This window comes from Runella sp., from assembly GCF_965279615.1.
GTDB lineage: Bacteria > Bacteroidota > Bacteroidia > Cytophagales > Spirosomataceae > Runella.
In genome coordinates this window covers 4,019,631-4,077,301 of the sequence record NZ_OZ257252.1, presented here as the reverse complement: position 1 = coordinate 4,077,301, position 57,671 = coordinate 4,019,631, and the positions used below count along the sequence as shown (strand labels likewise).

Here is a 57,671-nt window from a genome sequence, read left to right as displayed (position 1 = left end):
CGCGCGGACGACCGGGCAAGTATAAATATTTGTCGGCCACCACTTCTTCGCCCGTTTCCGAATCTATGATTATTTCCTGATACGATTTTATCTCTAATGCATCATGAGCAGTGGAGATGTTGGAGCTATGAGTCGATTCCATAGTGATAAAAAAGATTGAGTGTTTTTGAGTAACAAATGTACAATATATAAATATTAAATACAAAAAAATATTTTACAATTAATAAAGAATATAGATACAATTAGTATTTTTATTTTTACTATTTTTGTTAAAAAAAAGCATGGACACAAACATTGTCAGAAAAAACACTCCTCTTGAAACCGATCGCGAGGTTGAGCGTGCTTTGAGGCCATTGAGTTTCGGCGATTTTACGGGTCAGGACAAAATCCTGAACAACCTGAAAGTGTTTGTCGAAGCGGCTCGTCAGCGCACCGAACCGCTCGACCACACGCTCCTCCACGGGCCTCCGGGATTGGGGAAAACAACACTCTCTCACATCTTGGCCAACGAAATGGGGGCGGGCATCAAAACCACCACAGGACCGGTGCTTGATAAGCCCAGCGACTTGGCAGGTTTGCTCACGAATCTGCAACCGAATGATGTATTGTTCATTGACGAGATCCATCGGCTAAACCCCATTGTGGAAGAATATCTGTATTCGGCAATGGAGGATTTTAAGATCGACATATTGCTCGATAACGGTCCCAATGCGCGTTCACTCCAAATTCAGCTCAGTCCGTTCACGTTAGTAGGCGCTACTACGCGTGCAGGCCTCTTAACAGCCCCGCTACGCGCTCGTTTTGGTATAAACGCCCGTCTGGAGTATTACGACGCTGAATTGCTCTGTACGATCATACAGCGGTCTTCCGGCTTGCTGGGCACGCCCATTGAACCCGAAGCGGCGTTGGAATTGGCCAGCCGGAGCAGAGGTACCCCGCGCATCGCTAACAACCTGTTGCGCCGCACGCGTGACTTTGCACAGATATTGGGCAATGGCACCATTACGATGGATATTACCCGTCGCGCGTTGAAGGCGTTGGAAGTAGATGCGAACGGTCTTGACGACATGGATAATCGTATTTTAACGACCATTATTGAAAAATTCAAAGGCGGCCCGGTTGGCATTTCGACCATTGCAACGGCCTGCGGTGAAGAGGCCGAGACCATCGAAGAAATGTATGAGCCTTTTCTGATTCAGGAAGGGTATATCAAACGAACAGCTCGTGGAAGAGAGGCCACTGAAAAAGCCTACCATCATCTTAGAATTCCTGTCTACCTATCAGAAGCAGCGTAAGAAGAAGGGCGAGATTCTCGCCCTTTTTTGTTTTAAAAGGCTTTTTGAGTTGTTGTGTTTATGTTTATTATTAGTAAAAATATTTTGTACTTTTGAAGTCAAAACCGATTTATCTCATTACTCCTCAAAAATGGAAGATTCAGTACACATTCCCACTACCCCTAAACGAAGCAAAAATAAGTCTTCTCACCCCAAAAATGCCGTTCTATGGACGCATGAAATTGTGGATTATTCTCCTTTTGGCGCGGCGGTGCCGGCGGTTGAGTTTCCGTACCGTAAACTTCCTAAACAAATTATGTTGGATACTTCCACGTTGGATCTATTGATACGTAATCCAAATCGCTTATCGCACAATGCCCTGCGCCTCATTAATGAGTGTGAAGAGGGCGGTTGCATCAGTTCGGCTACGGTGTTGGAATGGGCAAATTGGATTCAGCGCGGTTATTATCAACTGGAAACTTCATTGGATACTTTCTTTGAACAAATTATCCATCATTGGCAATTGCAAATTGTACCCCTTCCGCTCGAAGCATACTCATTGTATACAGAATTGCCGATTGTTACGGCTGAGATGAAAATGCCCGAACGAAATGAGAATGGAAGCAAAATGCGCAAAATGGTACACGATGACCAATACGACCAACTCATTGCTGCACATGCGATCATTGCCAAAATGCCTCTGCTAAGTCCGCACGTTATTTTTAAAAATTACGAACGTTTTGGGCTGAAATGGGCATGGTGACAAACTTTTAGGTATTTTTGGAGGATTAGATTTTGGGTAGAACTACTTCTCATTATAAAAAACCCCTTCCGGAACCATGTTTGTACATCATGTATTTTTTTATTTAAATAATCCCGATAGCAGTGCCGACCGCGACGCGCTTGTGGCGGGTTTGCAAACACTTACTTCGATTGAAGTTGTAAAATTGGCTCACATCGGTAAAGTGGCTGATACATACCGCGCTGTGATCGACCGTTCGTATTCAATTTCGTGGTTAATGCTTTTTGAAACCAAAGCGGATCAGGATATTTATCAGGATCATCCTGTACATCATACATTTGTGAAAGACTGCGCACATTTGTGGGAAAAGGTAGTCATTTATGATTCAGACGATGTTTAATGGATAATAACGGCATGGCGCGAGTCATGCCGTATTTTTTTGATTCCCACCATGCAAAAAGCCGAAACCCACATTCGACTGGCGCATCTTCCCACTCCGTTTGCGTATCGCACTATGGCAGAGGTGGAAGTACGGCGCACACACCTACCCGATCTGCCTCATCGGCACGATCATTTTACGGTGATCCTCGTTGAAGCAGCCGAAGGAACCCATCAGATTGATTTTATCGAATATCCATTACGGGATAATACCGCCTATTTTGTGTCGCCCGAACAAATTCATCATTTGACGCTAACACAGCCTCATCCGCGCGGCCATGTGATTCTATTCCGCCCCGATTTTTTGCAGCAATACAGTTTTTCGCCCTCTCAACTGTCCGATATGGACTTGTTTTTTAACTGTGATGAGGCTTTGCCGCTTACGTTCACCTCAGACGAAATGAGCATACTGTTGCCGTTGGTTAAAGGAATTGCGGAAGAAACGCAGTCGGAGCTTCCGCAGAAATGGGAAGCCGTTGGCGCATGGCTGAAACTGTTTTTACTTCAATGCAAACGGTTCAAATCTGCCCAAAAAGTATTGAACAGAGGGTGGGACAATCGTCAGGCGGAAATTGTAAAACATTTCAAGAACGACGTAGAACAGTTTTTTCATAAGTTTCACAAAGTCAACGAATATGCTGATCGTCAGCATCTGACGGCCAATCACCTCAACGACGTTATTAAGAGTGAAACGGGTACGTCGGCCAAAGAGTTTATTCAGAACCGGCTGGTGTTGGAAGCAAAACGGTTGGCCCGTTATTCAGAACTCAGTGCGAAGGAAATCGCCTATCAATTGGGCTATGATGACATTGCCCACTTCAGTAGGTTTTTCAAAAAAAGCGAAGGAATTGCGTTCAGTGAGTTTCGAGAAAACGCAGAACCGTAAAAACGCCAACAACTTCCCCGTTTTTGCCATTGAAAGGCGCAGGATTAAGGCCCAACTTTGCGATCATCTAAACCTTATCCATGCATGAAAACAAATACCGTCATTCAAGGAGTTCACCACGTGACCGCAACGGTCAACGAAGCACAGGCGGATTACGATTTTTACACCAAGCTTTTAGGGCTTCGTTTGGTCAAAAAGACGGTTAATTTTGATAACAACTCCGTCTATCATTTATACTACGGTGATAAAAAAGGCACGCCCGGCACCATTTTTACGACGTTTCCTTATCAGGATCAAGGGGTAAGAAAAGGTACGGAAGGAACGGGCATGATCAGCGCCACTGCTTTTTCGATTCCTGCTATATCATTGGAATTTTGGAAAAACAGATTAGAAAATGTGGGAATTACAGTAGTTGTTTCGCAACGTTTCGGCCAACAGGTGGTATGGTTTCGTGATCCTGCTGACTTACAAATTGAATTAATTACGGACGATACTGATACCCGAACTCCCTTTGTTACGGATGAAATCAGCAATGAAGTAGCCATTCGCGGCATTCACCACGTTACGTTGTGGATAGCGCAGAATACTTGGGAAGCTGTCAGGCAGTTTTTGGTCGCTGAAATGAACATGGAAGAAGTAGCGCAGGAAGAAAATAGAATACGTTTGGAAGTAAAAGGCGGTCAATCGGGCAACAAACTGGAATTGTTACGGGCCGACGCAGATACACCTCGCGGCAAAAACGGCATAGGCACGGTACACCATGTAGCGTGGAAAATTGCCGACGAAGCAGCGCAATTGGCGTTGCGCCATCGCTTGGCGGATGAATTGGGAATTGAAGTGACCGAAGTCAAAGACCGTAAATATTTTCGCTCCATTTATTTTCGATTGCCTTCGCATCAACTGTTTGAAGTAGCTACCGCCGGGCCGGGATTTGACGTCGATGAGTCTATTGAAGAACTCGGGATGCACCTGATGTTGCCGGAAGATAAAGAGTACAACCGCGCCGTTATTGAAGCGGGGTTGCCTGATATTCAATTGTAAACGGAAAGCGGATTGTCGGCAAATGGAGAACGTTGGGATTTAAAGAAGCATCTCCATTGCCACATCGGCGCGCGAATAGGGAGAACTGAAATCTTTTACGGTTTTAAAACCGAGTTTTTGGTAAAGATTGAGCGCAGGCAACAGCCGTGAATTTGTTTCCAAATACAATCGTTTCAGCCCCATTTTGCGGGCTTCTTCAATGATTGATTTCCCCAATAATTCGCCGATTCCCAAGCCTTTAGCGCTATTGTCGACGCCCATTTTGGAAAGCTCCATGCTATCGTCGGCCATAGGTTTAAGCGCCGAGGTGCCCACGATTTTGTCTTGGTATTCGGCCAATAAAACCAATCCGCCTTTGTTGATGTAAAATTTTTCAGGATTTTCGAGCGATTCTATGTCGAGCGGCTCGACTTTAAAATAGCGCTCGATCCATTCATAATTGATGCGTTTGAAGCTCTCACGATGAGCGGCGTTTTCGGAATCAAAAGGAATGATCTTTACTTTATTTCGTTCACGAATCTTCAGGCGGCTTTTGATGCGTTCGGGTAAACCTTTACGCAAAATGACTTGTTCGTATTCCATCAAAGCACGAAGCACGTCAGTTTCGCATTCATTTTTCACTTCATTCATGGTATCTTCCAGATCTTCAAGCAGTTCGTTCATGCGCTGATGCATTTGGTGTCCTTTTTCGGTCAATCGAACGGTGGTTTCGCGTTTATCAATAAGACCCTTTTGCGTTTCGAAAAAACCTGCTTTCGTCATTTCCTTGACCATTAAACTAACACCTACGTGCGATTGCCCAATGTATTCGGCAATTTTAGAGACCGTTTCCGCTTCATTTTGGGCTACAGACAAAAAAACCGGAAACCACTTTACCTCAAAATCCATCCCGTACATTTGATATACCTGCGCTGATGCCTGTTGGCTGATCTCGCCGAGCCGCCGCATATAACTTCCCAGGGCAACGTAGCCTAATGTGCGATAAAAATCCATGATATTAAATATTTACGTAATTAATTACGTAAATTAAATAAATGAAAATATAAAAAGCAATAACTTGGAGAAATCGTTATAAAAAGATAGTGAATACGGTGTCATTCGGTTTTGAGAAACCTCATTGTCGGATTTAAGAATCCTCCCGCAGTCGCTCGCGTCTCGCGAGTGATGACTATTTTGAGGCCTCAGGCCATAATTTGTTATTCTACTCAGGCCGGAGGCCTGTTGATAGCAGTCACTCGCGGGACACGAGCGACTGCTTTTTCGCTTTCCATGATTTTGGCAACGCATTCCTGCTTTTCGCCATTGAACGGCTTTAATTATTAGCTGACCTTTGTAACGTTAATAAAAAACAAAAGGCGTTGGAAAACAAAGAGTTAGAAAGCAACCCTTTTTCGCTAATCATAAAATTACATAAGACAATGGAAACGAATAATTTGATAACAGGACTTCACCACGTAACGGCCATTGCTGCCGATCCTCAACAAAACGTGGATTTTTACGTAGGTTTATTAGGATTAAGATTGGTCAAAAAAACGGTCAATTTCGATGCCCCCGACGTATATCACCTTTATTATGGTGATGAAACAGGAAATGCCGGAAGTATTTTGACCTTCTTCCCGTTTGGAAAAGGAAGCCAAAAAGGGCGCCATGGCAAAGGGCAGGCCGCAACTACTTCTTTCTCAATTCCAACGGCAGCCATTGATTATTGGACAAAACGTTTTGATCAATACGGTATTTTGTACAAAAATCCACAACAACGTTTCAACGAAGTATTCATTTATTTCGAAGATCCCGACGGCTTAGGATTGGAATTGGTAGCCAACGATGTAGACGTTCGTCCGGGCTTCACGTACGGTCATATTCCGTTGGAATACTCAATTCGTGGTTTTTGGAACATTGAAATTTGGGAAACAAGTTACGAACGAACCGAAGCTCTATTAGCCAATTCGCTCAATTATGAATTTGTTGCCGAAGCCGGTGCTCGTCGTCGCTATGCGCCAAAAGACGGTCGCGAAGGACAATTTGTAGACATCGTTTGGGACAGTAACAATCGTTGGGGCATGAGTGGTGCCGGTACTGTACACCATATTGCCTTTGATACACCTACCGACAGTTCGCAACTGGAAGTACGTGAAGCCGTACTTTCAGCTGGATTTATGCCAACGCATGTGCTTGATCGTCAGTATTTTCATTCGATTTATTTCCGCGAACCGGGTGGTGTATTATTTGAAGTAGCCACTACGCCTCCGGGATTTTTATTAGACGAAGAAAAAGCAAAATTAGGTGAAGCGCTCAAATTACCGCCTTGGCAGGAACGCAACCGTGGACAAATCGAGCAATTGCTGCAACCAATTTCGTTGGAAGCCGTTTACCAAAAATATAACATCAACCACTAAATAACATTTCCCCCTCTCCTTAAATAAGGAGAGGGAAGGGGTGAGGTTAATCATGCACAATATAAAAAACACCGTTTGGGCGGGACAGCCACTTGCCCAAGCCAAACGCGTACTCATCATGACCCACGGACGTGGTGCGAGTGCGCGCAGTATTTTGGGTTTAGCTGCCGAACTTGACGTAGAAGATTTTGCGTTGGCAGCTCCCCAAGCCACGGGAAATACGTGGTATCCGTATAGCTTTTTGGCACCTGAATTGCAAAATGAACCCGGCTTATCGTCGGGATTGCAGGTGTTAACTCAACTGGTGGACGACATTACGCGAGAAGGATTTGATACTCAACAAATTTACCTGTTGGGTTTTTCGCAGGGAGCGTGTCTGACGGCAGAATTTGTGGCGCGGAACGCGCAGCCGTTGGGTGGTGTTTTCATTTTGAGCGGTGGAGTTATTGGTGATTCCATCAAACCGGAGCGCTATTCGGGTGATTTTAAAAACACTCCCCTCTTTTTGGGCTGTTCGGATATTGACGCGCACGTTCCTTTACATCGTGTTCAGGACAGCACCGCAGTATTCGAAAACTTAGGAGCCAATGTAACGGAGAAAATTTATCCAAATGCTCCGCACAGTATTTTTCAGGACGAACTCAATCATATCAATCAGATACTGAACAACACAAAATGAAAACATTCAAAACCATTTCATACGTATACGGAGGCCGGCCGCAGCAAGTAGGCGACGGATTTGTGGGACAAAGCATGATTCCTTCCCAACGGTTCCAGGATTTCAGCCCTTTTCTGATGCTCGATCACCACGGCCCAATGCAGGTCAAACCTTCGCGAGTGCCCAAAGGTGTAGACGAACACCCTCACCGCGGCATCGAAACTGTAACGGTCGTTTTTGAAGGAGCGCTGCAACACCGCGATTCGGCGGGAAATAAAGGTGTTATTTTTGCGGGGGATGTGCAGTGGATGTCGGCTGCTTCGGGTTTGGTTCATGAAGAAAAGCACGAGACGAATTTCTCGCGCCAAGGCGGCATATTGGATTTTGTGCAGTTGTGGGTCAATCTTCCACGGGCGCATAAAATGGAAAAACCGCGTTATCAGGAATTGACTTCGGCACAAATTCCTTCGGTTCAGCTCAATGAAAATGTTCAATTACGGGTTATTTCGGGCGAATTGAACGGATTGAAAGGTCCTGCGCTCACGTATACACCCGTGCTTTTGGCAGAAATAGTTGTGTCGGGCGCAAGTCAATTTGAATTACAATTACCCGAAGGATTCAATGTCGCTATTCACGTAGCTCAGGGAGAGGTCTTGATAAACGATACTGAAAAGGCCGCAGCCAAGAGTATTGCCAAACTCAGCCAACAAGGTGAGTGGGTAACAATTTCAACGGATTCGGAAGGTGCCCGGTTGTTGATCTTAGGCGGAGAGCCTATCAATGAGCCGATTGCAAGTTACGGACCCTTCGTGATGAACACCCAAGCTGAAATCATGCAGACCATTCAGGATTATCAATCAGGTAAAATGGGCTTTCTGGAGCCGGTGGAATATTCTGAATAAACAATTTTGAACCATCGGTCGGCAAACCGATGGTTCAAAATTGTTTTCAATGTTTTTCTCGGTAATTTCGATTTATTTTAAACCTGTTAACCACTCTTGCGCAAACGCCTTTGCTGCCGTTACCGGCTCTTTTCCCAAACGATATAAAAACTTCCATTCAGCGGGTTTACTTTGATAAACAGGATTGACAAATACCTGTTTACTACCCGAGGGCATAAGTTTGGCATTGAAATCAACGTCAGTGCAAAGAGTAATAAAGTCTTTGAGGCGCTGGCGCAACAGCGGACGAAAATCGCTGTGGGCGTCCAGAACCGCTTTTTGTTTTTTATACTCAGCATTACGCTCTTTGGCATATGCCAAATCTTTTTGCTGCTGATTGACGCTTTCCCCACTTTGTTGTTTTGTTTGTCCGGTCTGATAAGCCATAAACTGCTTTTTGAACTCCGCAGGTTTGCCTTCGGTAGCCGCCAGCATCTTCTTGATTTCGGCTATTTCTCGGGCTTTTTGGGTACGTTCTTCACCTTCATACTTTTTCAGCTCTGCTTCCTGTTGTTGGAGTTGCATTTTTATGCCCATTTGTAGCATGGCAGGGTCAAGTTGAGCAAAAGTTTTCTGCATCAAGGCCATGTGTTGATCAACGGCTGCATCCATTCCGCCCACTTCCTGTTCGCGTTGGGCAATAGCGGCATCATTGTAGGTTTCGTCAACGGGGTATTTTTGCTTAAGCCATTGGCGGTATTCTTCTTTAAAATTATCGGATTCCACATAGGTGCGGACAAACTTTCCTAATGCTCGGACTGTTGAGGCTTGCGCATTTGCGGGAATGTGTTTAGCGATTTTACGCATTGCTGATGTACTGTTGAAGAGAAAAAATCGATTCTCTGCCAAATTGTCCAACGTACCTTGACGTACATTATGGATAGTGACTCCTGTATCGGTCAGCACATCAAGAGGGCGCATGGCCATCAACGCTGCCAAAAAGAGAAGTATGCAAAAAATAGGTATGTATTTCATGAATGTAAATAGATGATAACGAGTGATATTGATGTATTTACGGAAACTGCCATTGACTTGATGGCGGGCTATTTTGCCGCAATAGGTGCCTTTGCAGAAGTAACAGCCGTAAAAGTTTCGACTTTGTTTTTAACAGGTTTTAAAGTTTGTAAGTATGAATAAATAGCCCCCAGATCGTTCTCACTCATGCCGGAATACATGGTCCAGGGCATGATCGTTTGTTTCTCGCCGGGTTTTACAGAGTGGGGTTTGTAGCCGCCGGCAGGGTCAAATGCTTTGAAACGGGCAATGAATGCCGCTTTTGTCCATAGTCCGAGACCGGTTTCTTTGTCAGGAGTAAGATTGGCAGTACGCATCACGCCTCCGGGTATGGGTAATTCCACACCTCCCGCAAAATTCATCCCCGGTAGTGGTTCTCCTTTGTCTGTTTTGGTATGGCAATCGGCACAACCGGCGGCATTGACCAAATAACGTCCGTAAGCTATTTGAGAAGTTGTATCCGGACGCTTTTCAAAATTTGGTTTTTGAGGAATTGTATTGACAATGAAGTTCATCGGAAAATCGGACTCTGAATCAGGTATTTTGTTATGAATAGGTTGGATAGTGCGGATATAGGCAATAATGGATTTAACATCTTCCTGATCCATTTTTCCGTAAGCTGAATAGGGCATTAGCGGAAAAAGCGCTTTTTCATGGCGATTCACTCCTGAGGTAATCGCACGAAACAGTTCGCCGTCAGTCCAGTTTCCAACTCCCGCAGGGGTGATGTTGCGGGAATAAAAAGTACCCGGCAAGCCCAATTCCCGGCCGAAACGTTCGCCCCCTTTTCCGATCGTTCCGGGTGTGGGAGGGCCTGAATAGCGAGTCCAATCACGGGTACTGTGGCAGTCCATACACACGTTGACGTGGTTGGCTAAATAGCGTCCACGCTCAATCTGAGCTTTAGTGGCGTTGATTCTTAACTCGGGCGCAGGTCCCACATCGGGCAGAATGAATTTTACGTAGGCCATTACGCAGCCAATACCTATAACTACCACGGCTAAGCCGATAAAAATGTAACGGAGAATAGTTTTCATGAGTTGAATTTGTTTTAAAATAGCTGATTTGGCTTTGTTCTATAGGGCAGCAATAAGTGATAACCCCTTCGGTAAGAAGGGAGGGGTTGGCGGAATGTTTTATGGCTGCTTTATGTCAACGCAATTGAACTTGGCCGATTGACGAAACAAAAGTGGCGAATAGGAGAAGGTATTTTCAACGGCTTACCGGTTGAAATGTCATTTGGAGAAGTTGTAACGGAACAACAGGTAGCCCAACCGTTGATCAATTATGGTGATTGAGTTGAATTATACTAAGAGTAGAAGATGCATCAAAGCAAAAATTCTCCGCAGTAGCTACTGCGGAGAATTTTTTATGACTTGATAATAAATACAACTAGAGCGGCGCATATCGCAAAGATATGTCTACAGTTTTTTTAGCGATATTGTTTATTAACCAGTTCTAATAAGTCTTTTTGGAAAGCTCTACCAATGGATAATATGTTTCCTTTGACATTTACTTTCCCGGCCGAAATATCTATTCTGTTAATAAAATTCTTATTGAGAATAAACTTTTTCTGTATCTGTATAAAGTGATTATTAAGGTTTGCAAGGATTTTTCGAAGGGAGCTCTTAAGCACATAATGGCGATCAACGGTATGTATGGTTACATAATTTCCCTCACCTTCTATGTAAATGATATCCTTAAAAGGAAGCAAAATCTTTTGGCGGTATTTTCCATTTACCCATATGCCCTCTCGTTGCGGCGCCGGTGATGAGTTAAGAGACGAAGTAGGATCAGTTCTTAAAACATTCTTTATCGCCCCCAATAATGTAAGACGATGAAAAGGCTTGACCAAAAAAGTAGTGTTTGGAATTGCCAGGGCCTGTTGGAGGTATTCATCCTGAGCAAATCCCGTAAGAAATAAAATAGGATAGTCGGGTTTGAATTTTTTGAATAATTCAAGTGATATCCCATCGGGTAAAGAAATATCAGCCAATACTATATCGGGGGTTGACTGAGCAAGAACCAATTCGGCAGCCTGACAAGTTTCCACTATTTCCAGATTAACATTCGGCAGCTCTTCCAACATCATCGGAATCTTCAATTGCCAGATAGGATCATCTTCAATAATAAGGAAATGCATAGGTTTTGTGTTGAACTTCAATGCAATTAAGTCATATAATAAATTATACAAAATAAAAACAGGTGACAAAATGCAAAATATGGTGACAAACGAGCATTTATTTGATTCTAATACTCTTTACTTGCTGTTCGTCACCTTTAAGTATCGTATTTTTTGTTTTTTGCACCATTTTTGTTGATTAATAGACATATAATGTTGATTAGCCTTCCCTCCAACCTATGAACAAGATTATCCTTCCAAACCAACAGCAAGTGGATGCATTGACGCAACCTGATATATGTATTAAAATTGCGAGTGTGCATCATAAGTTATTAATTGATTTTCTGATTCATCAACGAATTACGTTTAGCATACTTCCAACCGGCGAAGATTCTGCAATAACGTATATATATCAGATGGAAGATTCACTGCCGGCTTTTACTACTGTTTCAGGAGAGACACGTCAAACACTCGAGAGTGTCTATGCAAAATATATACTGAGAAATATCAATACTCCTCCAAATATTGAAGATATAGCCCAAGAAATCGGGTGGAGCACATCCAAATTCAAAACAAGGTTCAAGGCATATTATGGAAAACCGTTTTATCAGATCTATATGGATCAAAAAATGAAATATGCTGCCAAACTTTTGAAAGAAGGACATAAGGCAATGGATGTTTCGGAAAAAGTCGGCTATTCGCAGCCGATCAAATTCAGCAAGACGTTTCAAAAATACTTTGGAGTTACACCTCACAAGTACAAAAAACAATATCCACTGATGAAATAATTCGTTATCAGGACAGGAGATTTTTCTTCAAAAACAACGGTCGTTCATTTACACTGAACGACCGTTTTGTTATCTCTCAGAGATTATGATCAAGAGAAAGAAATTCTGCAGATACGTTTTTATATAACAAAGCTAATGAGTTAGCTTCTCAATTTTTTTCCAAATCAATTGCCATTCAATTTTTGATTCTGTGAGTTGAATGGCAGCCTCGTAGTACTGTTTTGCGATTGTATTTTCTTTTAATTGTGCGTAAAAATCGCCTAAAGCAGTATGATAGTATTGGCTTTTTTCAAATCCTTTAAGCTCAAGCAATGCATTAATTCCTTTTTGAGGTCCTTCGGCAAATCCTATGGCAATGGCTTTATTGAATTGTACCGTTATGCCCGGATTGATTTGTTCCAACAATCGATAAAGATACGTGATCGCCTGCCAGTTGGTACTTTCAAAGTTTTCGGCCTGTGCATGATAACTTGCAATGGCTGCCTCCAGGTGGTAGGCACTTATTTCAGGTCCATAAGAGGCTTTATTTAAGAACTCAACACCTTTGTTTATTCTGATTCGATCCCATTGTTGGCGATTTTGATGCGCTAATAAAATGATATTTCCTTCTTTGTCCTGACGGGCATCAAAGCGGGAAGATTGAAAATACATGAGCGATAAGAGAGCGGCTGTTTTGGGCAACGCAGTATAGCGGTGCTCACTTAACAAATTGCCCAATCGCAATGCTTCCTCACAAAGTTCCTGCTTAATGAGTTGTTCGGAGTGTTGGGAGTTATAGCCTTCATTGAAAAGCAGATAAATAGCCTTCAAAACGGTATCTAAACGAGCCGGAAGGGCATCTCCTGAAGGTACTTCCAGTTCAATGGAGGTCGTGCGTATTTTGTCTTTGGCACGGTAAAGGCGTTTATTAATGGCTTCGTCGTTAGATAAAAAAGCTTTGGCAATTTCAGGAATACTCAGCCCGCAGAGCGTGCGTAAAATAAGCGTGATCTGAGCTTCCGGTGGCAAACTTGGGTGACAACAGGCAAACATCATCCGAAGTTGGCTGTCTTCCATTTCATGTTCCAGAAAAAGGTGGTCAATGTGCTGTTGCATTTGCTGCTCTGATCGAAGTTCATCAACAATGTCGGGGCTTATTTCTTCAAAGACCTTCTCTCTGCGCAATCGGTCAAATACTTTGTTTTTGGCCGTAGCATAAAGCCATGCCGTTGGATTTTCCGGAATCCCGTTTAGCTTCCAATGTTGCATGGCGGCCAACAGCGTGTCCTGTACCACATCCCGAGCAGTGTCGTAATTGGAGAATCCGAACAAACGTGTGAGTACGGCAAGCATCTTTCCCGACTCGTGCCGAAAAAGATGCTCCGCCATCCGATTGACTTCCGTCATAAAGAAATTTAATTAAACACCTGAACTTGGCGGATCTCTACCCTTCCTTCCGAATCATAAATAGGGCATCCTTTAGAAAGTGCAATGGCTTCATCTATGTTGTCGGCAGAGAGAATCATAAAACCACCGATGATTTCTTTCCCTTCGGTAAAAGGCCCGTCTGTGATAATGTGGTTGGAACCGGATACCGTTTTTCCGGTTGGATAAAGCCCCTCGGTGGCTATCATTTTGCCTTGGGCGGCAATGCCGCCGATCCAATTGTTCCACTTTTGGATTTCAACCTGAATTGCTTCGGGCGACAGATCAGCAAAAAATTCTTCGGACTGAACGGCATTCCAGAAAGTGAGCATGTACTTGTTCATGGTAGTTGTGTTTTTTGTGAACGAATTTATTGAATTTGTACGAATGACGAACGACTAAATCGAAACCGGACAACCAAGACAAATTTTTTTTATAATTTTAAAAAAGAATTTTCAATAGTCCGGCGTAAAGCAGAAGGTGCCTTTTCAGAATATACCGCAAGCACTTACTTTTACATTTTGAGTTTTTCTGTTCATTATTGCGCGGGCAACCCCGTTTTCAGTTCACTATGAACCGTATCGACCGTTTATTAGCCATTGCCATTACGCTGCAATCGCGAAAATATACCCTTGCCGAGGCCTTGGCCGAGCGCTTTGGTATGAGCATTCGCACCGTTTATCGAGACCTGAAAGCCCTCGACGAAATAGGTATTCCTATTGGATTTGAACCAAACAAAGGCTACTATGTGATGCAGGGCTACTTTTTACCGCCTGTACTATTCAGCAGTGAAGAAGCCAACGCACTGGTATTGGTCGAATCCATTGTAGAACGTTTTACCGACAAATCCATCAGCAAGCATTATCATTCGGCACTCAATAAAGTAAAATCGGTGCTTAAAAATCAACAGAAAGAACGTGTAGAACATCTTGAAAATAAGGTTTTTACGACGGCTTCCTGCCCTAATCATAATTTTGAGTATTTGGCAGAAATTCAAACGTCGATCACCAATCAAACGACGTTGCAACTTCACTATCAAAATGCCAACCGGGAAGTAAGTATCCGTGAAATAGAACCGATCGGAATGATTTTCTACTCAATGGCTTGGCACGTGATCGGGTGGTGTTGGCTGCGCAATGAATACCGCGATTTTAAAGTAGCCCGTATCCTGAAATTACAAAATACCTATACGTTGTTTCGTAAAGCCAATCACCAACTTCTCAACGATTATATTAAAGAGCAGGAAACCCGAATGGTACTGACATAGGGTTGTCAGTGAGAGTTACTTTCTTTGCCTGAGAACCAAAAAACAATACGTATCATGAGCAAAGAATTAGCCCTGAAAACATCCTTTCTCTTTCATACCCCGGTTTCTGCCGTTTGGGATGCCCTCACCGATCCTGCCATTGTGAAGGAATATTTTTTTGGTACAAACCTCATTACCGACTGGAAAGAAGGTGGTCCGATCCGTTTTACGGGCGTGTGGGATGGCGTAGCTTACGAAGACAAGGGAACAGTCCTGAAATTTGAGCCTGAGCAATATCTGTCGTATGATTATTGGAGTTCATTCAGCGGTACAGAAGATGTTCCTGAAAATTATGCCACTATTGAATACATCGTTGAAGCAGTTGAGGATGGCACGAAAGTGACAGTAACACAGGATAATCTGAAAAATGAAGAAGCAGTTGCTCATTCCGAAAACAACTGGCAAATGCTGATGGAAGAAATGAGAAAGCTGCTGGAAAAATAAAGAATGACAGCCCTGAATCGGTACAGCGTAAAACGTGAAAAGCGGCAATAAACAAAATAATGGATAAATTGGCAGCTGACTGCAACTGAAAAGGAATGGTTTCTTTTAAAGCACTACTGCAAAAATTTGATAAAAAAGGTGAAAAAACGGGTTGGACCTATTTTGAGATTCCGACGCATATTGCCAATGAACTCAATCCCAATGTCCGAACTTCATACCGTGTCAAGGGAAAATTAGATGATCATGTCATCAAACTGACGGCCCTTATCCCAATGGGAGAGGGAAGCTTTATCATTCCGGTCAACGCCGATATGCGTCGCGGAATCCGTAAAAAAGAAGGAGCATCCATTGAGGTAGAGCTTGAGATAGACACAGATCCGTTGCCGCAGTCAGCCGATATGTTGGCATGTTTGGAGGATGAACCTATCGCGCTGGCGTATTTCAATAAGCTTCCCGTCAGCCACCAAAACTATTACAGCAAATGGATCGAGTCGGCCAAGACCATAGAAACCAAAACCAAACGCATTTCAATGATGATAAAAGGCATGGTCATGGGGCTGGATTACGGACAAACGCTGCGTTATTTTCGAGACTTGGAGAAGTAAAAGTTAATGCCTAAAGTAGGTTATTCTCTACCGATTCCTTTTATTATAAGTGCTTATTGTTACTGATATGGTCGATTTAGAACATGCGTACGAGATTTTGTCTTCGGTTCCCAATGCGGTTGAGGTGCCTCATTTTGATAAACCTGCGTACAAAATCAATGGTAAGATTTTTGCTACGTTCAATATTGAAAATAAGTGGGTGACATTGAAACTGACGCCGGAGCAGCAAACGGTCTATTGCGAAGATTCCTCTTTTTACCCCGTTCCGAACAAATGGGGACAATTGGGCTGGACTCACGTTGATCTTAATCTGGTAAAAAAATCGGCTTTTGTGGAAGCGATTGAAATAGCCTGTCACAACATCATTTTCGGTAAAACAAAGCGAAAAAGGTAAGTAGAAACAACCCGACAACTATGAGAAAAATTGTTTTAGGCCTGGCCGTAAGTTTAGACGGCTACATAGAAGGCCCCAATGGAGAGTACGACTGGTGTTTTACCGACCAGGATTACGGATTGAATGAGTTTTTTACGCGTATCGACAGCGTCTTTGTGGGACGAAAAACCTACGAAATGGCCTTGGCTGAGGATGGGCAGGAGAGTTGGATGCCAAAGATGAAAGAGTATATCTTTTCGAATACACTGACCGAAATAAGTCCTAAAAAAACGCTTATCAGCGGAGATATTGAGGCGCAGGTACGGGAAATCAAGAACCGGAAAGGCAAAGATATCTGGCTTTTTGGCGGCGCCGAACTCACCAATACGTTGATGAATCTTGAGTTGGTGGATGAAATTTGGCTATCCATTCATCCGATTCTTTTAGGCGGAGGTAAGCCTCTTTTCAGTAGTCTGAAAGAGCGGAAGTGGCTGACACTGATCGATTCTAAAGTGTATGAAAGTGGATTGATTTCCCTGAAATATGAATGTAAATGGGGTTAATCGCAGGAGATTTCCATGAGATAGAGAAAATCAGACCTTTTTTGCGCCTAATTTAAAACCGGAATGGTATAAAAATGAGAGAGTTTAAGTAGCTTTGATTACTTAAACCCTCTCATTTTTTATGGTACATCTTATCAGTTTTTTGTGTGGCATCATAGAAAAGCGTTCAATTGCCAACAGAAAAGATACCATTTGAAAAATAGTCCAAAGCATGAAAACCCTTTCTCTCTTCCTTGTTCGATTTTTGCTTTTTTTCTTTGCTTTTGGCGTGAGTTTGTATGCGTTACAATACCTCAATTTTCGCCCTGATGTGTTGGTATTACAATCTAAAACCGCCGATTTACTTGCGCAATGGCCGTGGAGAATCGGTTTTTATGGACATATAATAGGCGGAATATTGGCTTTGTCGTTAGGGCCTTTTCAGTTTCTTCGAAAATTCAGAACCAAAAATATACCCTTACATCGCCTTTTTGGTAAAGTTTATGTATTCGCTATCTTAATAGGAAGCGTTTGCGCCTTTTATGCGGCGTTGTATGCCAATGAAGGAATCGTTGCCCAAACGGGTTTTGCTTGTTTGGCCATTGCCTGGTTTTATACCACATTACGCGCTTATCAAGCCATTCGGCAAGGAGATTTAGATGGCCATAAACGTTGGATGGTGCGCAGTTATGCTTGTACAATGGCCGCCATTACCTTACGTATTTGGCTTCCTTTGGGAACAGTTGGGTTTGGGATTTCTTTTCCAACTATGTACAGAACAGTAGCTTGGCTGTGTTGGGTACCTAACCTTCTGGCAGCGGAATGGTTAATTTTCCGTAAGAAATTTGAATTGTAAACAGCAGAATATACTACGTTTAACATAAATTATATGAAAAAATATGCCCTTTGGATAGCCTTTTTAAGTGTTCAGGCTGTTTTTGCCCAAACACCTGCTCCAACTAAAATAAAGAGTAATTTAGAGGTAATAGACGTGAAGAGCGGAAAAAGGCAGGTAATTTTAACCGCCGGTTGGTTACTGGAGTCACCCAATTGGGCACGGGATGGTAAATTCTTTGTCATTAACAGCAAAGGGTCATTGGAAAAAATTTCAACCAAAGGAGAATCGTTGGGTGTAATAAATACGGATTTTGCCAATCGTTGCAACAATGCCCACGGCATAAGTTACGATGGTAAAAGCATTTTTTTCAGTTTCAACGACGTTCGTGCCGGGATAAATAATAATTCCCGAATCTTCAAAGTCCCCATCGAAGGCGGTACGCCTGAATTGATGACCGAGAAAGCACCTTCTTTTTGGCACAGCGTGAGCCGTTCCGGAAAAAATATCTTGTACACAGCTCAGCGCAACGGCGAATGGGATATTTATAAATTGGCTACTGCGGGAGGAGAAGAAATTCGCCTGACCAACACGACGGGATTGGACGAAGGTCCTGAATATGGACATGATTCCAAATTCATTTATTTTAACTCAAACCGGACCGGACGAATGCAGTTGTTTCGCATGAAACCCGACGGAAGCGATCAGGAGCGCCTCACCGACGATGAATTTGATAACTGGTTTGCGCATCCAAGCCCTGACGGTGATTGGTTGGTCTATATGGCTTATTTGGAAGATCAAAAAGGCAAACATCCATTGGGCAAAGAAGTAAAATTGCGTTTACTGAATCTTAAGACTAAAAAAATCAAAGACCTGACGGAAGCTTTTGTGGGCGGACAAGGTACATTGAATGTTCCGTGTTGGTCGCCGGATGGAAAAAAGGTTGTATTTGTATCTTATCAGGTTGAATGATACACATCATTTTTAAATTGTCGCCCAAATCATACTCTTGTATTTGATAGGTGATAATAGCTAAAAATAATAATGCATAGGTCTGTTGTATTGGTTTTGATGATTTGTTTTTGGGTAGGTACGATAGTAGCAGGATGCATCCGGGAAAATACCAAAGAAGAAACCAAAAGTATTGAAAAAGATGATGTTACAAAGTTGGCGGCCTTACCTTCCGAAGTGCCTTTCCCTATCGACAATCCCATGTCCCTCGAAAAAATAACCTTGGGGCGCCTGTTGTTTTTTGATCCTATCTTATCCGGTCATAAAGATGTGGCCTGTGCTACCTGCCATCATCCTGAATTCGGTTTTGCCGAAAGTCTGGAAATTTCCATTGGCGTAACGGGGCGCGGTACCGGCAGCAAACGTGATTTTAGGATTCACGGTGATATTCCGTTCGTAAAAAGAAACTCCCAAACTATTCTTAATACGGCATTCAATGGTCTTACGTTAACCGGTAATGCAAATGCTTCCAATGCACCAATGTTTTGGGATGTACGGGCGAGAAGCCTTGAAAATCAGTCGTTGGAGCCTATAAAATCATTTGAAGAAATGCGCGGCCATCGCTATTCAGAAAAGGCAGCTCTCGACAGTGTGGTAAATCGTCTAAAGAAAATTGCGGAATATCGTCGCCTTTTTCAAGAAGCATTTCCCGAATCTGATGCCATCGACAGCCAAAATTTGGCCCGCGCCATTGCGGCTTATGAACGAACGTTGGTAGGAGGAAATTCGCGTTTTGACCAATACATGCGCGGAGACAGGAATGCGTTATCCATCAATGAACTAGACGGAATGCAGTTATTTTTGAAATCGGGATGTGCCAAATGCCACAATGGTCCGATGCTGTCGGATTATAAAGTCCATGCCCTTGGCGTACCTGATAACGAAAAGTTGCCGCAGTCGGATGCGGGAGTGGACAATCAATACAAGTTCAGAACGCCAAGTTTGCGAAACTTACGCTTTACCGCACCTTACATGCACAGTGGAAAACTCAAAACATTAGAGCAGGTAATGGAGTTTTACGAAGATTTGGCCGGCGATAAAATTCGTAATCACCTTGTTGATAAAGAAAAAATTGACCCGATCGTAGAAATCCTGAAAGTAGATTTCAAAGATATTTCATTGATCGTGGAATTTCTGAATACGTTGAACGACGAGAAATTTGATCGAACAATTCCGGAACATGTGCCCAGCGGACTGCCGGTAGGAGGGAATCTCAACTGAAAATTTTATCTTGCGTAGCAAAACCCGTACCTTTTTCTATGCAAAATCGCTTACTGTCGTTGGACGTATTTCGTGGGATTACCGTTGCCGCCATGATCTTGGTCAATAATCCCGGTGATTGGGACCATGTTTATGCACCTTTACTCCACGCTCATTGGAACGGTTGCACTCCTACCGATCTTATTTTTCCTTTCTTTTTGTTTATCGTTGGCGTTTCGATTGCGTTTGCCATGGGCAAGTCACAACCGTCTGTTTTGAAAATCATCAAAAGAAGTGCGATTTTGTTTGGCTTGGGTTTGTTCCTGAATCTATATCCAAAATTTAATTTTGAAACAGTCCGAATCCCCGGCGTTTTACAGCGAATTGCGCTTGTGTATTTGATCTGCTCCCTCATTTTTATCAAAACAACGCGCATCGCCCAAATCGGAATTACCGCTTTTTTGCTCCTTGCTTATTATTTGCTGATGACCTTAGTTCCCGTTCCCGGTGTAGGCTATGCCAACTTGGAACCTACCACTAACCTGGGTGCATGGATAGACCGTAGCTTATTGACTACGGCCCATTTATGGAAATCAGCGAAAGTATGGGACCCGGAAGGGCTTTTCAGTACCATCCCTGCGATTGGTACAGGGTTGTTGGGGGTTTTAACGGGGCAATGGCTGCGTACAGAACGATCAATTGCCGAAAGAATAGCTTGGTTGTTTCTTTCGGGCAATGCGCTCATTTTGGGCGGTTTGATGTGGAACGAAGTTTTCCCGATCAACAAATCACTTTGGACAAGTTCATTTGTGTTGTATGCCGGCGGTTGGGCAATGGTCAGTTTGGCGGCCTGTTATTGGCTGATCGATGTGCAGGGGTATCGGCGTTGGACTACGCCTTTTGTGGCCTTTGGTGTTAATGCCATTACGGTGTTTTTTCTGTCGGGCATTATTCCGCGCACGTTGGCGCTTATTAAAATTGATACGCCCAAAGGCTCCGTCAGTTCGCAATATTGGATGCAGAAAAATTTGGTAGGTGTTTGGTTCAGCGATCCTTACAATGCTTCATTGGCGGGTGCACTTACGTTTATTACTATTTGGTTTGTGATCCTGTATGTGATGTATAAGAAGGGGGTCATTATAAAAGTATAGAGTCATCACATTGATAGACAGAAGTATATAGTTCACCAAACAATTTTCACAGTATTACTGTAAAAATTAAATTTCTCATCTACTGTAATAATAGCTAATCTCTCATGAAATGCGGTTGCAATAATTAATCTGTCAAATGAATCTTTGTGTTCGCTTATAAGAGGAATTTGTTCGTATGTGCCTAAATGGCTTGGGGTTATAGGCAATATAGTTATTCCTATTCTTTGAAGTTCATTAGCATATTCACTTATCTCTTTGGAAAGGGTGAGCTTGCCGATTTTTTTCTTAATTGCCATTTCAAATAATGAAATAACACTGACAAAGCAGTCTGTGGAAATATCAGAAATTAAATTTTTGACATTTATTGATAAAAGAGGACATTCTCCAGCATCCATAATAATGCATGAGTATCCAATAAATAACCCATTACATATATTCTTTTAAATCGTCAAGTGGCTCATTAAAATCATCTGACATCCAAATTGTACCTTTCATCGTTCCGAGAGGGCGCTTTTTTAAAATAGCCTTTTCTTCAATAATTGTCACTATTACTTTGGCATGTTGTGTAGGCAAAGGTTCATCTAAGATTACCTGCTCATTTTCATAAATACCTCGAACTGCTGTTAACATGAGTAAATCAATTTGGTTTACTCAAAATTAACAATTATTCTCCATTTTTAGTACAAAGCAGTATTTCACGGCGAGACAAAGAAAATAAAAAACAAAGCCTGTCGTTTCGGACAGGCTTTGTTTTTTATTTTGTACTTGTTTTGACTTCTTCTTTCACCACTTTCATCACTCCGTTCATCAGGCGCCAGTGGCCCGGGAATGTACAAATGAAAGGGTAATTGCCCGGCTCCGACGGAGCCGTAAAGGTGAGACGATACGTTTGGTCAGGGTTCACTAATGGAGTGGACGCTACCACTTGCGGTAAGTTCGGCACATAGTTTTTCTCTGCCGCGTCTTTCTGAGTGATCATTTTGTCCGCCGCGTTTCCTACGATGTCCATTGCTTTAGGCTTCACAATCACAATGTTATGTTGCATAGCATCGGGATTGTCAAAAATCAATTCAACGGGTTTGCCGGCAATGACCGTAAATTCCTTCAGATCAAATTTCATCGCTTCTTTGATAGATTTGATCTTAATGACTTGCAGGTTAGGGTCAACGGGCACAAGCGCGTTGGCACCGAATGATTCCAGAATGCCCGTGTATTTTGATTTTAAATCCTCCGGAATACCTTCCTTCGCGCTTACGAGTACCATTTTGTTGGCGTCACCGGTCGTTACTTTACGACGTGGATTCCAACCGTTCACAACTCCTTTCAGCACAGCATAACGAGCGTCGGGGTCCAACGTATTTGCTTTGGTGATCAGCGCAATGACCGAGTCCGGGCTGATCGTAGAAGAAGCGTAGCTGCGTGCAGCGCGTTCCAAAGCAAAATCAGAAAGTTTCGCAGGGCGTTTTACTTCAAAGGTCTTTGCGAAAGAGTTGTTCTTAACATCGTCTTCTTCAGGAATCAAATTATCCGGGTCAATGCTTGCACTAATGCGTAATTTTCCTGCCTGTTCGGCCGTAAATCCAAAGCGTCCAACCCAAGGGCCGTTGTTGTTTTCCACCAATTGAATGGTTTCGCCTGCACCGATACCGTTTTTCAACTGATAACTTACGGTGTTTATTTTCAGGCCCAATCCTTCGATCTGAACTTTTACCACAGGCACAGTTTCTTTTGGAATAGCCGTTCCTTTATTCGTTACTTCGATGGTTACTGCTGCATATTCCCGTACAAAAGGTTGTGCAGGAGTAGTAGTAATGTTGGTAATGGCCAAGTCAGGCTTCGTAGCGGTATGGGCCGAGTGGTTAGTGGTCGAGGCTTGCTCAGTAGAAGCATTAGGTCCATGCATGGCACTATGATCGTGAGGCATGGGAGCCGGTGCTTTCGTTTCTGCTTTCAGTCCAGCTGTACGTTTTGCTAAATACGTTTTCATCAATTTGCCACCGTGTGCATTCAAAATAATCGAGAACGCATCCGGTAACCAACGGTCATCCGCTTCATTTGAACTTTCAAAACGGGCTAAAATTGCTTTTTCAGCGTCGGGCGTCAGAGGTGTTTCTGTAAATTTCAAAAGTGAGTTCAGTACCACTAACGGTTCGCTGTCGTTCAATGTATTGTTGGCCAAAAGCACTTGGGCGGTAGCTTCGGTAGGAGGTAAAATCTGCAAAGCATTCTTGCGAACGGCAGCACTTGGGTGTTTTAAGGCTTCAGTAACAGCCTTGATCACGCTTGCGTCAGACAGTGCATTTAAACCATGCAACGCCCACAATGCATGAATAGCGGCAGGATTTAAACCAATTTCATCTACTGATTTATCGTTTACCAGCGCAACCAATTGAGGCACAACATCTTTGTTGCCGCGCTCAACCAACAAACGCTGGGCATGGTTTCGCCAGAACATGTTGGTGTTTTTCAACGCAGTTACCAACTCCTGCGGCCGATCTTTGCTCAATGTGATCGGCGTATAGGCAGGCGCTTGTTTGTAGGCTACGCGATAGAGACGTCCGTGGGTAAAATCACGTAGATTGGTCTCATAAGCGTTTCCTTTTCCGTTTCCAAAACCCTGAGGTGTAGGGTTGTGCTGAATAATGAAACTGTACCAATCGGCTACCCAAACGGCACCATCAGGCCCTACTTCGGCAAACACCGGTGAAAACCATTCGTCAGCGCCGGCCATAAGGTTGAACGCTTCTTTATCTTCATAGTCTGTACCTTGTTTCACCATAAGGTTTTGGTGCAATACATGTCCTGTTGGCTCAGCAACAAAAGCGATCTGATTCCAGTATTTTTTAGGGAAAGCGCGGGCCGTGTAAAAATTGTGACCTGCCGCCGCCGTAAATCCACCAAACACATCGACCTGACGAATGCGTGGCGTAATAGGTTTCATGTCTTTATGAGTATCGGTACCACGGCTTCCGTTGTCGCGACCCATGCCCAAATTGCCCGTAAAATAGCGGTGCGGAATCGCCATGTACCAACCGTGTGAGTTGTTAGCCGTAGAACCAAACACATCACCTGCTTCGTTAAAGGCAAATCCCCACGTATTGTTGGAGGTGCTGGTTACCCATTCCATTTTAGAACCGTCGGGCTTGAAACGGAAGAACGCTTGCCCAAACTTGAGGCTATCGGCATTTTCTTTGAGTTTCCCTTCAAATCCTGAGTATCCCACACATCCCCAAATCCAGTTGTCAAAACCGTAATGCAAATTGCTTGGTCCTGCGTGAGTATCGCCCGTACCAAAACCGGAGAATAAGATTTTCTTCTCGTCGGCTTTGTCGTCACCGTTGGTATCTTTCAGAAAGATCATGTGCGGCGCTTGGCTGACGATGAGTCCGCCGTTGGCAAAAACCATTCCCGTTGGAATACTCAAGCCATCGGCAAATCGCGTGAATTTGTCGGCTTTGCCGTCTTTATCGGTGTCTTCACAAATCAGGATATAATCGCTTCCGCCGGTGTCTTTGCGCTCGTTGGGATAATCTTTAGTGATCAACACATACAGGCGTCCGCGTTCGTCCCAGCTCATGGCAATCGGGTGCATCACATTTGGCTCAGAGGCAAACAGTTCCAACGTAAAATCCGCAGGCACCTGAATGTGTTTCATTGATTCCTGAGGCGTTGTTGCATTTTGTTCCAATTGCGGGCCTGAGCGTTTTTCGTAGTTGGGAAGTTTGGCTTCTTTGTAGGTAAAAGGCAATGGATCAAGTGCCTCCAGATTTTTGACGGCTTGGTCACCAACGGCCCAACGGATTCCCTTCTCCAACATTTTCATGAACTCGGGCTGGCTCCATGTACGGTCATCGTGGCCGTAAGCGGTATAGAAAATACGGCCTTTGCCGTGCGTACGCACCCAAGTATAAGGTTCAGTTTTGGTATTGGGTTTGTCTTTGTATTGATCCGGCTGAATTTCGCGCTCGGTCAGTACCAGGTTGTCGGGTTGCAGTTTGCTGTGAAGGTACGTTTCGTCCAATGTTTTGAACTGCTTCACGCCCATGATGGCGGGGTGGTTGGGATTGGTCCAGATGGGACGAATAGTGTCCCACGTATGCCGCCAAAATTGACCGCCCATGATTTTGACCAATTCCTCCGAATTGCGGAAGCAATAGGAGGCACAGTGAACAGGAATAAATCCTTTGCCGCTCGCAATGTAGTCCACCAATGCCCGTTCCTGCGGTTTGCTGATGGTATCCCAGTTGGCGTAAAGCAATACTCCGTCATACTTGGCCAAATTGGTTGCATTGAGGTCTTCCAGTTGGTCAGAATAGGTAAAGTTAATACCCTTGCTGCCCAACGCAGACATAATGGCGGGAACGCGCTCAATGGGTCGGTGATGGCCATTGTCGCCCAGAAACAGAATTTCCAGACGGCGAGGTTTAACGTCGGCAAGGTTTGAAACCTTGCCGACGTTTGCCTGTTGAGACGTTTTTTGAGTAGCGCATTGCCACATCAAAATTGCAAACAGAACAACGGATAAGAGACGTTTCATTGTATGGTTAAGTCAGATGATTTTGAGGTTAAGCATTATAATCAGGCAAATACATGATCTTTCCACCCTGCATTGCCGATTCGTGCGCCAAGATACCTACCGATGTCCAGTTGGCCGATTGTGCCGCGTTGGGGAAAGGATCACGATCTTCGACCAATGCCGTCAAAAATTCATGTACCAGGTGTGGATGCGAGCCACCGTGACCTGCTCCCTGTGTAAACGAAAGGTGCGTATTTTCGTCAATGTCATACACACCTCTGGTGGTAAACGCCTGAATCTCTTCGGGTAACAAATGCGCGTAATCGGGCGTAGCTACGCGCTCCGGAATCTGGTGCTCTTCTTTTTTGGCAGTATGAATCACGGCTTCTTCTCCTTCGATGAGCGGCCATTCGAACGATTTTTTCGAACCATATACCTCAAAACTTTCACGATATTGACGAGCTACGTCAAACAGTGAACGATACACATACGCGCTCAGGTCGCTGTCTTTGAATTTGATATGGGCTGACTCAACCGCAAAAGGCGAGTTATGGATTTTGATCAGGTCTTCACTGATCGTCCCCGAGCCAAAACACGAAACGTATTCCGCTTCCAGTCGTAACAAGCCGGCTACCGGACCTACGCAGTGCGTGGCGTAGTGCATCGGAGGCAATCCGGGCCAATAATCAGGCCATCCTTCCATGTCCTGTTGGTGCGAAGCTTTCAGGAACTGCACTTTGCCGAGTTCGCCTTTTTCGTATAGTTCTTTCACAAACAAAAATTCACGTGCGTACACCACCGTTTCCATCATCATGTATTTCTTACCCGTTTCTTTACAGGTTTTCACGATTTCCAGACAATCCGCTATGGATGTTGCCATGGGTACGGTACAGGCTACGTCTTTTCCCGCACGCAATGCTTTTAAGGTTTGCTCAGCGTGGTTCGGAATGGGAGAATTGATATGAACGGCATCAATAGTGGGGTCTTTTAACAATTCGTCGTAATCAGAGTAGCGTACATCAATGCCGAAAGCATCACCGATAGCGTTGAGTTTTTCAACATTCCGTTGGCAAATGGCGTACATATTTGCGTTTGGGTGACGCTGATAGATGGGAATAAATTCGGCGCCAAAACCGAGACCTACGATAGCGATGTTAATTTTTTTAGACATGTCTGAATTTGATTTTTATTACCACATAGACACATAGGTCACATAGTAATCTTAGGTTTTTGAGGGGTATATTTATTTCTCTTTTTAACGTATGTGTTCTATATGCCTATGTGGTTACATGAACTGCGAATAAAGGCCAGTCCATCCCGCATCAGTTGTTCCTCAGAATCAAACATTTTTCGCCAAATATTGGCGGCGGGAAGCTTAGGACTAAACGCTTCAATACTCAGCCAGCCATCGTAGTTAATATCTTTGATGGCCTGAAAAGTACCTGCCCAATCGACGTTGCCTTTTCCGGGCGTACTGCGATCATTTTCAGAAAGTTGAATAAACGCAATACGGTCGCCCATGTTGCGAATACAATCGCCGATGTTTTTCTCTTCAATGTTGGCATGGAAGGTGTCAAACATGATCTTACAGTTGGGATGCGCTACATCATCTACGAACCGAATCAACTCATTGCCGCAGCTTGTCAAATATAACTCAAATCGGTTTAAGTATTCCAAACCCAATAAAATACCTTGATTTTGAGCATATTCAGCCAATTGGTGAACGCCTTCTACGCCCCATTTCCATTCATCAGTGGTGGCGGGTTGTCCCGTAAAAACGCTCATAGCCGAATGATACGGCCCCATGAGCTTGGTAGCGCCCAAAACGGCTCCACAGTCTACTACTTTTTTGAGGTTGGCAAGCGCATTGGCGCGGATGGAAGGATCGGTACTGATAAGATTTTCGTTTGGACCGCAAAAAGTGTCACATTCGCGATGAAGGCCGAGTTCATCCAATTTCTTTCTCCAACTGTGCCAGGCCTTAGGATCAGTATTGAAGATCGGAACTTCTACACCTTCAAATCCGATTTCCCGGATCAATTCAAGCGTTGGAAAAAGACTTTCGTCAATTTGGGTGCCCCATAGGAGCAGATTCATGCTAAATTTCATAAGAAAAAGGGGAGACTTGGGGCACGGAATTTCAAGTACAAAATAATAGTAAAATAATGCTAAAAACTTCTCTTTCTTTTGCTTGTTTTGACTGTATTTTGACCTAAAAAAAATAAATGAATAAAAAAACTGTTAAAATTAAGTTGATTTTTAAATTAAAATATAAGCCTGATAACTTAAAAAGAACGGCATTTAGTTGGCTATATCGTACATTTGTACATGGATTATTTTAAAAAATTACTTGAGTTATTAAAAATTGAACGGGAAGAAGACCATAATCAGTACCGTCGACTTACCGAACAATCTTCCGTGGCTGAGCGACGAGCCAATGGCCTAACGTGGTACCCTGTGGCTATTCGGGGTTCTGAAATGAGTCGCGGAGATTATTTGACTGTAGAGTTGGAGCGTACCACACATCAGGATATTTCGCATCAATTCCGATTTGGAATGCCCGCCGTTTTTTTTGGAAATCATGACCCAAAAAACGACCGTGTGGAAGGAACTGTAACGCACCAAAACGGCAATCGCCTCAAAATAACATTGCGTACTGATGAATTGCCGGAGTGGTCGCGCGATGGGAAATTGGGCATTGATGTCCTTTTTGATGATAACAGTTACGATGAAATGCAATCTGCTCTCAGGCAGGCAACGGCGGTGTATGAAAAAAGCACAAACGAGCCTACTACGCGGTTGGTTCATATTTTGACAGGAGAAAAACAGCCGACGTTTAAAGAAGAAGCAACTCATTTCACAGCACCAAAACTGAATTCATCGCAACAGTCAGCGGTTGATAAAATTTTAAGTGCCAATGAACTGGCTATTGTTCATGGCCCTCCGGGCACGGGGAAAACCACAACATTGGTGCAAGCGATCAAGGCCCTGGTAAAGGCTGAAAATCAAAAAGTACTGGTGGTGGCACCGAGCAATACCGCCGTTGATCTATTGAGTGAAAAACTGCACGAAGAAGGTTTGAACGTGTTGCGCGTTGGCAACCCTGCCCGCGTGACCGAACGCCTGATGGCGCTGACACTCGACAGTAAAATGGCCGAACATCCGCAAATGAAAGAAGCCAAACGCCTCAAAAAACAGGCGCAGGAGTTTAAAAGTATGGCGCACAAATACAAGCGTAATTTCGGAAAGTCAGAACGAGATCAGCGTAAGTTGCTGTTTGACGAAGCGCATAAGATCATGAAAGAGGTGGGCAATACCGAGCAATACATCATTGACGATCTATTGGTAAAAGCGCAGGTGGTCACCGCTACCTTGGTTGGGTCAAACCATTACACCGTCAGGGATTTACGTTATCATACCGTCGTGATCGATGAAGCGGGGCAAGCGCTCGAACCTGCCTGTTGGATTCCCATTCTGAAAGCCCAAAAAGTAATTTTGGCGGGTGATCATTGTCAACTTTCTCCTACGATAAAATCAGAGATGGCGGCGAAAAGTGGACTAAGCACTACATTGCTCGAAAAATGCGTAAACACTCACCCCGAAGCGGTGACATTGCTCGAAGAACAATACCGAATGAACGAGCAGATCATGGGCTATTCCTCCCAAATTTTCTACCAAAACAAACTGAAAGCGCATGCTTCGGTGGCAAATCGGTTGCTTTTTGCGGAGGATAAACCCGTTTTGTTTATTGATACAGCGGGCTGTGGGTTTGAGGAAAAATTAGAAGGCACCAGCAGCACCAATCCCGAAGAAGCCGCTTTGTTGCTCAAACATTTGATCTTGCTTATGACAGAATGGGAAACGAAAAAAACAAGCGAGCCTTTTCCAAGTATTGCCATTATTGCACCTTATAAACAGCAGATTCAGGTGTTAGGGGAGCAGCTCAATCACGTACCTGAATTGCAGCCATATCGTGCCCACATTGCCGTCAATACGGTAGACAGCTTTCAGGGACAGGAACGTGATATTGTATATATCAGCATGACCCGCAGCAACAGTGAGGGAATCATTGGTTTTTTGTCGGACATCCGTCGGATGAATGTGGCCATGACTCGCGCTCGGAAAAAACTTGTCGTGGTGGGCGATAGTGCTACATTGGCGCAGTTTCCGTTTTATGCCGATTTTATTTCTTATACCGAAAGTCTCGATGCTTATCTGAGTGCCTGGGAACTGATGTGAAAAGTTAGAACGCAGATTTGATATGATCTTTAAGATTACTTATGTAAAAATCATAAACCATCTGCCGAATCATAAAAATCAGTGTTCCTTTTTTTAAACTGACTGATTATGCGTGCGCCTTTACGAAAAGAGCTGAATGTACCGTCGGCGTCGTTTACGACCGTCGAACTGGTAGAACCTCATTTCGATCCTAATTGGCATTTTCATCCTCATTACCAACTTTTTACGGTATTGGAAGGGACGGGTACGCGCTTCATTGGCGATGATATTCGGCATTTTGAAGAGGGCGATACTGTGTTTTTAGGGCCGAATATTCCGCACCTTTGGCGGAGCGACCGTGCGTATTTTGAAGGCAATCCGGGCCTTAAAACCCAAGGGATCGTGGTGTATTTTACCGAAGATTTTTTGGGAGAAGGTTTTTTTGATAAACCCGAAATGCACGTTTTGAAGCAACTGTTAGACAAAGGTTTGAGAGGATTGGATATTATGGGGGGGGCGCGCGAAATGGTACAGAAAAGCCTCAAAAAAATCGGGGCAAATCAAGGATTTGAAGCAATTTTAGAATTATTGACCACGTTGCACCAATTGTCAAATTCTTCGGAAGTAGCCTATATTACCGGTGTTGGGTACGTCAATACGCACAAGGTTTCCGAAACCGAGCGGATGCAACGAGTGTATGAATACGTAATGAAGCACTTCAAGGAAGAAATCCGACTGAACGAAGTAGCGACGTTGGCCAATATGACCGAAGCAGCCTTTTGTCGGTATTTTAAAAGTCGTACCAATAAGACGTTCTCCGACTTTGTAAGCGAGATCCGCATCGGGTACGCGTGCAAGTTGTTGGTGCAGGAAAAATATTCTGTGACCCAAATATGTTACGAAAGCGGGTTCAATACCGTCTCAAATTTCAACCGCCAATTTAAAAACCTAACGGGCAAATCACCTTTGCAATATCAAAAGGTTTATATGAGAGGCGGGGAATGAAATTATAACCGCAATCAATCAGTACATGGCAGAACATTTGGACACCGGTAAATTGGGCGAAGACAAAGCCACGGCTTTTTTGGAAGAAAAAGGCTATGAAATTTTGGCACGGAATTATCGTTTTCGTCACTCAGAGATTGACATTATTTCTAAAAAGAACAAAATCCTCATCTTTGCCGAAGTAAAGACCCGTACCAATGTCAGCTTCGGGATGCCGGAAGAATTTGTGGATGCCACCAAGCGCCGACTCATTATGAAAGCCGCCGAGCAATACATTTTCGACATAGATTGGCACGGTGACATTCGGTTTGATGTGATCTCGGTCGTCATCACTCAACATACTGTGCGCATTGAGCACATTGAAGATGCATTTTATTGAGAAGGGCTTACATCGTACTGAAAGCGATTTCTTCTTTTTCTAAAACAGCTACGGCTCTGGGGCTGTTTTGAATCAATATTTTGAAATTTTTCTTAGGGGTTGTATCATCGTCATCAAGCCATTTCCAATCTTCGGCGATAACATCCAGTAGATTGAGCAATTCAACCAATGGTTTTTCTTTTTCACGAACCAGAAAAGAGTCAAAATCAGTGATATAGAGTGCAACATTGGGCTGTTTGATCCATGAAAGATCATTCAGCAACTCATCCAATACATCCATGTCGGGCTCAAAATCAGGCAAACTGAGTGCTTTTTCAATTTCGCTGTAAAATGTACTCAACGTTTGGGCTTTAGAACCGTCTAGTTGACCGAGTTTGTAATTTTTAAAGTTTGATACTGCCTGATCGGAAGACAAAAGGAAAATGTTTGCCATAAATAAGTCGGTTGATGATTTACTATATAAAATTACCTCTTGTGGAAGAGTAATCAATTCATACTGAGAGTTTTTAAGCACATTTCGTACCAAAAGAGAAAACTTCTGAAGAAAAGTGGCAGCTTTATCCGAAGTCCCAAATGAAAACAGCAATTTGATATGATAACTGCGGAAGTGACTCGCTGAGGTAAAAAATTACAGTTTTGGTCCAAAGGACAAATCGCCGGCATCTCCCAAACCCGGTACGATGTAATAGTGAGAGTCGAGTTTTTCGTCGATGGCCCCTATCCAAAGTCGGCATTCAGACATTCGGTTTTGAAGGTAAGTTACTCCTTCAGGACTGGCGATCACGGCGGCAATATGGGTTTGGGCAGGAATTCCAAAACGCAGCAACGCATGGTAAACTTTTTCAATGGAGCGCCCGGTAGCAAGCATAGGGTCCATGAGAATCAATGTACGATCCTGCAAATCAGGGGCGGTAATGTAATCCATTTCTACCTCAAACTCCTCGTCTCCGATATGATGCCCGCGATACGCCCCGATAAATGCATTATCGGCCTGATCAAAAAAATGCAGAAATCCTTGGTGAAAAGGAAGGCTGGCGCGCAAGATAGTAGCCAAGACCGGCGGTTGTCGCAAAATTCGGGTAGAGGCTTTACCTAACGGTGTGGTCACTTCGGCATGGCGATATGGTAACGATTTAGAGATCTCATAGGCCAATAGCTCGCCCACCCGTTCCAAATTGCGGCGAAAACGCATACGATCCTGTTGCGTAGTTACATCACGCAGTTCGGCTAAAAAGTGATTGGCGATAGAAGGCTGTTGCGTAAGGACAAACATAATGAAAGGGAAGTAGGCGTTTTGGTTGTGGGAGGTTACATTTGCAGCAACGATAATACGAACTCATTTGCGGAAAAGCAAAGTGAAATAAAACAGCGTTAGAAATCCATCCAAGTATTCTGTATAAAATCATGAAAAAATTGCTGTTCTTATTGTCTGCACTTGGCTTGGGACTGTTTGGATGCCAAGAGTCAAAATCAGTCAAGAATAGCCCTCCTGCCGGCATTGCTTTGTCATTTGACGACCGCTACGTGGAAGAATGGACTCGTTTGCGACCATTACTGAAAAAATACAACGCTCACGCTACCTTTTACGTCACGCAGTTTGACAGTCTTACTCCTAAAGAAATAGAACAATTGCATCAATTGGTGTTGGACGGCCACGAAATAGGCGCTCACGGAGCGGCTCACATCCGGGTGTTGGATTGGTTGCGGGGCGGTGGTGCGCTGGATGATTTTTATCGTTATGAAATTGAAGCCGAATTACTTTCCATGCGTAAGGCAGGATTCAAACCCGTTACATTTGCGCATGTGGGTGGGCAACAAACGTGGTTTACGGATCGCCGTTTATTGAAGGATTATTTTATTCTGCTGCGCGATGTTTCCATGACCGAACGCCGAGTATCGCTGCTTACATTTCGGCAGCCCGTTTTTGCCATCGACGATATTTATTATCATTTCGACAGCAATCCGAAAGTGCATTCCTTATTGATCGATCAATACACCAACATCACCGACGCACAGTTGAAAGACGGACTCATTCGCGCCAAAAATACCGGGTCTGTTTTGATGCTTTTAGGGCATCATCCGTTGTTTGATTCTTCAGATGAGCCTTATGCTTTTTCGGTCAGTCGATTGGAAAAACTGCTGGCAGAAACGCAACGAATGGGATTGAAAACGTACACAATGGCCGAATTAATTCGCTTGTCGCGTCGCTGAGTGAGAGCTGAATCGTTCTTTTAATTTCAGGAAAGGTTTTTCAAAATACCGGTACGATAAAGCTGATACGCCAACGGTCAGAAAAGTAGCCAAAGGATAAAGAATAAGATTGAACGCAAGGGTAGACAACGTGTTGCCCAAAGCCCATTGAATCAAGTGAACACTTGCCACAATAAAAGCCGTTTGGTAGATATAAACGCCGTACGATATTTTGCCTAAATAAGAGATCCAACCATATTCCAAATTAATGATCGTCTTGGGGTTACTCGAAACATTCAATATAAAATATGCAAAAAACAGCCCGTAAAACTCCAGGTTAATGTGGTTGACGTGAAAACCTGTGCCGAGACAAAGAAGCAAAATGCCATAAACCACAATTTGTAGGTCTTTACGGAAAAGCACATTCAGGATTTTTTCTTTGCGATAATAGACCAGCATGGCACAGCCACCGCCCGTCACAAGGGTCAGAATTCGAAACTGACTGAAGAAAAAACGAACAATTTCAGGCACGTTGTTTGCATAGAACGTATTGCCTACCCAATGGTAATAAATGTAGAATACGCCGAAGGTTCCGAATGAAAAAATGGCCAGCGTAAGCAACAGGCGTTTCCACGAAAAATGTTGGATGATCCACGGCCACAGGTAGTAAAATTGCTCTTCCACACCAATGGACCATGTTTGGGCCGCCAAGTAAGGAGAGCCGTAGAGAATGAAACCGATGTTGGGCAAGACAATGAAAAAAAGCGACAGGCGTTGGTAAAAATTGTGCGCCATGAATGATATTTCGTTGTTTGGCGCTACAAACAGCGGAATATGAGGAAAGACAAAGAAGGCAAGAATAACGATCAAAAAATACAACGGCCAAATGCGGAGAATACGTCTGATGTAAAAATCGCGGGTGTTGATGGAGCCAAAACGGCCTTTTTCATGGAGCAAAAGATAGGTGATCAAGAACCCACTTAGTACGAAAAATAAGTCAACCCCTAATTTTCCCATGCTTTTTATGAGATGGTAATCATAAAAATGCGGAATTTTGAACACTTCTTTGACTTGTTCAATATGATGTATAAGTACCGAAAAGGCGGCAATAAAGCGCACGCCGTTAAGATTTGGGAAATAAACAGAGTTGGAAGACTTACTCAAGAGGATAAACTATTGTTTTCAGAGCTACAAAAATAACTTAATTTGCGCCAAGTAGCGATATAATTTAAAAGCGTATATGAGTTTTAGACAATTACTACTGCTTAAGGGTTTACAAAAACAGGGAAGAAGCACGGGGAAAAAGCAGTGTTTAACTCTGACCATTTTTAGTTATTCTTTACTGTTATTGACTTTTCATACCCCTTCTTTTGCCCAATCCCAGTACGTGCCACTCAACGATGATTACTATCATTTGATCGATCGTTTTGAAATTCGCAGGGGAAGATTAACGGAAGATTTTCACATTGGCGTAAAGCCTTTTCAACGTAAAGCGGTTGTTAATCTTTTAGACAGCATTGAAGCAGACCGCACCATGCCGCTCAGCGATGTTGATTTCTTCAATCTTAACTATTTGCGGCAAGACAGTTGGGAGTGGTCAACAGATAAAACGCCGATGAGCAAAAAACGCTTTTTAAAACGCTTTTATCAACGACCTTCAGATTTTTATTACGTTCAAAACAAAGATTTCGATCTGCATTTAAGTCCTATCACTCACCTGATCTTGGGAACGGAAAACAGTTCCAACGATTTTCTTTGGCTGACCGCTCGTGGCGTGGAATTGCGCGGGACGATCGGTAAAAAACTGGGCTTTTATACCTACGTGACCGATACACAGGCAATGTTTGGAAAGTATGTACGCGACTATACACTTAATTTTCGACCGATTACTATCAATGGTTATGAACATTACATCGTTCCGGGAGAAAGTTTTGTAAAGAGCGTCCGAACCTACGGCGTTGATTTTATCTCGGCCAGAGGCTATGTTACTTTCAATCCCATCAAACAGATCAATGTCCAGTTTGGGCATGACAGAAATGTCATTGGAAGTGGATACCGTTCTATGATCTTGTCTGACTGGAGTTCTCCTTATTTATTCTTAAAAATGACTACCCAACTGGGAAGGTTTCAATACCTGAATCTTTGGTGCGGTATGCTTTATAATCAGCCGAACAGAGTAAAAGACTCTACACTCAATAAAAAATATGCGGCAATTCATCACCTCAGCATCAATCTGGGCAAGAATTTCAATTTGGGTATTTTTGAAGCAGAGGTATTTGGTCGTCAAGGTGGTGGATTTGACCTTAATTATTTAAATCCAATTATTTTTTATCGCTATTTGGAAAGTTACCTTGGCAGTGCTGACAATGCGATGTTAGGGTTAGATATGCGATGGAATTTTCTCAAGCATTTTGGTTTTTACAGCCAATTCATGTTGGATGAGTTTAATACATCGGATTACTTTACTAAAAAAGGGTTTTGGGCAAAAAAATATGGGTTTCAGGCAGGACTTAAATACGTAGACGCTTTTGGGATCAAGAACTTAGACTTGCAGACTGAATTTAATGTTGCCCGACCGTTTACGTATTCACACGAGACCGGTTTTGCCAATTATGTGCATTACGACCAACCTTTGGCTCACCCGTTGGGCGCTAATTTTTGGGAAGTGCTGGGCATAGCTCGTTATCAACCTACACGACGTCTCAGCATTTATGGTACATTTATTCGTTCCAAACACGGTGTTGACAGCGATTCACGAAATTGGGGAGGAAATATTTTGCGTGATTATGAAGTCAATCGCGCACGTGATCTGGGCAATGTTATTGGCCAGGGTACACCCGTCAACGTGACCTTTACGGATTTACGACTTTCTTACATGCTCAAACATAATCTTTTCATTGATGGTCGATTGATGATGCGGAGACAGGAAAGCCCGGTGGAAGCGCAACGGCTCAGCACCAATTCATTCACCTTCGGGGTTCGATTGAATATCCCGTATCGTCAGCAGGCGTTTTAATGCCTGACTGGCTGATAGTATAATCGTCGGACGGTTTAAAACGGAGACGCCTAGTCCGTCTGACGATTATTTTTTTATTACTTTTGTGGCCATGTATAAGTGGCTCATCCTTCCGATTTTGTTTCGCTTTGATGCCGAGCAGGTGCATCATTTTGTTTGCGCAACCCTCCGATTTTTGTTCAAAATTCCCGGCGTTCCGTTTATTTTCAGGCAATTGTTTACCTACGAAGATCCTTCACTGGAACGCGAAGTGTTTGGCCTAAAATTCAAAAACCCTGTGGGATTGGCTGCCGGGTTTGACAAAAATGCCGAGTTGGTGGAAGAAATGGCAGGTTTAGGATTCGGTTTTGTAGAGATCGGTACAGTCACGCCATTGCCTCAATCCGGCAATGACAAACCAAGGTTATTTCGCCTTAAACCGGACAATGCCCTCATTAACCGAATGGGTTTTAACAACCAAGGCGCAGCGGCGGCAGCTAAGCGACTTCGTCAGCGTAAAACCAATATTTTGATCGGAGGAAATATTGGTAAAAATAAGCTTACACCCAACGAAAATGCGCTTGATGATTACCTCAAATGTTTTGATGAACTTTACGATACGGTTGATTATTTTGTGGTTAATGTAAGCTCGCCAAACACGCCGGGACTGCGTGATTTGCAGGAAAAAGAACCGCTGACCAAGATTTTAACAACCTTAAAGAAAAGAAGCCAAGAGTTGGAAAACCAACAATCGGGAACGGGCAAACAAGCCTTAAAGGCACCTAAGCCAATACTTCTCAAAATTGCTCCTGACTTAACGGACAGTCAATTAGATGATATCATAGAAATCGTTACTACTTCAAAAATAGCGGGAGTTATTGCCACAAATACCACCATCAGCCGGGCTGATTTGACAACGGATGATGAAACAATAAAAAAAATCGGAGCCGGAGGCCTAAGCGGAGCACCGTTAACACATCGTTCGACCGAAGTTATTCGTTATATTTGCGATAAATCCAATCGTTCTTTTCCCGTTATAGGAGTAGGGGGGATTAGTTCGCCGGAAGAAGCCCGTGAGAAACTGGAAGCAGGAGCGAGTTTAGTGCAGATTTACACGGGTTTTATTTATGAAGGACCGGCATTGGCCAAACGAATTTGTAAATCCTTGAAATAGAGCTTCAATTTTACCCCATAAAAGCGCTTGCGCACGAGTACCCTTAGCATTTCTGAGCATCATTGGAAAATGATGATTGAAATTCGTGTGCATACCTGTCTTCTTTTGATCGCTTGTGATTTTATGTTCAGTTACGATTCATTGATAAACATTAACCTTTTTTAAGATGGCTAAGAATGTTATTCCTTCAACGCCCCCCAAGCGTGAGCGAAAAAGCACTGCCGGCAGCGACACGGGGCAAATCAAAGTTCCCTCTAAGAAAACACCTTCTGATCCCCGTAACCAAAAAATGTGGGGTTGGACATTGATGTTCTTATCGCTGTACATGCTGGGGGCTTTTGTGTGGTATTTATTTACGGGAGCCGCCGATCAAAGTGTGGTAGATTCAGCCTTTACGACCAAGTTTCGCGTTTCTTCGCACGAGACGCAAAACGGGATGGGCTTTTTTGGTCTGGTACTTTCTCACTTTTTTATCTTTCGTTGGTTTGGAATAGCAGCGTTGGGTTTTCCCTTTCTTCTGTTCCTGATCGGTTTCAAGATTGCGCAAAAACGTGAATTATTGCCGCTTCAACGTACTACTCAACTTACGTTGGTCTACATTTTTTTGCTGAGCCTGTTCTTTGGATTTTTTGTTCTGAAAACCGATACTGTTCGTTCGATGAGTTTTCTCTGTGGTGGAATTGGTTACGAGATCAATAGCGTACTGGAGCATTACATTGGTTGGGGAAGCTTCTTCGTGGTTTTGGGTAGTTTCGGTACGGTGATGGTTTATTTTCACGGCATCAATTCGTTTGACGAGCTTGCAAGTCGCATCGAAAATCCAATCAAGAGAAGAGCCAGACCGATTGATTTGGAAGTTGTTTCGGAAGAAGATAAATACCCTGAATCCGGAGCGGATGATGATGATGAGGAGGAAGTAATTAAACCGGTTGTTGTGCCCAAGAAAGAAGTTGCGCCTCCGCCACTAGTAAATGGAAATACAATTGATCTGAATGGGAAAGCAAGCAATGGAAAAATAGCAGCTAAAGCAACAGGCGTTGGCGGACTGACGCTTATTGTCGAAAATGCTGACGATATGACGGAAGAAAAACGCCCCGTTGATGAAATACCCGTTTCGGGCACGACCACCAAAATGCCCGTAGTCCCTTTTGCTAATTCAGATCATTTGGCAGACGATCTGGTTGCTCAACACGGCCCGTATGATCCTACGCTTGATTTACCGAATTATCAATTTCCAACCTTGGATCTTTTACACAATCGCGGAGAAGGAAGTTCAAAAGTGACGGCGGAAGAATTGGAAGCCAATAAAGACAGGATTGTTGAAACCCTTGGTAATTACGGCATCAGTATCGCCAGCATCAAAGCGACCATCGGGCCTACCGTTACGCTGTATGAGATCATTCCCGAAGCAGGTGTGCGTATTTCCAAAATTAAAAGCCTGGAAGATGACATTGCTCTAAGCTTGGCCGCATTGGGCATTCGTATCATTGCGCCCATGCCCGGCAAAGGAACGATCGGAATCGAGGTTCCAAACAAAAACCGTGAGATGGTTTCTATCCGCTCCGTGTTGGCAAGTAAGAAATTTCAGGAAAGTACGTTTGACCTGCCGGTGGCGTTGGGGAAAACCATTTCGAATGAATTTTTTATTACCGATCTTGCCAAAATGCCTCACTTATTGATGGCGGGTGCCACGGGACAGGGAAAATCCGTAGGATTGAATGTGTTGTTGGCATCGCTGATCTACAAAAAACACCCTGCATTGCTCAAATTTGTGTTGGTCGACCCTAAAAAAGTGGAATTGACCTTGTTCAACAAAATTGAACGGCATTTTCTGGCAAAACTTCCCAACAGTGAAGAGGCCATTATTACCGATACCAAAAAGGTTGTTCATACGCTTAATTCGCTCTGTATTGAGATGGACAACCGTTATAATTTGCTGAAAGAAGCAGGCGTTCGTAACGTGAAAGAATACAACGCCAAGTTCATCCAGCGTCAGCTCAGTCCTGAACGCGGGCATTGTTTCTTGCCCTATATCGTGTTGGTAATTGATGAGTTGGCTGATCTGATGATGACGGCGGGCAAAGAAGTGGAGCAACCTATTGCGCGTTTGGCGCAGTTGGCGCGTGCCATCGGAATTCACTTGGTAGTAGCCACGCAACGACCTTCTGTCAACGTCATTACGGGTTTGATCAAAGCCAACTTCCCTGCGCGGTTGTCATTCAGAGTAACATCCAAGATCGACTCTCGTACTATCTTAGATACGGGAGGCGCGGAACAATTAGTTGGTATGGGTGATATGCTGCTTTCGTCCGGTTCTGATATGATTCGTTTGCAGTGCGCCTTTGCCGATACCGACGAGATCGACGAAGTGTGTGATTTTATCGGAAATCAACGTGGTTATCCATCTGCCTACAATCTGCCTGAATTCAGCGGTGACGATGATGAAGGCGACCGCGAAGCCGTTGATTTGGCCGACCGCGATAATATGTTTGATGATGCCGCACGCGTGATCGTGATAAGTCAGCAGGGAAGTACTTCACTGATTCAACGCAAGCTTAAATTAGGTTATAACCGGGCAGGACGCATCATGGATCAATTGGAAGCAGCCGGCATTGTGGGACCTTTTGAAGGCAGCAAAGCGCGTGAAGTGCTCGTTACAGATATGGCTTCGTTGGAACAAATGCTCAAAAATTTTAATTAAGGACTTTAACACTCAATTCCTTTTGACGATTTTCGATAACCTGACGTAGCGGTTTGTAAAGGTTTCGTCGCTTGTTAATGGAGTTGTCGTAACTTTGCGGCATATTTTGCGTTAATAGTGGTACGGTTTTTTAAACCATAAACGAAAAAAACCGTCTATAAAAAGTAATTAAACCTACAACAATGAGAAAATTTTTGGTTATAGCCTTGCTTTTTGCGAGTTCTTTCCTCCACGCCCAAAATGATAAACGTGCCACTGCGATCTTGGATGCGATGAGCAATAAGTACAAAACAATGACTTCGTTTAAGGTAGCTTTTACCTATACAAATGAGGGGTCAAAAGAAACCCTGAAAGGAGACGCGACTGTAAAAGGGACAAAATTTCGCTTGAAAATGGCGGGACAGGAAATTTTTAACGATGGCAAGGTGATGACCACTTACATCAAAGAAAGCAACGAAGCTACTGTCAATAATTATGATCCCAAAGAAGTCGGTGACATTGACCCAACGAAAGTATACACTATTTACAAAAAAGGATATAAATACGTTTTCATTGAAGAAGTGACGGAAAGCGGCAAAGTGTATGAAGTAGTGGAACTCTCGCCCGAAAAGAAAGAAAGCAAAATCTCCAAAGTCCAGATCAAAGTAGACAAAAAAGATAAATCGGTCAAAAGTTGGAAAGTAATTCAGCGCAGCGGTCAGCGACTGACGTTTAAAGTAGATAAATTTACACCTAATGTAGCGGTTGAAGAAAAATTCTTTGCCTTCGACCCGACTCAATATAAAGGAGTAGAAGTAATCGATCTTCGATAATAATCACAAGAGATTCTTCCTTCAAATAGCATCGGAAAGTTACTTTAACTTTCCGATGCCTCCGTCTATCCCAATAATTTGTCCTGTAATCCAACTCCCCGCGTCTGAAAGCAGCCACTTGGCGGCAGAAGCTATATCTTCCGGAGTACCTATTCTCCCCAAAGGATGCCGCTTGGCCGAAGCTTCTCGTTTTTCGTTATTGGCAAGCAGTCCGGCAGCCAGAGGCGTATCCGTAAGGGAAGGGGCTAAAGCATTGCAGCGAATTTTGGCGGAAGCAAACTCGGCGGCCAACGAACGCGTCAGCCCCTCAATCGCTCCTTTTGAAGCGGCAATGGAAGTATGAAATCCCATTCCTGTTTGTACGGCCACCGTACTGAAAAGTACAATAGAAGCGCCGTTTGCTTTTCGTAATTTACTTAGGTTAGCTTGAAGAACAGCCACCGCTCCCAAAACATTTATCTGAAAATCTGATTGAAAATCGGTAAGGGAAAACCGTTGGAAAGGTTTCAATGAAATGGTGCCCGGCGCATATACAATACCGTGAAGTGTATCAGGCAGCGCATCAAAAATCCCATTGGTGGGTTGTGTAACATCCCAAACTATGTGCTGATTTTTAAGGTTTTCGGGTGGAGTGCGGGATGCTGTAAAGAGTGCTGCTCCTTCATTTTCCAACTTTTTGGCAATGGCGTAGCCAATACCTGAACTTGCACCGATGATCAAAATATTCTTTCCATGAAATGACATACTGAATTTTCGTTTGTCATTTTAACCAACTGTGGAGGAAGAGTGTTTAAAGGAATTTTCTGAAAAATTTTCATTTCGGGAAGTTATCCAGCCCGAAATAGTATCATATACATTCTTTTTGAGCAAGACAGCGCTGCCAAATTCTCGGTTTTCGGGTCGATAGCCGCAGGAGGCTGAATTGCCTGATACGTGGATTCCAACCACAATAAATTTTCCCTGATGTTCTATCCAAATAGGTGAGCCGCTGTTTCGTTGGGTTGTAGTAAAAGAGTGAATAAGGCAATGTTTGGTAATTTCTATGGCATTGCCTTGCTCTCCCCACATCTCAAAATCAGCTTTATCAATAGGATAGCCCGCTATGTGTATTGAGGAATGCTCTACTAAATTTTCGGCAAATAAATAATTTTCATTCCAGTCGAAATGCCCGCCCATTTGTTGATAAACAGCATCTGTTTGCAATACAATTGCTCCATAATCGTCTTTAACGTAACAATTTGGATTCTTATAGTCAGGAATGGTATGTATTTCAAACGTTGCAGGCGGAATATCTACCCGATAAATAGTGGGTGGCAACACCGCATTGATGAAAGGATAAACTTTAAAATGACTGATTCTGGATTCTACCTGATTCAGCGAATGCCCGGCAGTGACGATAACATTTTTGTCGATCAAAAAACCCGTCGAACGACTGACGTAAGTAAGAGGATTGCCCTCTAAATCAACCCTGAAAATTTCCAAAAGGCATATATAGCGATACGGGATAAGCCCCGAATCTTCTACGCGTGAACGCTCCATATTCTATAATGTCTGCCGCAAAAAGGAGGTAGACAGGTTAGTGAACTGATAAAAACAAACGATTATCATTATCAGTTCACTAAAAAATCGTGCCCGAACTAAAATTTTTTAGGCAGTTGCCAATTCTTTTTTGGTTTGAACGGCTTGGTCTTTTCGAATATCAAACCAAACAAAAAGCCCGGTAATAATGGTTGCAAGTACAAAATAAGCGCTGAGTACCAACGTAGCCCACGGCAATGATTCTCCAATTCCAAACCAATTTGTTTGATAAATAAGCCACAGGCCAATGCCGTTTTTAACTCCTTCCCACACCCACGCGTAAGGATTACGATCCATCAGTTCGGTATAGGCAAATACGCACAGAAAAATAAAGCCACCGTAGATAAAAATGTTGGGCGTACCTATTTTGCCAATATTCATGAAGAAGAAGTTGATGAGCGCAAACGTAAACAAAAATTGAAACCAAGTCCAAACCAATAATGGAATGGAAGCTTTAGTGGCGTATTTTTCAAAACGGTAAGGATCATCTATTTTGTGAACAGGGTAGCTGTCCACGACATCGGCAGGGCGCCAACCGGTGGGCATAAACCAAATCCGAAATTTATCGCGCCAATTATTGGTTCGATATGCGTCTTTAATGAGCAACGACAAGTGTTGAAAATTGATCTTAATGGGATTCCACGTTTGGGCAGGTCGTGTAATGCCGTATACCGGAGGAACGCTCGGCATTTCTTCCTGAAACGTTCCAAAAAGTTTATCCCAAATGATAAAGATCTGTCCGTGATTTTTATCCAAATACTCCGGATTGATGGCATGATGTACACGATGGTGAGAAGGTGTAACGATGATATGCTCCAAAAATCCCATTTTGTTAATGTAAACAGTATGATACCAAAACTGAGCAAACAGATGCAAAGGAGCCACAATGGCAATCACCGTAGGAGAAACGCCCAGCAAAGCCGCAGGCAGTAAGAAGATCGTGAATAAATTAATGAATGACGAAATACTTTGCCGAAGCGCACAGGCCAGATCAAACTCTTCGCTGCTGTGGTGAATGGCGTGCTTGTTCCAAAAAAAGTTGATCTCATGGCTTAAACGATGCACCCAATACCCGGAAATATCCAAGGCAACGAAAGCAACGATATACGTCCAGATCGTCGATTCGATTTTGTAGATAGCCCAATGCTCTACCATCCAACCGTACGTCAGGATAGAAATGCTTAATCCCAATACATCCTTGATGATGTTGGTATACCCTGAGCTCATGCTTGAAAGCATGTCCATGGTTCGGAAAGGTTGTTTTTTGACGCCCCATCCATACAGTTTTTCCAGTAAGACCAGCCCTAAAAAGATGGGCATAGCAATGAGAAGAATTTTTCCGTAGGTTTCCATTTGTACAAACGGTATTATGCTTGCATACTTTTGTACAAAAATAAGAAAAACCGGAAACAAAAACTCAAATACTGAAAATTAGCAGGTCCTAACTGTTTTTCTCTGTAGAATTTAAATTATTTCTCTAACGCACGAATTGTCTGCATTTGCTTATAGTATTATTGGGGGACTCAGGTAGCCGGCATATAAATTTAAGCAGGTCTTTAGTGCGAATTTCGTTTTTATTGTTATCTTTAGTAGGAGGTAGCTCTTTTGAAACTTTCAGGGAGCAATGAATTAAGTCTTAAAAGTGATTTATAAACCGGTCAGTAAAGAAAGAGAAACAATGTACAAGGACCCTGAAAAGCACAGAATTTACTATGTAATGATTTCTCGTAAAAAAATGTTACCATGAGTAGAAGTAATTTTAAGTATGAATAAAAGAAAAAAAACAAGCGAGGTTAAAAACAAAAAAACTCGCTCCCAAAAACAGATTGTGACGTTTTTGGATGAATTTAAGTCAGAGATTGCCACGTTTTTTGAGATCAATAACGAACAGCCATTTGAACTGCAACAGCTTCACGACCATTTTGACGCCGATGACCATAAAATGCGGCTGATTATGAATGGCTTACTCGATGAACTTATTGAAGAAGGACGCATAACCCGTACACCTGAAGGCTTATATAAGGCCAATGTAAGTGCCAACGTACTGATTGGAAGAGTAGAGCATGTAAACAAAAACTATGCTTTTGTGGTCATGGATTCGCCTTTGCCCGCAGGATCAAAACTTTCGGAAAATGCCGATGTGTGGGTTGACTCCGATGATTTACGCGGAGCCATTGATGGCGATACAGTACGTATTACCCTTTTCAGCGATTACCGCAGCGGGCGTCGGCGTGAAGGGCGTGTGGAAGAAGTGATTGCGCGCGGCAAAACGGATTTTGTGGGCGAGATCGAACTCTGGCCTAAATACGGCGTCGTTACGTTAGACAACCGCCGAATGTATGAGGATGTATATATTCCCGAAACAAAACTGAAAAATGCGCAGGATGGCGATAAAGTTCTTATCCACCTGACGCAATACTCGACTCGCTCTCGGCGCATGGAAGGGGAAGTAGTGGAAGTGCTTGGAAAAGCAGGAACGCACGAAACCGAAATGCACGCTATTCTGGCGGAATTCAGCTTGCCGATTCGGTTTTCCGAAGAACTGGAAGCGGAAGCCAATGCGATTCCTGATACTATTGCTCCCGAAGAAATAGCGCGCCGCCGCGATATGCGCGATATCACAACATTTACCATTGACCCTGCCGACGCGAAAGATTTTGATGATGCGTTATCAGTGCGATTTTTAGACAATGGAAATTACGAGATCGGTGTTCATATTGCCGACGTTACCCACTATGTGCGCCCCGGTACGGCACTTGAACAGGAGGCTTATGCGAGGGCTACTTCGGTTTATCTGGTGGATAGAACTGTACCAATGTTACCCGAAAAACTATCCAATAATTTATGTTCATTGCGGCCAAACGAAGATAAGCTTACATTTTCGGTGGTGGTTGAAATGACGCCTGATGCCAAGATCAAACATGAATGGTTTGGCCGAACGGTGATTCACTCCGACAAACGATTCTCGTACGAGGAAGCGCAGGAAGTGTTGGAAATGCAGACTGCCGCTGACAAAGCAGCGAAAGAGGAAGGATTTGTAGACCTTTCCGCGCCGTTGCCCTATGCCAAAGAACTGACGCTTTTAAATACATTGGCGCATCAACTTCGGGCAGAACGCTTTGCCAAAGGCGCCGTTAATTTTGAAACCGTTGAAGTAAAATTCCGTTTGGACGAAGCGGGAAAACCGCTCGGAATCTATACCAAGGTTCGGAAAGATGCACACAAACTCATCGAAGAGTTTATGCTGTTGGCCAACAAACGAGTGCCGGAATACATTTACCGATTGTCGAAAGACAAAGGCAATCCAAACACAATGGTATATCGTATCCATGAAGAACCTGACATGGAAAAACTGCGCATATTTGCGGCGTTTGCGGGGCGTTTGGGCTATAAGCTGAAGTTGGAGAATGAAAAGATGGCTGCTCAGTCGCTGAACCGGTTAATGGAGGATTTGGAAGGTAAGCCGGAACAAAATGCCTTGGAGCAATTGGCCATTCGAACCATGGCAAAAGCGCGTTACAGCACCGAAGATGCCGGCCACTTTGGGTTGGCTTTCAGGAGGTATTCGCACTTTACGTCACCCATTCGACGCTATCCGGACATGATGGCGCATCGGTTGTTACAGCATTATTTGGATGGAAAACCGTCGCCGGAACGTGCAGAATATGAACCCGCCTGTAAGCATTCTTCGTCGCGAGAGCAACTGGCAGCCAATGCCGAACGTGCCAGCATCAAGTACAAACAGGTAGAATTTATGGCTTCGATGGAGCCGGATCGTGTATGGAATGGTATCATTACGGGTGTAACGGAGTTCGGAATTTTTGTTGAAATTACCGATACCGCTTCCGAAGGGCTCATTCGTATGAATGACCTGAATGATGACTATTATGAGCTTGATAAGGAAAATTATCGCTTGGTAGGTCAGCGCAGTAAACGCTTTTACACCTTTGGCGATGCCGTGAAAGTAAAAGTAAAAGAAACCAATATCTCTCGCAGAAGTATGGATCTGATTTTGGCCGACGCCGCTCCAACACGCAGTTCGTCAGGATTTAAAAATGAACGTGGCCGACAACGCAGTTCGGGCTCTTCGCCAAAAGATAAAGGCGCACGAAGAAAAAGGAAATAATACCTAAACCTATAAGGGTGATTATTGTTGTCAGCCAAACCTTATAGGTTTTTTTATTTTACTTCTATCGTAATGCTTACTTCTTTTTGAGGTTTGCAATGCCAATCTCCCTGACAACGCAGAAAATAGGTAGTGGTGGTTTCGGGATTGAAGCGACGTTCATTTCGTGCCGAATAGCTAAAGCGCTGAATCAATCTTTTTTGTCCTCCTGCCGGTTGTTCAAACCATTCTAAAGGCCCTTGCGCTCCGTCAATTACGGGACATCCGGTAAAGCTGAGAAGCACATCCTGACCTTTGCTGATGACGGTTTGGGTGGAAGTTAAGGTAGGTATCGGAACATTGCAGGTGGCGCATTCTTTTTCACGAACTACGATGTATTCTACATTGGGCGCAAAATCAGCTGCTTTAAAAAAATAACGCGGTGACCAGCTTGACGATGCGGCGTTTTCCAAAATGATGCGTTGTGCATCAAACGCAGGCGTTGTTGAAAAGCTCACTTCGGCACATTTAACTTCGTCTAATAAGCCGGAATACCCCTTGCGAAGTGCCAGCTTATATTCGCGATTAGTGGCTATGTTTACATAAGTCGAATCATCTTCAACTACAATTTCGTATGGATAAGGATGAAGTGTATCAGCCATGGGCAAATTGCGATCAACATCATCTTGGTAACCTTTGTCCGTAAAACGAATCAATGCACGTGCAGTTTGACGATCCGAGGTTACGCCTTTGGGGCCTTGCCAAACGATTTTAAATTTTCGTGAAATGGCATTTTTATAATCGTAAGGGCGTCGAACCAATTCGCAGGGATTGGTAATTCCGCCTCGGTAAAAAACTCCGTAAACGATAGTGCCGTAGTAAAGGCTGTCTTTGGGATTGAAAAAGCCCTTCTCCGTATTGGTTTCTTCCAGAAAAGAAATGGGTTTGTCCGGTAGACATTTTCCGGTTATTGCCTGATTATCGTTTGTTCTTTCGGCCTTGGGCACTATCAGATCACAGCCTGTCATTCCCACAAGACCTATCCACATTCCTAGTTTTAGCCACTGTTTCATCTCCTCGAAATAGATATTATTCAGACAAATATACGGGGATTTCGACCAAAACGTTTGCTTCCGTTTACTACAGATTTTTGTACCTTTGGTAAATAGGTATCTTGGTTGATTTTCAGTACTTTTTTAACATTTGCTATCATGAAATGGGCGTATAGCTTGCAACAAAAATTAAAAATTGCCGTACTGTTAACGGTTGTTTTTGGGCTTTTATTTGTGAAAAATCTGCTTGATAAACAAAACTTTACGGAGCTTGGAGAAGCTTTTTCCACGGTTTATGAAGACCGTTTACTGGCAGAAAGCTATATCTATAAATTCTATCATCACTTGTCAGAAAAGAAAATAATGATTGATGGCTGCACTTCTTATGAAGATATAAGCCACATAAAAAGCCAAATTTCACGGCACAACAAAGCCATAAATACGCTGATTCATGAATTTGAGAAAACAAAACTGACGCCCGCAGAAGCCGTAGTTTTCTATAAATTCAAAGCACATGTAGCGGAAGATTTTCGACTGGAACAACGTTATTTTTATCAAATAGAGGCAGAGACAGAAATTTCAAGCGCAAAGAAGACGTTAGGAGAGTCATTTTATACGATGTCAAATGATTTGGACCATCTCTCCAATATTCAAATTTCGGAAGGTGAAAAATTGAACGACAGTTCACGGAAGATCGTGCTTGGCTCGGCCAATCAAAATCGGTTTGAGTTGTCGTTGTTGATTGTCTTGGGAATTCTGATTCATGTGCTGATTTTTGCTTCAAAATCGACGCTGCCCAAAACACCCCAAAATCCGTCATTGAACTAAGAAGCCTTTTTACCAATACACCTCAAAATCACTTTCTTCCGACGATTTATGTTCGGGCTTATACAGCCAAAAATACAACTCTTTCCCCACGGTATCGGCAGAAGTTGACACAAACCGACGTTCGGAGAAAGTATTCAGATTGTTTTTTTGTAACTCTAAAATGCGCTTGTCTTGTCGGATAATAATCCCGAAAAGCTTTTTTACCGCCCATTTTCCAAAAAAACGCAACCACGGTCTCAGCAAAAATATCCGGGCAACGTACGTACAACCTGATTTAGATTCATTAAGGCAGGCTTCAATCCGAATCAGTGGTTGTTGGTCTTGGGTCAAATATTCAAGAATAGCAATATTGGGATAAATATAATAAGCTGTTGGAGTCAGGATTTGGTAGTTTTTTGGCAATAATTTGGTGAGTAACCCTTTGGCAGGCTCGGCCTCATAAACTACTTTGAAGCCGTTGGAGTCAGGCGAAAGACGAGCTTTGAGCGCCGTACGTTTAGAGTGTTCAGTACGAATAAAGCCGTTGTGGACATAATGTGTATGACTGCCTTCCAGAAAATTTTCGAGCGTATTAAGTAAGTTTGCAGTCGTATTTCCGCCCAATGTTACATCATGTTTTAATGAAGAAATAGTGGGGAAGGAAGCATTTGAATCACTTGAGGCCCATACGATTCCGCCTTCGATGCGCAGCGAAATACACTCCAGCGTAACATTGGTTGGTTTATTAATTACCGGAACAAAGGTATTCTTGCCTTTTTGGTCGAAACACCAGCCATGATATGGGCAAACCAATTGCCCCTTCTGCACCCAACCACGTGACAAAGGTGCGCCACGATGCGGGCAAATATCCTTAAACCCTGCCCATTGATTGCCTGATTTATAAATAACCAATGCGCCAAAAGGCGATGCAATAGGATAGGGGTAATCGGATTTGAAATCACTCTCAAACCCCAACGGCCACCACGTATTTTGGCTATAACTCATATTTTTCAAGCAACGGGATGCCGATTTTGTTCAATAAAAATAATAACGTTTTCCACATGCGTTGACGAACCGGCGGCAAATGATTCATATAAATCGCCGAATATTCCAAATGGCCTTGGCCGCCACGCAGTCGCTTAAAATTGGCTGCGCCCGAACTGAGATTCAATACTTGACCGGTTTGATGCATTCGTTTCAAAATCAAATCAATAGCATAAATGTAAAGCCCTTTTTTGGGATCTTCGGCAAGATCATAACCAACAATAGGAGAGGTAATGGTGCCATTTAATTCAAACAAACCTACGACAGTTTTCAGTATTCCTTCTCCATCACAATATCCTTCAAATCGGAACAGGTTATTGAAAAACGCTTTTTCGAAAAACGTTTCGGTGAAACGAGGGTTATGCTGCGAATATTTCTGAATGTAAAGTTGATTGTAAAGCCCTCGGATTTGTCCGACATGATTTTTCATTTGCTCGGGCGAAAGGTAAGTTAAGTCAGATTTCTGCACCAGACGCCGATCATTGCCGATATTGTTATGCCTGGACCACGTTTGAGCGTTGGGATGAAAATAATACACTTGCCGACTTGCTCCGGTCCGAAAATCGTATCGTTCAAATTCACGCAATAAAAGCGAATGTTGCACTTGATTCAATGATCGGAAAATAATGGTATGCCCCGGAAATTGTTCTGTTAAAAAACGGACGATTTGTGGTAAATAAATTCCGTGCCAGTCGGGATAAGGATTCGTGGAAAGCAGAAAATTATTAACGTGAATAGTTTTGTTGATCTCATTGCGGATCAGCCAATTGGAGGTTCCTTTCAGCACTAAATTCAACGACTTATTTAAAAAAGGATTCCTGATGTTTCGGTTGAGTTCTTCAATGGAGTATGTGACGCAAGCCGTATAAGGCGAACAAACGTAAGAATTGTCAAGCTCGGCATCATTGATGGAAACGGGCAAAAACCAACGTTCGGCGATGGATAAAATGCGAAAATCCGTACGGACATTTTCAATAAGTTGTTGCGAAGCATATTGATGAAACAATTCACCCCACGCTTTGATCTGTGGATTTGGAACTTGAGAAGGGAGAAGCCATTTAATCATGAATTTATCCATTCCACTCAATGTCCTGAGTCGAAGCTTGTAATAACGTTTTTTTCTGCAAGAACTTGATTTTTAAGAGCTCTACCAAACTCAGCGGTTGTAAAAACAGCGGCAAAGGGTCGTCGCCGTTGAAAATAACGTCTTTGGCTCGGTAAAAATCCGATTTAAACATTCGATGTGGTTGCGTAATCAAAAAAGCAAACTTAACGGCCATGTGATAATCGCGAATGTTCAAAAATTGGAAAGAATCATCCAAAAAACATCGTGCCAAGTCATCGCCGATCAGATGAGCGCCACTGATGCCGCGCGGATTGCATTCCAACACCACAGGCGTACTGTCGGGCTGAATGATAAAATCAAAACTTAATTGACCATGATAGTCAATTGCCTTGCCAAAGCGTGTAACAGATTCAATGAGCATGTCATTGTTTACCGGTTCAAAATAAATTCCTGACCCCTGTCCAACGCGGTATCTGGGGTGGTAAACGGTAATGCCTTTCAGTTTCCCATGTGCCCAAATGGAATAAACGCACACTTCTTTGCCGCTAATGAACCGTTGACATACCCACGTTGACAGATCAGGTATCTTTTTGATTTGCGAAACGGTAGGACGAATGAGCGTAAAGTTGGCAAAACGAGAATAAATAGGCTTAAAAACGTAAGAAGATGTATTGTCAAAATCCTCAAAATCAGCCGCATTTATTGTGTCAGGAGCTTCCAGAAATCCTTTTGCCAATTCAATAAATGTATCTTTTCGGTGAAGTTGGTGCATTAAATCCATGTCAGCAGTCCAGACTTCACATGGGAGGGAATCTTTGGTCATTGACACAAAAAAAGCCTCCTCACAAGTGGGAAGGCAATGGTCAATTTTTTCGTCGATGATGATTTGGATAAGCTTTTTTTGAAAATCCTCAAACGCGTAGGCGGGCGGGGGCAAGTGGTAATAAGCCGAAACGTATTTGCTCCAACGTGCCAAAGTGAGGTGAAGCGAGTCCGCCAAAATGACGCGGTGGCCTTGTTTGCCAAAGCTCCGCGCCATCTCAAGCGCAATGGGTGCCCGCGCACCCAACAAAAGGATGTTCTGAGGCACCATCAATATTATTTCGTTTTAAAAATCAATACTCCTGCACCGTTGCGCGACACCAAAAATCGGTTCCCCACACTTCCACGAATGGGCTGAATATCACGTACTTCTCCGGTCAATAAAAAGCCGGAGCCGGTTAAAGAGGTAAAATGTCCTTTGGTAAGATTGTTTTCCAACACCAACCCATAACTTGCATCATAACGCCCCTGATAGGTGCTGACATTGTAGAAATTACCACCCAAAAGAATATCGGGTTTGCCATCTTTGGTAACGTCGGTAATGTTTAAGGCAAAGATTTTAGATACTTGAGCTTCGCTTGGAAGAGAGTGTACTTTAAATTCGCCTTTGCCCAAGTTTTCCACCCAAACACTTTCAAACGTGTTGACTTCCAGCTCATCCGCAGCTTTAAGCTCGGCCGATTTAAAGATTTTTCCGATGGTATTCCCTGCAAAATCTTTGTAGTTGGGAAAACGTTTGTTTAGGAAGGGCAATGTTTTTCCCAGTTCGTCTTTAGAGGCCACGGGATAAAACTCGTCGCCTTCGCTGTAAGCCAGTATTTGGTCATATTTGGCGCCGCTATTTAAGAAATCTCCCGCGTACATACGAATGATGGCATTTTCGTGGCGTCTGAATTTTGAGTTTGTGCCCAAGTTTCCAACCACAAAATCCATGTCGCCGTCGCCATCAAGATCGCCCGACTTGATGGTTTGCCAAAATCCTTTTTTGTCTTCTAACGAAGTCCTCTTTATAGCTAATGATGCTTTGTTATTCTCAAAAACAGTAATTCCCATCCAGTCGCCAACTACCACCAAATCAGCATCTTTGTCATTGTCGATATCGACCCAGCTTGCATCGGTGACCATGCCGACTTTACGCAGATCGGGCGCAAGTTTTTCGGTTTGGTCAGTGAATATTCCTTTGCCGTTGTTGATCAATAAATAAGAATCAGGAAGTTGACCATAATGAAATGCAACCACTCGCCCACCCACGAACAGATCCAAATCGCCGTCTTTGTCAAAATCTACGGCTTTAACGCACGATTTGTTGCTGTATAATTTGGGTAATGCATTGGCATTTTTGACAAAATTGCCCTTCCCATCGTTGAAATACAGGCGGTCGAGTAATGGCGCGTCCTGCATAAAGAATTCATTTCCGCCACTTACCACATACAAGTCTAAGTCTTTGTCGCCATCGGCATCAAAGAAGGAGGCGTCAATGTCTTCGCAAAGCGTATCTGCAAGGAATGCACTTTGTTTACTTTCTGCAAATTGCCCGTCTGTCTTTTGAAAGAATAATTTTCCTGATTGGTATTTAGGACCACCAACGTAAAAATCCTCCAAGCCGTCTCCGTTTACATCTCCAACGGCCATTTTTGGCCCTTCCGTAGAAATCTTAAAGGGCATCAGCGGCTCGCGGGTAAAATCGTAATATTCGTTCTCTTTATGGACAAAATCAACGGGGTATTGCGTGGTAACATTTTCAAAAATCGGCGCTTTACCTGCCGGTAATGTCCAGTGCGCGGCAGCAGCTTCCTGTTGTAACGTAAGCGTTTGGTCTGATTTTACATTTGTCAGAATCTGCGCTTTTTGCGTAGGCCACACAAAGACGAGCGAATCAATGGTTGCGGCTTTTCCCAATCCAAACGTCAACCAAGGCTCTACCGACGACATGAATCCACGCGTGGGAATATTTTGTTGATACAGCCATTTGCCGTTTGTTTTGAGGTATACTTTGGTACCAATTCCAAATCCGTTCCCTTTTAGTCCCTGAAGTTTAACTTTCAAAAAATGATTCTTAAACAACTCATTCGCTTTGTTTTCATAAATGCCGGCGGGAGAATTCAAGTTGTTGGTGATGAGTTCCAGATCGCCGTCATTGTCTAAGTCGGCATAAGCGGCACCGTTGGCGCAATTAAATTCTTTGAAACCCCATGCCAACGATTTATCTTCAAAAAGCAAACTGTCGCTTCCCTTGTAGAGATAATTGTGCCAACGCCCGTCCGGCATTTTTTGGAGCGCATCGCGGTCGCTTGTTTTGCCTCTTTCCAACATGTTTTCAACCATCGGATTAGAAACATATTTAATGTATTCCATATCATTTGGGCGCCGTTCAATGCCATTGGTAACAAAGAGGTCTTTGATGCCGTCGTTGTCATAATCAGCTAACAGTGCCGACCAACTCCAATCCGTTGCCGAAATGCCCGACATCGCTCCAATATCACTGAAGTGTTCGCCGCCCAGGTTCAATTGCAGCGTATTTCGGGTGTATTGGTTGTAATAACCGAATTGCAATTTATACAGATAAACATCCAATGGGTCTTCGCCCATCGAAGATTTCTCCACTTTGGGATCTTTGGGGTACATATCGACAGTCACAACATCAAGCAGGCCATCGTTGTTGATATCGGCCATGTCATTGCCCATTGAGAACTTGCTGGTGTGCATAAAATGTTCTCGCAATGACTCTTTGAACGTCCCGTTTTTTTGATTGATATAATAATAATCATCTTCGTGAAAGTCGTTGGAAACGTAAATATCCTCCCAACCATCATTGTTCAGATCTCCCACCGAAATCCCCAACCCGTAACCCTGAGGCGCGGCATAAATACCTGCCTTGTGGCTCACGTCGGTAAAATGCTTTCCGTCATTTCTAAAGAAAAAATCGCCCGCCATGTCATCGCGTTCAAGTCCTCGTATATTGACACGGTCGTAAGAAATGGATGTATGCACCGCATGGTTGAGCAGGTACATGTCCAAATCGCCATCATGGTCGTAATCAAAAAAAGCCGCTTGGGTTGAAAATCCCTGAAAATCAAGTCCATATTCTTTCGATTTTTCAGAGAATGTTCCGTCCTGATTGTTGATAAACAACTCGTTATGGCCTTTGAACGCTTTATAATTGCTAACGGCACATACATAAATATCCAGCCAGCCATCGCCGTTGATATCTGCCATCGTGACGCCTGTTTTCCAATTTGCGGTTCCTCCAATGTTTGCTTTTACGGATACATCTTCAAATTTTATTCCGCTGCCAGCCTGCGTTTTATTGAGAAAAAGCGTGTTTTTGTTTTGGTTAGAAACAAAGAATAAATCAGTGAGTCCGTCATTGTTTACATCGCCTGCGGCTACTCCGCCCCCATTATAAAAATAGAGATAATCCAGAATATTAAGACCCTTCGTATCACGCACTATATTTGCGAAGGCTACTCCGCTTTTTTCGGGAGCTATTTGCTCAAACAGAGCAGGGCCATTTACAGTATTGTCTGAATTTTTGGAACAATTGGTTAGAAGGAACAGACTAAAAACTAAAACACTCAGCGTGCTTTCTTTCATTTTTATCATCACAGGTTATTTTTTTCAACTACAAACTTATTAATCGGAAACGGGAACTATCTGTTTAGGCCCACAACCTGAACTTTGTCTTTATTTTTAGCTAAGATGATGTACTCTTTGCCGGTTGCGCCGCGTGCTTTCTGCATTTTTCGTACTTGGCCTTTGACCAAAAAGCCGGATTGAGCAGATTTTAGGGTTTCAAACTGTAATTGACCCGTTTTGTCCTTGCCCATTCCGCGCAGTACCAAGCCATCGTTGGCATCATAACGACCCATTTCGGGCAAAACGTCGAAGAAGTTGCCCGTTAATAGGATATCAACTTTTCCGTCTTTGTCATAGTCGGTTGCGACGATTCCAAAAATAGGTGCAAACTGAGCCGCTAAAGGAAGGGATTGCAAAGTAAATCCGCCTTTCCCGTCATTGATCAATAAAGAAGTATTTGCTTCATAAGCCACCTTCTTTTGAACACCATCCATTTGCTCACGCGAGAAAATGGCGTCTATTGTTTTGCCACCGTAATCTTCATGCCGAACAAACCGTTTTTTTATCACGGGAAGCACTTTCTGTAGATCGGGCTTCAGCACCATAGGATACGTTTTTCCGTCAGAATTGTAGCAGGTAATGATCTGTTCTACGCTGCCGTTTCGGTCAAAATCGTTAATGTATAGTTCCGCAGGTTCTTTTTCCGAACATTGAAGTTTTGAATTACGACCTAAATTTCCTACAATAAAATCCATATCGCCATCGCCATCTACGTCGGCAGGTTCGAGGGTATTCCACCAGCCGTTGGAATGTTGAATAGCAGTATTCTGTGATTGCGGGAATTTTCCCTTTCGATTCTGTAAGATCATTATAGGCATCCAATCGCCTACGGCAACCAGTTCCGGAAAACCGTCTTTGTTCAAATCTACAAACCGTGCATCGGTAACCATGCCCAATTGGTTGTTGGACATTGTTTCCCGGGTGGCATCTTTAAAATTCCCTTTTCCGTCATTTTGAAGTAAATAACTTCTTGGATTCAAACCATATTTACCCGAAATCATTCGGGAGCCTATAAACAGATCCAAATCCCCATCGTGGTCATAGTCGCCCACAGCGGCGCAGGAACCGTTTTCAAAAGCATTGGGTAAGCCCTTGCTGAGCGTAAAATTTCCCTTGCCATCGTTTATGTAAAGCATATCTGCCAAGATAGCATCACCCGTCATGAATTCATTGCCGCCACTGACAACATACAGATCCAAATCCTTATCGCCGTCAGCATCAAAGAAAGTAGCGGCGGTTTCATCGGCAATGGAAGGTGAGGCAAACGTAGCTTTTGATGTTTCTACAAATGAGCCGTTGGGCTGTTGAGCAAACAACGCATGTTTTTTTCCGGAACCTCCACCAATGTAAGCATCGTCCAATCCGTCACCGTTTATATCACCGACAGCCAAGGCAGGACCCTGCGTAGAATACATTTGCTTTAATAACCCATCACGGTTATAATCTACAAAGGCATTTTCTTCATGTTGAAAATCCAAACCCGAAGCGCCTGTGACGTTATTAAAAGGCGTTTTGGTATTTTGAGCAATCGGTAATTTCCAAAGACTTTTGGCCGTCGCATAGTCAAGCGTAAGCTCATTGTCGGCCTTTACGTTTTTGAAAGATTGTGTTTTATCATCGGGCCAAATGACCGTCAGCGAATCAATGGCCGGATTAGTACCCAGACCAAAGACCAGGTTCAAATCGCTTGATGATTGAAAACCGCGATTGGGCATTTGTTGTAAGTATTGGGTTTGCCCTTTTTGATGAATATAGACTTTAGCACCAATGGCATGTGGATTTTTGCCGGTTCCTTTGAGCTTTACCCGCAAAAAATGCGTCTTTAATTTCTCTACGGATTGATTGCGAAATACGCCCAAAGGAGCATTATTATTACTCACCACCAGATCCAGATCGCCGTCATTGTCCAAATCGCCGTAAGCTGCACCGTTTGAGAAATTTGGCTCGCCAAGTCCCCAAGCGGCTGCTTTTTCTTCAAATTGTAATTGTCCTTTATTGCGAAACGCAAAATTGGAAATAGGGGTGGTTGAGATCATGTCTACAAATTTGCGGTAATCAAACTGCATCCTTCCTTCGATCATCGCCTGTATGTTTTTTTGGTCAGACAAAAAGGCTACGTAGTCTTGGTCTGTTAAGTTTTTGACAATACCGTTTGCCACAAACAGGTCTTTTTGGCCGTCATTGTCCATGTCAAAGATCAAAGCGCCCCAACTCCAGTCTGTAGCGTGTACTCCTGATAATTGTCCCACTTCCGCAAACGATGGAGTTAAAACCTCCCTCTTACTCACTCCGGTAGAGGAAGAAGTATTTACCCTACCTTCAGGGGAGGGCAGGGGTGGGGTATTTCCCCGATTCAGATGCAGCATATTGCGCATGTATTGATGCCAATAATCCTGCTTT

Annotated in this window: 53 protein-coding genes (2 of these 53 cut by a window edge); 29 read left to right on the top strand and 24 right to left on the bottom strand. The window is 43.4% G+C overall.

Features of this window, described 5'->3' with window-relative positions; translation table 11 throughout:
- A protein-coding gene (locus ACQY73_RS17325) for a hypothetical protein (protein ID WP_428668362.1) crosses the window boundary here: on the bottom strand, positions 1 to 142 show its beginning. The gene continues 545 nt to the left of window position 1, outside the view; the window shows 142 of its 687 coding nt (coding positions 1-142); the start codon lies at positions 140 to 142; the stop codon falls past the left edge of the window.
- 139 nt (positions 143 to 281) lie between these two features.
- On the opposite strand from ACQY73_RS17325, the gene ruvB reads away from it, so the two are divergent.
- From ruvB to ACQY73_RS17300, 5 genes are all read left to right on the top strand, one after another.
- Positions 282 to 1,295, top strand: coding sequence for a Holliday junction branch migration DNA helicase RuvB (ruvB, locus tag ACQY73_RS17320; RefSeq protein ID WP_428668360.1), 1,014 nt, complete (start codon positions 282 to 284; stop codon positions 1,293 to 1,295).
- Positions 1,296 to 1,425: 130 nt separating this feature from the next.
- Positions 1,426 to 2,037, top strand: a complete 612-nt coding sequence (locus ACQY73_RS17315; protein WP_428668358.1) for a type II toxin-antitoxin system VapC family toxin — start codon at positions 1,426 to 1,428, stop codon at positions 2,035 to 2,037.
- Positions 2,038 to 2,113: 76 nt separating this feature from the next.
- A complete protein-coding gene (locus tag ACQY73_RS17310; protein WP_428668356.1) occupies positions 2,114 to 2,416 on the top strand; it encodes a Dabb family protein in 303 nt (100 codons plus the stop codon).
- Between the two features lie 51 nt (positions 2,417 to 2,467).
- On the top strand, positions 2,468 to 3,340 hold the full coding sequence (locus ACQY73_RS17305) for an AraC family transcriptional regulator (RefSeq protein ID WP_428668354.1): 873 nt from the start codon (positions 2,468 to 2,470) through the stop codon (positions 3,338 to 3,340).
- 84 nt (positions 3,341 to 3,424) lie between these two features.
- Entirely contained in the window at positions 3,425 to 4,381 is a 957-nt protein-coding gene (locus ACQY73_RS17300) for a VOC family protein (protein WP_428668352.1), read from the top strand.
- 39 nt (positions 4,382 to 4,420) lie between these two features.
- Here ACQY73_RS17300 and ACQY73_RS17295 read toward each other — a convergent pair whose 3' ends face one another.
- The gene (locus tag ACQY73_RS17295) at positions 4,421 to 5,374 is read right to left on the bottom strand and encodes a bifunctional helix-turn-helix transcriptional regulator/GNAT family N-acetyltransferase (RefSeq protein WP_428668350.1); all 954 of its coding nucleotides are present in this window, start codon (positions 5,372 to 5,374) and stop codon (positions 4,421 to 4,423) included.
- A gap of 425 nt (positions 5,375 to 5,799) precedes the next feature.
- On the opposite strand from ACQY73_RS17295, the gene ACQY73_RS17290 reads away from it, so the two are divergent.
- Genes ACQY73_RS17290 through ACQY73_RS17280 form a run of 3 tightly spaced genes read left to right on the top strand, consistent with a single transcriptional unit; the run spans position 5,800 to position 8,337 of the window.
- On the top strand, positions 5,800 to 6,777 hold the full coding sequence (locus ACQY73_RS17290) for a VOC family protein (RefSeq protein WP_428668348.1): 978 nt from the start codon (positions 5,800 to 5,802) through the stop codon (positions 6,775 to 6,777).
- Between the two features lie 52 nt (positions 6,778 to 6,829).
- On the top strand, positions 6,830 to 7,456 hold the full coding sequence (locus ACQY73_RS17285) for an alpha/beta hydrolase (protein WP_428668346.1): 627 nt from the start codon (positions 6,830 to 6,832) through the stop codon (positions 7,454 to 7,456).
- A complete protein-coding gene (locus ACQY73_RS17280; protein ID WP_428668344.1) occupies positions 7,453 to 8,337 on the top strand; it encodes a pirin family protein in 885 nt (294 codons plus the stop codon). The genes ACQY73_RS17285 and ACQY73_RS17280 overlap by 4 nt, the downstream gene beginning before the upstream one ends.
- Positions 8,338 to 8,409: 72 nt before the next feature.
- Here the strand turns inward: ACQY73_RS17280 and ACQY73_RS17275 are convergent, their stop codons facing one another.
- The gene (locus ACQY73_RS17275) at positions 8,410 to 9,351 is read right to left on the bottom strand and encodes a hypothetical protein (protein ID WP_428668342.1); all 942 of its coding nucleotides are present in this window, start codon (positions 9,349 to 9,351) and stop codon (positions 8,410 to 8,412) included.
- Between the two features lie 68 nt (positions 9,352 to 9,419).
- Positions 9,420 to 10,427, bottom strand: a complete 1,008-nt coding sequence (locus ACQY73_RS17270; RefSeq protein ID WP_428668340.1) for a c-type cytochrome — start codon at positions 10,425 to 10,427, stop codon at positions 9,420 to 9,422.
- A 138-nt stretch (positions 10,428 to 10,565) separates the two neighbouring features.
- Between ACQY73_RS17270 and ACQY73_RS17265 the strand changes: the two genes are divergently transcribed.
- Positions 10,566 to 10,688, top strand: a complete 123-nt coding sequence (locus tag ACQY73_RS17265; protein WP_428668338.1) for a hypothetical protein — start codon at positions 10,566 to 10,568, stop codon at positions 10,686 to 10,688.
- A gap of 134 nt (positions 10,689 to 10,822) precedes the next feature.
- Here ACQY73_RS17265 and ACQY73_RS17260 read toward each other — a convergent pair whose 3' ends face one another.
- Positions 10,823 to 11,533 carry a LytR/AlgR family response regulator transcription factor gene (locus ACQY73_RS17260; RefSeq protein ID WP_428668336.1) on the bottom strand — a complete coding sequence of 237 codons (711 nt, stop codon included), beginning with the start codon at positions 11,531 to 11,533 and terminating at the stop codon, positions 10,823 to 10,825.
- A 218-nt stretch (positions 11,534 to 11,751) separates the two neighbouring features.
- On the opposite strand from ACQY73_RS17260, the gene ACQY73_RS17255 reads away from it, so the two are divergent.
- On the top strand, positions 11,752 to 12,300 hold the full coding sequence (locus ACQY73_RS17255) for a helix-turn-helix transcriptional regulator (RefSeq protein WP_428668334.1): 549 nt from the start codon (positions 11,752 to 11,754) through the stop codon (positions 12,298 to 12,300).
- Between the two features lie 132 nt (positions 12,301 to 12,432).
- Here the strand turns inward: ACQY73_RS17255 and ACQY73_RS17250 are convergent, their stop codons facing one another.
- On the bottom strand, positions 12,433 to 13,686 hold the full coding sequence (locus ACQY73_RS17250; protein WP_428668332.1) for an RNA polymerase sigma factor: 1,254 nt from the start codon (positions 13,684 to 13,686) through the stop codon (positions 12,433 to 12,435).
- A gap of 8 nt (positions 13,687 to 13,694) precedes the next feature.
- Entirely contained in the window at positions 13,695 to 14,048 is a 354-nt protein-coding gene (locus ACQY73_RS17245; protein WP_428668330.1) for a YciI family protein, read from the bottom strand.
- 227 nt (positions 14,049 to 14,275) lie between these two features.
- On the opposite strand from ACQY73_RS17245, the gene ACQY73_RS17240 reads away from it, so the two are divergent.
- The 9 genes from ACQY73_RS17240 (at position 14,276) to ACQY73_RS17200 (ending at position 21,171) form a co-directional block, all read left to right on the top strand.
- Positions 14,276 to 14,971 (top strand): helix-turn-helix transcriptional regulator, encoded by a 696-nt coding sequence (locus ACQY73_RS17240; RefSeq protein WP_428668328.1) that lies wholly within the window; start codon positions 14,276 to 14,278, stop codon positions 14,969 to 14,971.
- A gap of 54 nt (positions 14,972 to 15,025) precedes the next feature.
- The gene (locus ACQY73_RS17235; RefSeq protein WP_428668326.1) at positions 15,026 to 15,454 is read left to right on the top strand and encodes an SRPBCC family protein; all 429 of its coding nucleotides are present in this window, start codon (positions 15,026 to 15,028) and stop codon (positions 15,452 to 15,454) included.
- Positions 15,455 to 15,549: 95 nt separating this feature from the next.
- Complete coding sequence (locus ACQY73_RS17230; protein ID WP_428668324.1) at positions 15,550 to 16,059, top strand: YdeI/OmpD-associated family protein; 510 nt, start codon at positions 15,550 to 15,552, stop codon at positions 16,057 to 16,059.
- Positions 16,060 to 16,126: 67 nt separating this feature from the next.
- A complete protein-coding gene (locus ACQY73_RS17225) occupies positions 16,127 to 16,453 on the top strand; it encodes an MmcQ/YjbR family DNA-binding protein (protein WP_428668322.1) in 327 nt (108 codons plus the stop codon).
- 20 nt (positions 16,454 to 16,473) lie between these two features.
- A complete protein-coding gene (locus tag ACQY73_RS17220; RefSeq protein ID WP_428668320.1) occupies positions 16,474 to 16,995 on the top strand; it encodes a dihydrofolate reductase family protein in 522 nt (173 codons plus the stop codon).
- A 211-nt stretch (positions 16,996 to 17,206) separates the two neighbouring features.
- On the top strand, positions 17,207 to 17,830 hold the full coding sequence (locus ACQY73_RS17215; RefSeq protein WP_428668318.1) for a DUF2306 domain-containing protein: 624 nt from the start codon (positions 17,207 to 17,209) through the stop codon (positions 17,828 to 17,830).
- Between the two features lie 33 nt (positions 17,831 to 17,863).
- On the top strand, positions 17,864 to 18,781 hold the full coding sequence (locus ACQY73_RS17210; protein WP_428668316.1) for a TolB family protein: 918 nt from the start codon (positions 17,864 to 17,866) through the stop codon (positions 18,779 to 18,781).
- Positions 18,782 to 18,853: 72 nt separating this feature from the next.
- Positions 18,854 to 20,041, top strand: coding sequence for a cytochrome c peroxidase (locus ACQY73_RS17205; protein WP_428668314.1), 1,188 nt, complete (start codon positions 18,854 to 18,856; stop codon positions 20,039 to 20,041).
- A gap of 38 nt (positions 20,042 to 20,079) precedes the next feature.
- Positions 20,080 to 21,171: an acyltransferase family protein gene (locus ACQY73_RS17200; RefSeq protein ID WP_428668312.1), complete on the top strand. Its 1,092-nt coding sequence runs from the start codon at positions 20,080 to 20,082 to the stop codon at positions 21,169 to 21,171.
- Between the two features lie 32 nt (positions 21,172 to 21,203).
- On the opposite strand, the gene ACQY73_RS17195 is transcribed toward ACQY73_RS17200, so the two are convergent.
- From ACQY73_RS17195 to ACQY73_RS17175, 5 genes are all read right to left on the bottom strand, one after another.
- Entirely contained in the window at positions 21,204 to 21,566 is a 363-nt protein-coding gene (locus tag ACQY73_RS17195) for a type II toxin-antitoxin system VapC family toxin (RefSeq protein ID WP_428668310.1), read from the bottom strand.
- Between the two features lie 31 nt (positions 21,567 to 21,597).
- A complete protein-coding gene (locus tag ACQY73_RS17190) occupies positions 21,598 to 21,801 on the bottom strand; it encodes a DUF2281 domain-containing protein (protein ID WP_428668308.1) in 204 nt (67 codons plus the stop codon).
- A gap of 124 nt (positions 21,802 to 21,925) precedes the next feature.
- Positions 21,926 to 25,708, bottom strand: coding sequence for a PVC-type heme-binding CxxCH protein (locus ACQY73_RS17185; protein WP_428668306.1), 3,783 nt, complete (start codon positions 25,706 to 25,708; stop codon positions 21,926 to 21,928).
- A 28-nt stretch (positions 25,709 to 25,736) separates the two neighbouring features.
- A complete protein-coding gene (locus ACQY73_RS17180) occupies positions 25,737 to 26,858 on the bottom strand; it encodes a Gfo/Idh/MocA family protein (protein ID WP_428668304.1) in 1,122 nt (373 codons plus the stop codon).
- A gap of 98 nt (positions 26,859 to 26,956) precedes the next feature.
- Positions 26,957 to 27,784: a sugar phosphate isomerase/epimerase family protein gene (locus tag ACQY73_RS17175; RefSeq protein ID WP_428668302.1), complete on the bottom strand. Its 828-nt coding sequence runs from the start codon at positions 27,782 to 27,784 to the stop codon at positions 26,957 to 26,959.
- Between the two features lie 231 nt (positions 27,785 to 28,015).
- On the opposite strand from ACQY73_RS17175, the gene ACQY73_RS17170 reads away from it, so the two are divergent.
- The 3 genes from ACQY73_RS17170 (at position 28,016) to ACQY73_RS17160 (ending at position 31,289) form a co-directional block, all read left to right on the top strand.
- The gene (locus tag ACQY73_RS17170; protein WP_428668300.1) at positions 28,016 to 29,926 is read left to right on the top strand and encodes an AAA domain-containing protein; all 1,911 of its coding nucleotides are present in this window, start codon (positions 28,016 to 28,018) and stop codon (positions 29,924 to 29,926) included.
- Positions 29,927 to 30,034: 108 nt separating this feature from the next.
- Entirely contained in the window at positions 30,035 to 30,910 is an 876-nt protein-coding gene (locus ACQY73_RS17165) for an AraC family transcriptional regulator (RefSeq protein ID WP_428668298.1), read from the top strand.
- 25 nt (positions 30,911 to 30,935) lie between these two features.
- On the top strand, positions 30,936 to 31,289 hold the full coding sequence (locus ACQY73_RS17160) for a YraN family protein (RefSeq protein ID WP_428668296.1): 354 nt from the start codon (positions 30,936 to 30,938) through the stop codon (positions 31,287 to 31,289).
- A gap of 7 nt (positions 31,290 to 31,296) precedes the next feature.
- Here the strand turns inward: ACQY73_RS17160 and ACQY73_RS17155 are convergent, their stop codons facing one another.
- Together ACQY73_RS17155 and upp are read right to left on the bottom strand one after the other, a co-directional pair.
- Positions 31,297 to 31,722: a barstar family protein gene (locus ACQY73_RS17155; RefSeq protein WP_428668294.1), complete on the bottom strand. Its 426-nt coding sequence runs from the start codon at positions 31,720 to 31,722 to the stop codon at positions 31,297 to 31,299.
- Positions 31,723 to 31,917: 195 nt separating this feature from the next.
- The gene (upp, locus tag ACQY73_RS17150) at positions 31,918 to 32,562 is read right to left on the bottom strand and encodes a uracil phosphoribosyltransferase (RefSeq protein ID WP_428668292.1); all 645 of its coding nucleotides are present in this window, start codon (positions 32,560 to 32,562) and stop codon (positions 31,918 to 31,920) included.
- 131 nt (positions 32,563 to 32,693) lie between these two features.
- On the opposite strand from upp, the gene ACQY73_RS17145 reads away from it, so the two are divergent.
- Positions 32,694 to 33,500 carry a polysaccharide deacetylase family protein gene (locus ACQY73_RS17145; RefSeq protein WP_428668290.1) on the top strand — a complete coding sequence of 269 codons (807 nt, stop codon included), beginning with the start codon at positions 32,694 to 32,696 and terminating at the stop codon, positions 33,498 to 33,500.
- Here ACQY73_RS17145 and ACQY73_RS17140 read toward each other — a convergent pair.
- On the bottom strand, positions 33,477 to 34,643 hold the full coding sequence (locus ACQY73_RS17140) for an acyltransferase family protein (protein WP_428668288.1): 1,167 nt from the start codon (positions 34,641 to 34,643) through the stop codon (positions 33,477 to 33,479). The genes ACQY73_RS17145 and ACQY73_RS17140 overlap by 24 nt on opposite strands.
- A 184-nt stretch (positions 34,644 to 34,827) precedes the next feature.
- Here ACQY73_RS17140 and ACQY73_RS17135 point away from each other — a divergent pair, with 184 nt between their 5' ends.
- From ACQY73_RS17135 to ACQY73_RS17120, 4 genes are all read left to right on the top strand, one after another.
- The gene (locus ACQY73_RS17135) at positions 34,828 to 36,495 is read left to right on the top strand and encodes a hypothetical protein (RefSeq protein ID WP_428668286.1); all 1,668 of its coding nucleotides are present in this window, start codon (positions 34,828 to 34,830) and stop codon (positions 36,493 to 36,495) included.
- Between the two features lie 91 nt (positions 36,496 to 36,586).
- Complete coding sequence (locus tag ACQY73_RS17130) at positions 36,587 to 37,648, top strand: quinone-dependent dihydroorotate dehydrogenase (RefSeq protein ID WP_428668284.1); 1,062 nt, start codon at positions 36,587 to 36,589, stop codon at positions 37,646 to 37,648.
- Between the two features lie 166 nt (positions 37,649 to 37,814).
- Positions 37,815 to 40,349, top strand: coding sequence for a DNA translocase FtsK 4TM domain-containing protein (locus tag ACQY73_RS17125; RefSeq protein WP_428668282.1), 2,535 nt, complete (start codon positions 37,815 to 37,817; stop codon positions 40,347 to 40,349).
- Between the two features lie 182 nt (positions 40,350 to 40,531).
- The gene (locus tag ACQY73_RS17120; RefSeq protein ID WP_428668280.1) at positions 40,532 to 41,161 is read left to right on the top strand and encodes a LolA family protein; all 630 of its coding nucleotides are present in this window, start codon (positions 40,532 to 40,534) and stop codon (positions 41,159 to 41,161) included.
- A 39-nt stretch (positions 41,162 to 41,200) separates the two neighbouring features.
- Here ACQY73_RS17120 and ACQY73_RS17115 read toward each other — a convergent pair whose 3' ends face one another.
- The 3 genes from ACQY73_RS17115 to ACQY73_RS17105 all read right to left on the bottom strand — a co-directional run bounded on the left by ACQY73_RS17115 (position 41,201) and on the right by ACQY73_RS17105 (position 44,092).
- Positions 41,201 to 41,905 carry an SDR family NAD(P)-dependent oxidoreductase gene (locus tag ACQY73_RS17115; RefSeq protein ID WP_428668278.1) on the bottom strand — a complete coding sequence of 235 codons (705 nt, stop codon included), beginning with the start codon at positions 41,903 to 41,905 and terminating at the stop codon, positions 41,201 to 41,203.
- 21 nt (positions 41,906 to 41,926) lie between these two features.
- Entirely contained in the window at positions 41,927 to 42,700 is a 774-nt protein-coding gene (locus ACQY73_RS17110) for a trypsin-like serine peptidase (RefSeq protein ID WP_428668276.1), read from the bottom strand.
- Between the two features lie 108 nt (positions 42,701 to 42,808).
- The gene (locus tag ACQY73_RS17105; RefSeq protein WP_428668274.1) at positions 42,809 to 44,092 is read right to left on the bottom strand and encodes a sterol desaturase family protein; all 1,284 of its coding nucleotides are present in this window, start codon (positions 44,090 to 44,092) and stop codon (positions 42,809 to 42,811) included.
- 412 nt (positions 44,093 to 44,504) lie between these two features.
- On the opposite strand from ACQY73_RS17105, the gene rnr reads away from it, so the two are divergent.
- Positions 44,505 to 46,865: a ribonuclease R gene (gene rnr / locus ACQY73_RS17100; protein WP_428668272.1), complete on the top strand. Its 2,361-nt coding sequence runs from the start codon at positions 44,505 to 44,507 to the stop codon at positions 46,863 to 46,865.
- Positions 46,866 to 46,918: 53 nt separating this feature from the next.
- Here the strand turns inward: rnr and ACQY73_RS17095 are convergent, their stop codons facing one another.
- Positions 46,919 to 47,917 carry a hypothetical protein gene (locus ACQY73_RS17095; RefSeq protein WP_428668270.1) on the bottom strand — a complete coding sequence of 333 codons (999 nt, stop codon included), beginning with the start codon at positions 47,915 to 47,917 and terminating at the stop codon, positions 46,919 to 46,921.
- A gap of 138 nt (positions 47,918 to 48,055) precedes the next feature.
- Between ACQY73_RS17095 and ACQY73_RS17090 the strand changes: the two genes are divergently transcribed.
- Positions 48,056 to 48,724, top strand: coding sequence for an MCP four helix bundle domain-containing protein (locus ACQY73_RS17090; RefSeq protein ID WP_428668268.1), 669 nt, complete (start codon positions 48,056 to 48,058; stop codon positions 48,722 to 48,724).
- Positions 48,725 to 48,733: 9 nt separating this feature from the next.
- Here ACQY73_RS17090 and ACQY73_RS17085 read toward each other — a convergent pair whose 3' ends face one another.
- The 5 genes in view from ACQY73_RS17085 to ACQY73_RS17065 are tightly spaced (at most 56 nt apart) and all read right to left on the bottom strand, a layout consistent with a single transcriptional unit that may run on beyond the window.
- Positions 48,734 to 49,708 carry a Rieske 2Fe-2S domain-containing protein gene (locus ACQY73_RS17085; protein WP_428668266.1) on the bottom strand — a complete coding sequence of 325 codons (975 nt, stop codon included), beginning with the start codon at positions 49,706 to 49,708 and terminating at the stop codon, positions 48,734 to 48,736.
- Complete coding sequence (locus ACQY73_RS17080; RefSeq protein ID WP_428668264.1) at positions 49,698 to 50,813, bottom strand: hypothetical protein; 1,116 nt, start codon at positions 50,811 to 50,813, stop codon at positions 49,698 to 49,700. The genes ACQY73_RS17085 and ACQY73_RS17080 overlap by 11 nt, the downstream gene beginning before the upstream one ends.
- Positions 50,814 to 50,817: 4 nt before the next feature.
- Positions 50,818 to 51,906, bottom strand: a complete 1,089-nt coding sequence (locus tag ACQY73_RS17075; protein ID WP_428668262.1) for an ATP-grasp domain-containing protein — start codon at positions 51,904 to 51,906, stop codon at positions 50,818 to 50,820.
- Between the two features lie 5 nt (positions 51,907 to 51,911).
- Complete coding sequence (locus ACQY73_RS17070) at positions 51,912 to 55,229, bottom strand: VCBS repeat-containing protein (RefSeq protein ID WP_428668260.1); 3,318 nt, start codon at positions 55,227 to 55,229, stop codon at positions 51,912 to 51,914.
- A 56-nt stretch (positions 55,230 to 55,285) separates the two neighbouring features.
- Positions 55,286 to 57,671: the 3' portion of a VCBS repeat-containing protein gene (locus ACQY73_RS17065; RefSeq protein WP_428668258.1), read on the bottom strand. 1,172 nt of this gene lie beyond the right edge of the window; only the last 2,386 of its 3,558 coding nucleotides appear in the window; its start codon lies beyond the right edge, outside the window; the stop codon is at positions 55,286 to 55,288.

Bases quoted from the DNA above. Each gene is read 5' to 3' on its own strand.
- ACQY73_RS17200 (WP_428668312.1), top strand. From the start codon at position 20,080: ATGCAAAATCGCTTACTGTCGTTGGACGTATTTCGTGGGATTACCGTT.
- ACQY73_RS17130 (WP_428668284.1), top strand. From the start codon at position 36,587: ATGTATAAGTGGCTCATCCTTCCGATTTTGTTTCGCTTTGATGCCGAG.
- ACQY73_RS17205 (WP_428668314.1), top strand. From the start codon at position 18,854: ATGCATAGGTCTGTTGTATTGGTTTTGATGATTTGTTTTTGGGTAGGT.
- ACQY73_RS17185 (WP_428668306.1), bottom strand. From the start codon at position 25,708: ATGAAACGTCTCTTATCCGTTGTTCTGTTTGCAATTTTGATGTGGCAA.
- ACQY73_RS17275 (WP_428668342.1), bottom strand. From the start codon at position 9,351: ATGAAATACATACCTATTTTTTGCATACTTCTCTTTTTGGCAGCGTTG.
- ACQY73_RS17160 (WP_428668296.1), top strand. From the start codon at position 30,936: ATGGCAGAACATTTGGACACCGGTAAATTGGGCGAAGACAAAGCCACG.
- ACQY73_RS17115 (WP_428668278.1), bottom strand. From the start codon at position 41,905: ATGTCATTTCATGGAAAGAATATTTTGATCATCGGTGCAAGTTCAGGT.
- ruvB (WP_428668360.1), top strand. From the start codon at position 282: ATGGACACAAACATTGTCAGAAAAAACACTCCTCTTGAAACCGATCGC.
- ACQY73_RS17195 (WP_428668310.1), bottom strand. From the start codon at position 21,566: ATGGATGCTGGAGAATGTCCTCTTTTATCAATAAATGTCAAAAATTTA.
- ACQY73_RS17225 (WP_428668322.1), top strand. From the start codon at position 16,127: ATGGTCGATTTAGAACATGCGTACGAGATTTTGTCTTCGGTTCCCAAT.
- ACQY73_RS17235 (WP_428668326.1), top strand. From the start codon at position 15,026: ATGAGCAAAGAATTAGCCCTGAAAACATCCTTTCTCTTTCATACCCCG.
- ACQY73_RS17085 (WP_428668266.1), bottom strand. From the start codon at position 49,708: ATGAGTTATAGCCAAAATACGTGGTGGCCGTTGGGGTTTGAGAGTGAT.
- ACQY73_RS17075 (WP_428668262.1), bottom strand. From the start codon at position 51,906: ATGGTGCCTCAGAACATCCTTTTGTTGGGTGCGCGGGCACCCATTGCG.
- ACQY73_RS17245 (WP_428668330.1), bottom strand. From the start codon at position 14,048: ATGAACAAGTACATGCTCACTTTCTGGAATGCCGTTCAGTCCGAAGAA.
- ACQY73_RS17090 (WP_428668268.1), top strand. From the start codon at position 48,056: ATGAAATGGGCGTATAGCTTGCAACAAAAATTAAAAATTGCCGTACTG.
- ACQY73_RS17230 (WP_428668324.1), top strand. From the start codon at position 15,550: ATGGTTTCTTTTAAAGCACTACTGCAAAAATTTGATAAAAAAGGTGAA.
- ACQY73_RS17260 (WP_428668336.1), bottom strand. From the start codon at position 11,533: ATGCATTTCCTTATTATTGAAGATGATCCTATCTGGCAATTGAAGATT.
- ACQY73_RS17155 (WP_428668294.1), bottom strand. From the start codon at position 31,722: ATGGCAAACATTTTCCTTTTGTCTTCCGATCAGGCAGTATCAAACTTT.
- ACQY73_RS17080 (WP_428668264.1), bottom strand. From the start codon at position 50,813: ATGATTAAATGGCTTCTCCCTTCTCAAGTTCCAAATCCACAGATCAAA.
- ACQY73_RS17315 (WP_428668358.1), top strand. From the start codon at position 1,426: ATGGAAGATTCAGTACACATTCCCACTACCCCTAAACGAAGCAAAAAT.
- ACQY73_RS17210 (WP_428668316.1), top strand. From the start codon at position 17,864: ATGAAAAAATATGCCCTTTGGATAGCCTTTTTAAGTGTTCAGGCTGTT.
- ACQY73_RS17295 (WP_428668350.1), bottom strand. From the start codon at position 5,374: ATGGATTTTTATCGCACATTAGGCTACGTTGCCCTGGGAAGTTATATG.
- ACQY73_RS17145 (WP_428668290.1), top strand. From the start codon at position 32,694: ATGAAAAAATTGCTGTTCTTATTGTCTGCACTTGGCTTGGGACTGTTT.
- ACQY73_RS17165 (WP_428668298.1), top strand. From the start codon at position 30,035: ATGCGTGCGCCTTTACGAAAAGAGCTGAATGTACCGTCGGCGTCGTTT.
- upp (WP_428668292.1), bottom strand. From the start codon at position 32,562: ATGTTTGTCCTTACGCAACAGCCTTCTATCGCCAATCACTTTTTAGCC.
- ACQY73_RS17270 (WP_428668340.1), bottom strand. From the start codon at position 10,427: ATGAAAACTATTCTCCGTTACATTTTTATCGGCTTAGCCGTGGTAGTT.
- ACQY73_RS17215 (WP_428668318.1), top strand. From the start codon at position 17,207: ATGAAAACCCTTTCTCTCTTCCTTGTTCGATTTTTGCTTTTTTTCTTT.
- ACQY73_RS17105 (WP_428668274.1), bottom strand. From the start codon at position 44,092: ATGGAAACCTACGGAAAAATTCTTCTCATTGCTATGCCCATCTTTTTA.
- ACQY73_RS17300 (WP_428668352.1), top strand. From the start codon at position 3,425: ATGAAAACAAATACCGTCATTCAAGGAGTTCACCACGTGACCGCAACG.
- ACQY73_RS17170 (WP_428668300.1), top strand. From the start codon at position 28,016: ATGGATTATTTTAAAAAATTACTTGAGTTATTAAAAATTGAACGGGAA.
- ACQY73_RS17120 (WP_428668280.1), top strand. From the start codon at position 40,532: ATGAGAAAATTTTTGGTTATAGCCTTGCTTTTTGCGAGTTCTTTCCTC.
- ACQY73_RS17305 (WP_428668354.1), top strand. From the start codon at position 2,468: ATGCAAAAAGCCGAAACCCACATTCGACTGGCGCATCTTCCCACTCCG.
- ACQY73_RS17250 (WP_428668332.1), bottom strand. From the start codon at position 13,686: ATGACGGAAGTCAATCGGATGGCGGAGCATCTTTTTCGGCACGAGTCG.
- ACQY73_RS17310 (WP_428668356.1), top strand. From the start codon at position 2,114: ATGTTTGTACATCATGTATTTTTTTATTTAAATAATCCCGATAGCAGT.
- rnr (WP_428668272.1), top strand. From the start codon at position 44,505: ATGAATAAAAGAAAAAAAACAAGCGAGGTTAAAAACAAAAAAACTCGC.
- ACQY73_RS17095 (WP_428668270.1), bottom strand. From the start codon at position 47,917: ATGAAACAGTGGCTAAAACTAGGAATGTGGATAGGTCTTGTGGGAATG.
- ACQY73_RS17280 (WP_428668344.1), top strand. From the start codon at position 7,453: ATGAAAACATTCAAAACCATTTCATACGTATACGGAGGCCGGCCGCAG.
- ACQY73_RS17110 (WP_428668276.1), bottom strand. From the start codon at position 42,700: ATGGAGCGTTCACGCGTAGAAGATTCGGGGCTTATCCCGTATCGCTAT.
- ACQY73_RS17180 (WP_428668304.1), bottom strand. From the start codon at position 26,858: ATGTCTAAAAAAATTAACATCGCTATCGTAGGTCTCGGTTTTGGCGCC.
- ACQY73_RS17290 (WP_428668348.1), top strand. From the start codon at position 5,800: ATGGAAACGAATAATTTGATAACAGGACTTCACCACGTAACGGCCATT.
- ACQY73_RS17190 (WP_428668308.1), bottom strand. From the start codon at position 21,801: ATGTTAACAGCAGTTCGAGGTATTTATGAAAATGAGCAGGTAATCTTA.
- ACQY73_RS17240 (WP_428668328.1), top strand. From the start codon at position 14,276: ATGAACCGTATCGACCGTTTATTAGCCATTGCCATTACGCTGCAATCG.
- ACQY73_RS17255 (WP_428668334.1), top strand. From the start codon at position 11,752: ATGAACAAGATTATCCTTCCAAACCAACAGCAAGTGGATGCATTGACG.
- ACQY73_RS17285 (WP_428668346.1), top strand. From the start codon at position 6,830: ATGCACAATATAAAAAACACCGTTTGGGCGGGACAGCCACTTGCCCAA.
- ACQY73_RS17175 (WP_428668302.1), bottom strand. From the start codon at position 27,784: ATGAATCTGCTCCTATGGGGCACCCAAATTGACGAAAGTCTTTTTCCA.
- ACQY73_RS17070 (WP_428668260.1), bottom strand. From the start codon at position 55,229: ATGAAAGAAAGCACGCTGAGTGTTTTAGTTTTTAGTCTGTTCCTTCTA.
- ACQY73_RS17220 (WP_428668320.1), top strand. From the start codon at position 16,474: ATGAGAAAAATTGTTTTAGGCCTGGCCGTAAGTTTAGACGGCTACATA.
- ACQY73_RS17125 (WP_428668282.1), top strand. From the start codon at position 37,815: ATGGCTAAGAATGTTATTCCTTCAACGCCCCCCAAGCGTGAGCGAAAA.